Source organism: Ruegeria sp. AM9 (assembly GCF_056540565.1).
The window spans coordinates 1-56,665 of the sequence record NZ_JBQFWY010000012.1 but is presented as its reverse complement, the minus strand read 5'-3'; the positions used below and the strand labels follow the sequence as shown (position 1 = coordinate 56,665).

Here is a 56,665-nt window from a genome sequence, read left to right as displayed (position 1 = left end):
GCTGCGCTCGTCTCCACTGTCCAGGGTCAGGGGCTCTTTGCCGCCCCAACTGAGTTCCAGCAGGCTGCCGCGGTTTTCCTTTTCCGGGCCGGAAATCGTACCCGACCCAAGCAGATCACCCACGCGCATCGGGCAGCCGCTGGTCGTGTGATGGGCCAGTTGCTGGGCCGTGGAATAATACATCTCGTCGTAGTTGGTGCGTGCGATGACCGTTTCTGCCGCACCGTCGGGTTGCAGGCCGACCTCAAGCGCGATGTCATACAGCATCGGGCCGGGCTCTTGCAGATAGGGCAGCAATTCCTTTTCACGCTCGGGCGTTGAGGTGCGGAAGGGCTCCAGCGCTGCTTTGGTCACGATCCACGGGCTGATCGTGGTTGCGGTGGCCTTGGCCTGAAACGGGCCAAGCGGCTGGTACTCCCACGCCTGAATATCGCGTGCAGACCAGTCGTTTAGCAAGACATAGCCAAAAATCATGTCGTCGGCCTGTTGAACCGAAACTGGACCGTTCGAAGGTTGCCCAACGATCGCGCCCATTTCCAGTTCCAGATCAAATCGCCGGGAAGGGGCAAAGATCGGCGCCTCCATATCGGGGCTTTTCAGTTGCCCCCACGGGCGGCGTATATCGGTGCCGCTGACCACGACCGAGGATGCCCGGCCGTTATAGCCGATGGGGATATGCAGCCAGTTCGGGGGCAGGGCGTTTTCCGGGCCGCGAAACATGGTGCCGACATTGAACGCGTGATTGCGGCCGGCGTAGAAATCCGTGTATTCGGCGACGTCGAACGGCATTGCCATCGTGACCGAGGCCATCGGCACAAGGTAGGCGGTCAGTTCGCCCTGACGGGCCGAACCCGCAGACAATGCTTCGATTAGCATGGCACGGAATTCATCCCAGACCTTGGCGCCTAGCGCCATGAAGCCATTCCAAGATTCGCTTGCAAACACGGACGCCTCGGGCAGATCGAGTTTACCGTCCGCCTCCATCCGCGTGAGGTCGAGGACCATGTCCCCAATAGCCACGCCACAGTGCAGCGCGTCCGTTTCGGTTCTGAATACGCCGTAGGGCAGGTTGTTGAGCGGAAAGTCGGTTGTGGCAGAGTTCGCGCTTTCGACCCAGGAGGGCAGGAGGTTTGTCATCGTTACACCTTTAAGCCGCGTCGGGCTGGTTTTCGGGGCGCGCGTCGTTGAACGCCGCTATGGAAAGGGCGCGCTCCTCGATTTCGAGAAGGCGGGGGTAGGGAGACATGTCAACGCCCCAGCGATGGGCGTTGTAAAGCTGGGCAACAAGGCAGATATCGGCAAGGTCGGGGCTGTCCCCGAAGCTGAACGCCGTGCCCTTTGGTAGCAAGGACTGATAGGCGGCAAAGCCTTCGGTCATCCAATGGCGGAACCAGTCAAGCTGGCCGTCGGCCGTAAGCCCCATTTGGGTCTTGAGGTGGGTCAGAACCTTGAGGTTGTTGACCGGGTGTATGTCCATCGCAATGGTCTGCGCGGCGGCCTGAACGCGGGCACGCTGCAGCGGTTCAGCGGGCAATAGCGGCGGCTCTAGCACCGTGGTGTCCAGATATTCAATGATCGCAAGCGACTGGGTCAGAACGCTGCCGTCCTCAAGAACAAGGGTCGGAACACCCTTGCCGGGATTGAGGGCGGCGTAGTCGGGGGCGCATTGCTCTCCGGCGACCAGATTGACCGGGCAGGTTTCATAGCTGAGACCTTTGAGGTTCAGCGCAATTCGGACCCGGTATGAGGTCGTCGAGCGCCAATAGGAGTAGAGTTTCATGACCTCACCCAGTCGTTCCTTATGTACTGCCAATATCCGTCGGCAATCATGTCCCGCGCCAGATCGGACACCCGGCGCGGGGCAGTGCATCAGGTGGTTTTGTTAAGCTCTTTGGCGTGCAGCCAGTCGGCGTGTTTCGGAGCTTTCTTGGTTTTCGACCAATCCTCAAGCATCAGCCATTTCACTTCGTCCATTCGCGCCAGCATCGCCTCTTCCTCTGGATCGGGGCAGGCCAGTTCGATCCGGTGGCCGGAGGGATCGAAGAAATAGATCGAGTGGAAGATCGAATGGTCGGTAACCCCAAGGACCTCGACGCCGTTGGCCTCGAGATGCTCTTTGAACTCGATCAGGGTCGTGCGATCTTTGACCTTGAACGCAATGTGCTGCACCCAGATCGGCGTATTCGGGTCGCGGCCCATCTCGGGTTTTGTGGGCAGTTCGAAAAACGCCAGAACATTGCCGTCACCGGCATCCAGGAACAGATGCATGTAGGGGTCCGGCTCGTGGGTCGAGGGCACGTGGTCCTCGGCAATGGCCAGAATGAAATCCATGTTCAGCATCTTGCCGTACCACTCGACGGTTTCCTTGGCGTCTTTACAGCGATAGGCGACGTGGTGAATTTTCTCGATTTTCATCGTGTCCTCCTTTCCGAAGGGGTTAAGTCAGCGCGGTTCACATCAGTCCCACAAGCCACAGAGACAGTGAGGGGATGAGGATAAGCAGGGCCAGCCGCAGGATGTCAGCGATCCAGAAGGGCAGTACGCCCTTGAAGATGGTCGCCAGCGACACGTCCTGAAGCACGCCTTTGAGCACAAAGACATTCATGCCGACCGGCGGTGTGATCAGGCTGATCTCGGTTGCGACCACGACGACGATGGCGAACCAGATCAGTGCGTTTTCGGGATCGAGCAGCAGTTCGTTGGCAAACTCCAGCTCGAACATCAGCGGATAGAAGACCGGCACCGTCAGCAGGATCATCGACAGGCTTTCCAGCACGCAGCCAAGCACCATGTAGACCAGAATGATGAACACGATCACGGCCCAGACCGGCATTTCGTTGTTGATCACAAAGCTGGACAGCGCGTCGGGCAATCCGGCGAAGTTGATGAAATTGGTGAACAGCTCGGCCCCGATGATGACGGCAAAGATCATCGCCGTGGCGCGGATGGAATCCATCGTGGCGGCGAAGAACCCGCTCCAGGTCATCGACCGCAAGGCCACAGCGATCAGCACCGATGCGCCTGCGCCCATGCCCGCTGCTTCGGTCGGCGTGAAGAACCCGCCATAAATCCCGGTCATGATGAAAAGGAACAGGCCCAGCACGCAGAAGACGCCAACCAGATCGGTGCGGCTCATCGGTTCGGTGTTCTCTTCCTCGGGCGCCAACGCCGGGTTCACGCGGACCGCGACCATCACCGCGCCAAGATACAGCACCACGCCGACTATGCCCGGGATGATCCCGGCGATGAACAGTTTGGCGATGTTGGTTTCGGTCAGCAGACCATAGATGATCAGGATCACCGAAGGCGGGATCAGGATGCCCAGCGTACCACCCGCTGCGATCGACCCGGTGGCCAGTCTGTCATCATAACCGAACTTGCGCATCGAGGGCATCGCCACCTTGGACATGGTCGCCGCCGTCGCCAGCGAGGACCCGCATACGGCAGAGAAGCCACCGCATGAAAAGACCGACGCCATGGCAAGGCCGCCGCGCAGCTTGCCGAACAGCCGGTCAGCGCCGGCAAACAGGCCATGGGCCACGCCGGATCCGGCCAGCACGTTGCCCATGAAGATAAACAGCGGAATGACCGACAGGCTGTAGGACAGCGCAGTGTCGAACGCCACTTGGCCGGTCATCGCCCAGGCCGGTTCCCAGCCACGCATATAGGCAAAGCCGAACCCGCCAACTGCTGCCATGGCAAATGCAATCGGCACCCGCACTAGGATCAGCCCCAGCAGGACGGCAAAACCGATGAGCGATTCAATCATGGCAGAGCCTCCGGAGGGGTTTGATCGGTGTCACGCTGTTTCGGCGGCTGCAACCCGCGTAGAAAGGCGATGAAGGCCGAGACCATACAGGACACACCGGCCAGATAGCCGAAGGGGGCCAGCGGGATCTCAAGCGCGTTGCTGACTGCACCGTCATGGGCGGACTTGGCCGCATGGGTAAACAGCCGCCAGGCGAAGGTGGCCAGCAGGGCCGCGGAAAACAGCCCGGCAAAGGCCGACAGCAGACGCTGGGTATGCTTGCCGAGAACCATGTTCAGCAAGTCGACTTCGATATGTTCGCGGCGCTCTGTGGTCAGTGGCAAAGCCAGAAAAACCAGAGCAGCCAGCAGAATTTCTGTCAGTTCGAACGCGCCTGCCAGCGGCGCATTCAGGAAGTAACGCCCGATCACATCCACACAGGTGATGAGAATGAGGCAGAACAGGATCAGAGCGGCACCGGCACCAAGCGTCCTGTCAAGCAGCAGCCCGATATCCAGCCCCTCTTCCGGGGGCTGGTCTGGGAAACGATGGCGAAGCCGCTCCATGGATCAGAAGTCCACGCCAGCCTGCTTGCGCAGTTCTTGCAGGGCTGCCGTACCGTCATAGCCGTCAGCCGAGATCGCCTCGGACCACGCTGTTTCGGCATCTGCGGCCTGAGATTTGATCGCATCAACCACGGCGGCCGGGGCGTCATAGACTTCGATCCCCGCCTTTTCAGCGGCTGCGCTGCCTTTTTCATCGGCACCGACCCAGGCTTCGCCCACCAGCGCGGCAAAAGCCTCGCCCGAGATCGCTTCGATCGCGGCCTGATCCTCGGCGGAGATTTCGTTCCACTTGTCCTCGTTCATGACCATGAACCAGGTGGTGTTATAAAGGCCGCCGGGCACAGTCATGGTGTATTTGACGTCTTCGGTCAGCTTGAAGGCAGCAAGGGCGTCATAGGGGAAGGTCACCCCGTCAATCACACCACGCGACAGCTTTTCGTAGACTTCACCAGAAGACATGAAGAGCGTCGTGGAGCCCATGCCCGACATCAGATCTGAGATATAGCCGCCGGGAACACGGATCTTCAGGCCGGCAAAATCATCGGTTGTTTCGATCTTGCGGACGTTGTTGTGCAGCATACCGGGGCCGTGCACGAACAGACCCAGAAGCTTGGTGCCTTCATGCTCTTTCTGTGCTTCCAGCGGGCCGGCGTAAACGTTCCAGAACGCCTTGGAACCCGCAACGGCGTCATCGCCGATGAAAGAGAACTGGCCGATCCGCGACCGTGTGAAACGGTCATCCGTGGTAAAGGAATGCAGGCCATAGGTGATGTCGGCAATACCGTCTGCGGCCATATCGTAATGCGCGGGCGGCGGGCCCAGCGGTTTGGCCAGAACACGGACGGTTACGCGCCCTTCCGTGACCTCTTCAACCTGTTTGGCCCAGGGTTTGATCGCGCCCGATACGATCGGATGGCGCGGCGGCAGCCAGCTGGACAGGGCCAGGGTGGTTTCGGCCATTGCGCTTGTTGCAAGCGACAGGGCGATGGTTGTTGCGCCAACGCAGGCGAGAGCGCGGGTTTTCAGGGTCATTTTCATAGTCTCCTCCCTATGAAGTGTCAGATTTCGGCGGCTTTGATTGCAGCGCTCAGAACCGAGCGCTCGCCGATGTGATTGGCCAGGATCAGGATCAGGCGGGCGCTTAATGCGTCGCTCTGGTCTTTTTCCAGACCGTCATGGGCGGCCAGAAGCTCGGCATAGAAGTCATCGACGCCATCAATGTTTGGGGTCAGGATCAGGTCAGTCATGGGGCTTACTCCTTGCCGACCGCGCGTCGGATTGCAGCGCGGATCGCATTTTCGTCAAAGCCGGGGCGGCGGGCGGCCACATGCTGATCCGGGCGGATCAGGTAGACCGCGCTTTCGGCGTCGCCGAGATACCGCTTTTTCAGGGCGCCGGTTTTGTCGTCCTTGACCGAAAGGGCCAGGCGGGTGACCTGCACACCGTCTTCCTCGATCATGTCGGGGGCATCAGCGTCGATGGTCAAAAGGATGAATGTGTCACCCAGTTTGGACAACAGGAAATCGTCCCCCAGCGGTGCGTCCGGGCAAACCGATCCGGGGCGTGACCGCGCAGGGCCGTCCAGAGCATCCGCCGAGTTGAGCGGCGAGCCGTCATAGGTGCAGGGCACCGACAGGCGGCCCGAATTCACCATCGGGCGCGCAAATTCGTACTTATCGGACAGCGACAGCACGGCGTCGCGCAGAAGGCGGCTGGTCTCGGATTTCGGGGTGATGAAATCGGTCGAACGGGTCGAGTTCAGAATGTTCTCATCCGCACCGTGGATGCGCTCGATGTCATATGTATCCAGCAAGCTTTCAGGAGCTTCACCGCGCATGACCATGCCCAGTTTCCAGCCGAGGTTGTCGACATCCTGCATGCCCGAGTTTGCACCGCGCGCGCCAAAGGGCGACACCTGATGCGCCGCGTCCCCGGCAAAGAACACGCGACCGTGGCGGAAGCTGTCCATGCGCTTGCACTGAAACGTATAGATCGAGGACCAGACCATATCGTATTCGACACCGTCGCCCAGGAACGCGTCGAGACGGCGGCGGATGTTTTCCTCTTTCATCTCTTCTTTGCGGTCGACATCCCAGCCGATCTGGAAATCCACGCGCCAGACGTCGTCGGGCTGCTTGTGCAGCAGGGTGGACGCGCCTGACCCGTGGGTCGGTTCGAACCAGAACCAGCGCTCGGTCGGGAAGCTATCGTTCTTCATCTTGATGTCGGCAATCAGGAAGCTGTCCTGAAACACTTTGCCGGTGAAATCCAGGTCCAGCATCGTGCGCAGCGGTGAAGAGGCACCGTCGCACCCGATCAGCCAGTCCGCCTCAAGCGTGTAGGGGCCGTCCGGGGTCATGATCGACAGGGTGACGTGATCGTCATGCACTTCAACCGCATCCACGCGGTTCTTGCCGCGGATCTCAATCGGTGCGCCCTGCGCCTGCAGCTCTTCAAACCGGTCGAGCTGGTAGCTTTCGTAATAGGGCTGCTGCATGTTGATGAAGGCGGGGTATTCATGGCCTTCTTCGGGTAGCAGGTTGAACTCGAAAACCTGGTCGTCCTTGTGGAAGACCTTGCCGAGGTTCCAGACCACCCCTTTGTCGACCATCGGTTTGCCGCAGCCATAGCGGCCCGCAACCTCAAGGCAGCGTTTGGCGAAACAGATCGCGCGGGACCCCATGCCGACGCCTTCGTGGTCGTCCAGCACCAGTGTGGGAATACCCTGACGCCCAAGATCAAGCGCGGTTGCCACGCCAATCGGCCCTCCGCCCATGACAACGACGGGGTGGCGGACTGGAGCCGCGGCGTCCTGGTCGGTCGATTTCTTGTAGGGATAACGCTTGTAGGCAAGCGTGTATCTGTCATCGAACATCGGTTTTGTCCTCTGGCTGCGCGCGTTTCGTTTTCAGGAAACCCGGCCAATCGGCCGGGTGGTTTACCTTAGCCTTGCAGGGCCTCCCACATCTCCAGATCACGCTGTGCGGTCCAGATGCGGGGGGTATCGATACCGCGAGCCTCGTCATAGGCGCGGGCGACGTTGAAAGGCAGGCAGTGTTCGTAGATCGCGTAATCGGCGAATTTTGGATCGCATTCGGCACGAACAGCATCCCAGGCCTCTTTCAGCGATCCTCCGCGCGCCGCGACCTTTGCGGCAGGGCGGTAGGTGCTTTCGACGAAGTCACGGGTGTTTTCGATGGCGGCGTTGACCATGTCCTTGCCAATCAAGGCGTCCCCGCGGCCTGGTGCGATGGCATCGACGTCGAACCACTTGATTTCATCCAGCGTATCGCCCCAATCGCTGAAATGCCCGTCGCCGCAGTAGCAGGCCGAGTGGTATTCCACGATGTCGCCGGTGAACATCACGTTCTGATCGGGTACGTGGATGACGATATCACCCGCGGTATGGGCGCGGCCCAGATGCATCAGATCGATCCGACGGTTGCCCAGGTAAACGGTCATCGTGTCGCTGAAGGTGGTGGTGGGCCAGGTCAGGCCGGGAATGCTCTCATGCCCTTCGAACAGACGGGGGAAGCGTTGGAATTCGCTGTCCCAATCCTCTTTGCCGCGTTCCACAACCATGGCACGTGCCGCGTCGGACATGAGGATCTGTTGTGCCCCGAAGGCACTGGCGCCCAGCACGCGGACCGCGTGGTAGTGGGTCAGCGCCACATGGGTGATCGGTTTGTCGGTGACGGACCGAACGCATTCGATCACCTTGTTGGCCAGACGCGGTGTGGCCTGCGCCTCGACGATCATTACGCTGTCATCGCCGATGATCACGCCCGAATTGGGATCGCCTTCTGCGGTAAAGGCATACAGGCCCTCGCCGACCTCGGTGAACGAAATTTTCTTTTCCGACATGTCCCCCTGGGACGCGAATGCCTTGGCCATGTGTATCCTCCAAAGACGCGATGCAGCCGGATTTTGGTTCGTTTTTCACGGAATCGGCCATATCGTTACATTTGCAACAATCTTGTTTCATTTGAAACGAAAGTCAACGAAAAATCAGATTATACCGAAAAGAAGCCTGCTGACCCTTTCTTATCAACGGCTTGGGAAAGCACTTCGGACGCGAAACCCGGGGCAGGTGCTGCCTGCGGCCCAAAATCTCGGGCAGGATCTGATGGCCACTGAGGGCAGTGCAGCTTTCTACGCGCCAGGCGGGCATCACCACCACATTGCGGGCAATATCCGGAGCGGCCGGTCGCACGGGGTGCACAACCCCGTGCTTCAACCGGTCTACTGTCAAAGCTGCAATCGCCGGGTAAACTTTGGGACCAGTCTTGCGGAGGTAAAACCGCCTGTCACCCTCGGCTGACAATTCCAGTTTCGACCCACTCATCAAATTGGGCCAAAACGGCGTCGCAAAATGCTGCGTCGTTGATGTGGGCATTCAGCTCGGTCATTGGCACCCGGCCCGGCATGACCTTGCGGGCCTCGTCAACCATGTCGGCAAGCGCTTTGGGGTCATGGGCTTCTTCGCCTTCCTTGTCCCATGCCTCGACGCCCTGCACGGGCAGGAAGAAATGAACCGGCCCGGTTGCAGCGTCCAGCCGGTTTGCCAGTTCCCGCATCCAGGCCCGGCGTTCCTCGCTATTGAAGACCGAGCTTTTGATCAGGCGGTTATGTTCGTGAAAAGGACGATCTGCATATTGGTCCGGAATCTCTTGCCAGCCAGCAAAGTCCAGCAGGTCGAGCGCGCCCGGGGCCACCATCTGTGGTGTGCCGACGCGCCCCGCATTGGTCAGGCGATCTTCTCCGCTTGAGACAACAGAGCCTGCCAACAAGTTGCCGAATTCCTGCATGCAGAAATCCATCACGCAGGCAAACGCACCCTCGGCGGCCAGTTTCTCGAAGGCCATGCCACCCATGCCGGTCGAGTGAAACACCGCGACCTCAAAGCCGCGCTCTTCCAATGCTGGTTTCAGGGTTTTCATGTAACGCAGGCAGGACGACCCAAGGCTGGTCATGCCGATCAGGGGTTTGCTGCGATCCGGCGCGATGGCGGCTTTGGCCGCGCCGACCACGGCCCCTGCGGCCTGGGTCAGCGAGGATCGGCAGATCGAGTTCATACCGTACAACCCCCCGGCCCACAGGATCATCTGAATGTCCGGGGCCAACCGATGCGGCGGGATCAGCGGCGAGAAACTGACGGTTGAAACGATATATTTCGGCACCCCCATCGGCAGAGCTTGTGCACAATCCAGCGCAAGATCGGTGCCCATGGTGCCGCCGGTGGCCAGCATGCCGTCAAACCGTCCATCGGCATAGGCTTGTGCTACCACTTTGGCGGCACCGGCAGACATGACGCGGAACGCCTTGTTCTCGTCCCCCAGCGCGATCACCTCGTCGATGGTCATGCCTTCGGCGGCGGCGACATCGTGTTTCGAGATATCGGTCGGTTTTGCCGGGTCACCCAGAACGGACACGTCCATCGTCAGTACATCCGCACCCTGCGCCCGTACGGTGTCTTCGATGAACCGCATCTCGGGCTCTTTGGTATCGTATGTCCCGATCAGCAGGATCGTTTTGTTGGTCATTGGTTTCCTCCCGTCCATGCGTGTTGTCCGAGGTAGCGCGTCAGCAGGCCCCGGGCGGTTTCAATGAACCGCATATTGCGTGTCTCTGATCCGTCTTCGCCCATTCGGGACGATATCCAGCCCACATAAGTCGCCGCGCGCAGGGCCATGAACAGATCGAGATGTTCGACGTCGAGCGCCCGTTCCGACCGGTATCCTTCAAGCAGGGCCTTTCGCAGAACGTCATAGTCCGGTTCGCCCAGGTTTTTCAGCAGCGCCGTGGCGATGTCGAACAGGCGGAACCCGAAGCCGGCATCGTCGAAGTCGATCAGCCAGAGCTTGTCGTCCTGGACCATAACGTTTTCACGCACCAGATCGGCGTGGATCAGACCGTAATCCAGGTGGCCTTCGATCTGCTGCAAGTGACTGTTCGCTGTCTCGCGGAACGCGATGAACAGGGCACGATCGTCTGCGGTTAACGTGGAGTTCTCCCAAAACCGATCCCACAGAGGGGCATCGCCCAGCAGCCCTGCACGGTCCCAGGACCAGCGTGCAAAGCCATCAGGCCGGGTCCAGGCATCGCTGATCTTGTGCAGCTTTGCCATCTCACGCCCGAGGGCTCGAAAAACCCCGGCGCGGTCTTCGTGATCAATTCCTCCACCCGTCGAGCCCAGAGGGCGACCGGGCAGCCAGTCCAGCATATCGACCTGAACGCCGCCCAACAGATGCAGATAACGGCCGTCCGTGGCCGGTACGGGTGTAGGCACGCCGACACCCTTTGCGCCAAGTTCGGCAATCCACCGCAACTCGGACCGCAGGGCGGCATCCGAATGCAAGCCCCGACGGTGCAGGCGCAGGGCAAAGCTATTCTCACCGATCTGCACGCGGTAGACATGGTTTTCCCGCGCCGCGACGAGCGACCATTCAGCACCGTCCATGCCCCAAAGGGTCAAAGCCTTTTCGACAATCGGGATCATAGGGTCAGCGGGGTTTCGGCCAAAACCTCGTCCAGCGTGTCGAACAGCAGATCGGCATTTTCTTTCGAGAACGGCATGGGCGGCCGGATTTTGAGCGTGTTCTTGTGGCGGCCGAGTTTCGAATGGATGATCCCTCGGTGCCGCATCGCGTTGATTACCCGATCGGTGAACTCGCTGGCCGGTTCCTTGTTTTGACGATCCAGCACCATTTCGGCCCCGAATATCAGGCCCGAGCCGCGCACGTCGCCGATGAAATCATATTTCTGCTGTAATGCCGACATGCGTGCGCGGGCATGATCGCCCACAACCTTGGCATTGGCGACAAGGTTCTTTTCCTCGATCTCTTCCAGCACCGCCATCGCCGCGGCGCAGGACACGGGGTTGCCGCCAAACGTGTTGAAGTACCGATAGCCCTTGCGAAACGTTGTCAGGACTTCGCTGCGTGTCACTACACCGCCCACCGGATGGCCATTCGCCATTGGCTTGCCCATGGTCATGATATCCGGCACGACGCCCATTTTCTGATGCGCCCACATATGGGTGCCGGTGCGGCCAAAGCCGGATTGCACCTCATCACAGATCAGCATGCCACCGGCCTTGCGCACCACTTCGGCCACGGGTTTCAGCCAGCCGTCGGGATGGTCGGGGAAGCCTTCGTTCAGGAAGTATGGGCAGACCACCAAGGCGGCGAAACCAATGCCGGATTTTTCATGTTCGGCAATCTGTTCGGCCACGGCATCGGCGAACTTGCGGCCGTCCGGGTCCGGATTGCGATAGCTGTCAGGGGCCTCGACAAACCGAAAATACTGATCCAGACCAAAGCCAATCGTCGGCACGTTTGACTTGCTCAGCTGGCTGACCAGAGAGGTGTTGCCGTGATAGGTGGCATCCGTGGCGATGATACCACGCTTGCCGGTCATGCCTTCGGCCATGCGCAGGGCGATGTCGTTTGCCTCGGACCCGGTGCAGGTCAGGATGGCGGTGTCCAGCGTGGCATCCATCGTGCCGGTCAGCTTTTCGACATAGTCCAGAATGCCGTCATGCAGATAGCGCGTATGGGTGTTCAGCGTCGACGCCTGGCGGCAGATCGCCTCGACCACGCGCGGGTTGCAGTGGCCGACATGCGGGACGTTATTGTAGCAATCCAGATATTTGCGCCCGTCCGCATCCCACAGCCAGACACCTTCACCTTTCACGATATGAATGGGTTCATCGTAAAAGGTCGAGACATTCGGACCCAGCAGCCTGGCCCGGCGGTCGACAAGCGCGGCGGATTTCGGGGGAAGCGTCATGCGGTCGGCCTTTGGTCAGAGTTTTATCCAGGCGGTTTTCAGGTCGAGATATTTCTCGAACGCATGCAGGGACTTGTCATGCCCGTTGCCCGATTGGCGCACCCCACCCAGCGGCACAGTCAGGTCAGACCCGCCATAGGTATTCACGTGCACGACGCCTGCGCGGATGCCCGCGATCATGCGGTGTGCGCGGCTCAGGTTCGACGTCCACACGCCCGAGGACAGACCATAGACCGTGGAGTTGGCCAGCCGGATCGCTTCCTCCTCGTCCTTGAAGGGCGTCACCGCCAGAACCGGGCCAAACACCTCGTTCTGAAACAGGTTGTCGGTGGATTTGACCCCGGTCATCACGGTCGGCGCCATGTAATAGCCACCGGTTTCTTCAAGGATGCGCCCGCCGCTGGTGCGGCGCTCGGCGCCTTCGGCCTCGGCCTTGGCGACGAAGTCCAGGTTGGACTCCAGTTCGGGCAGTGAATGAACGGCGCCGATCTGCGTGTCCAGGTCCAGCGGATTGCCGACACGCATCTCCTCGGCGTGTTGGACCAGTTCTGCAACAAAATCGTCGTGGATGTCCTCCTGCACCAGCAGGCGCGATCCGGCGATGCAGATCTGGCCCGCGTTGCGGAAGATACCACCCGCCGAAACTTTGGCGGCCTCGCTCAGGTCCGGGGTGTCGTTGAAAACGATGTTGGGGGATTTCCCACCCAGTTCCAGATAGCAGCGTTTCATGTTCGAGCGTGCCGAGTATTCCAGCAGCCGCCGACCTGTGGCGCCCGAGCCGGTGAACACCATGATGTCCACGTCCATCGATAGCGCCAGAGTTTCGCCCACCACTCGGCCCGAGCCGGTGACGACGTTCAGCACCCCATCAGGCACTCCGGCCTCGGCGGCCAGTTCGGCCAGTTTTAGCAGCGACAAGGAGGCGCTTTCGGCGGGCTTCAGCACCACGGAATTCCCAGTGGCCAGCGCCGGAGCCAGTTTCCAGCTGCCAATCATCAGCGGCATGTTCCATGGCACAATCGCGCCAACCACCCCAACCGGTGCGTGGTGGATCAGGCCCAGCACGCTTTCTGCCGTCGGGGCGATCTGGCCATAGACCTTGTCGATCGCCTCGGCGTAATAGCGGAACGTGCCAGCGGCCGACATCGGCTCGGCCTTCATGGCCATGGTGATCTCGGTGCCATTGTCGCGCACACCCAGAACCGCCAGTTCAAGCGCGTGTTTTTCGATCAGGTCGGCCAGTTTCAGCAGGACTTTCTTGCGCTCGACCGGGGGTTGGCGCGACCAGCGGCCATCTTCGAATGCTGCTCGGGCAGCGGCAATCGCGGCCTCCATATCCGCTGGTGTGCCTTCGGCAATCTGGGTCAGAACCCCACCATCAATCGGCGACAGCACATCCCGGTGGCCACCTTCCGAAGCCGCGACCCAGCGCCCCCCGATGAAGTGCGAACGGGGGGACAGAACCTGAGATCGCAGGGCGTCAATATCGGATTGGTTCATGGCAGGGTTACCCTTGCTGATTGGGGTGATCGGAATCGACCGGTAGCGCGGTCGGCTCGGGTTTCAGCTTGTTGCGGAATTCAAAGTACAGCGTGCGGAAATGAAGCAGCAGGATCAGTACGATCAGCGCCGTCAGGATCGCCGCAATCGGGCGGTCGACGAAATCGAGCGGTGTTTTGACCCGTGCCATGGCGCTGCGCAGCTTGACCTCCATGATGCCGCCCAGAACCATGCCGAGGATGATCGGCACAATCGGCAGATCCAGCCGTTTGAGGATCAGGCCGAACACGCCAAACCCGGCGGCAATGGCGCAATCGGTGATCGAATTGCGCAGGCTGTAGACACCGACAAAGGCCAGGATCAGGATCATGATGCCCAGAAACCGGGTCGGGATCTGGATGATCTTGAGCAGCAGGTTGGTCGAGAACAGCAGGAATACCAGAACGATGACGTTCAGCAGGATCAGCGCCATATAGAGCGCCATCACAAAGTCCATCTGGTTTTCGAACAGCTGCGGACCGGGGATGACGTTGTGCACATAGAACACCGACAGCATCATCGCGGTCAGCGCCTCACCCGGAATACCAAGCGCCAGCAGCGGGATCATGGCCGCGCCAGGAACGGCGTTGTTGGCGGCCTCGGACGCCACCAACCCCTCGGGCGAGCCATCCCCGAACTTGTTGGGGTCTTTCGAGGTCTTCTGCGCATAGGTGTAGGAGAGGAATTGCGAGGTGAACTCACCCGTTCCCGGCACCATGCCCATGAACACGCCGATGCTGGAGGACACGGTAGCGACGCGTTTGATGCCCAGCAGTTCCTTGAGACCGGCAAAGATGTTGCCGCTGACATGCGCCTCGCCCGGTGCGTGGTTCTTTTCCAGCAACAGAAGCAGCGCCTGACTGATGGCAAACAGGCCCAGCACGACCACGATCAGATCGACGCCCGAGGCCAGCCAGCTTTGCTCAAAGGTAAAGCGGCGGGTGTATTTGACTGGCTCAAGTCCGACGGTGTTCAGGAAGATACCGAAGGCCGCCAGCATACCGGCGGCAAAAATCTGTCCGCGGTGGGCGAGGATCACCAGAATTATCCCCAGAAGGGCGGCCAGAAAAATCTCTCGGCTGCCGAAATGTGGTGCGATCAACGCCAGAACCGGCGACAGGATCATCAGGCAGATGATGGCGAAAACGCCGCCAAAGAAGGATGCGGAATAGGCCAGAGACAGCGCGCGGTGCCCTTGTCCGCGTTTGGTCATCGGATAGCCGTCATAGGTGGTCAGCGCGTTCACCGCCGTTCCCGGCGTGTTGATCAGAATGGCGGGGATGGCGCCGCCATACATGGACGAGCCATAGATGCCCAGCAGCAGCGTCAGGCCCACGATGGGTTCAAAGGCGAAAGTTGCGGGCAAAAGAATGGCGATGGCCACAGCCGCACCAACTCCGGGCAGAGCACCGATGATGACCCCACCGATCGAGCCGATCAGAAGGGCGACGATCACCTGCCATTGCGTCAGAATAGAAAGTCCGGACAGAAACGTTTCCATAGCGACCCTCAGAGATAAGTCAGCGCAAAGGCGCGTACGGTTTCCGGCAGGTATTCATAGACGGCACCTGCGGGGATTTTGACCTGCAGAAAGGCGCGGAAAATGACCGTCACCGCAACACCGAACGCTGCCGCATGGCCAATGGCCCCGGCGCTCCGGAACCCGGTGCGGATTGCAAGAAAAACCGCGAACAGAACGGTGGATGGCAGGTATCCCAAAAGGGGGACAATCGCGACATAAACCAGAAAATAGGCGACGTATTCAAAGGACCGCAGCCAAAACGCCACCTCGGGCCAGCGTCCCGGAATACGGTCTGAAATAGCCGAGCTGAGCCAGTGCAAAAAGGCAAAGATGGCCATGGTCCAAAGCGAGACCATCGGCCAGAAGCCGGGTTGCGCAAACCACTTGGTCCGTTTGACGACCTTGGTCTGCTCACCCAGTTGGGTCAGGAGAAAAACGGCAAAAACCAGAAAGACCAAAGCAAAAACAACATCGCCGGGCCGGCGATATCGTTTGAACATGTCCTGCAATGTCTTGGCTATCATAGTCCCCTCCCTGACCGATGAAAAAGCCGCGCAGGAAACGCCCGCGCGACCCCTGCGGCTTGTTTATTCACCCACGAGGGCTTGGATGGCACCAATCGTTTCGCTGTCGCTTGCGATCTGCGCGTTTGATGCGTCGGCATCCAGCCAATAGATCAGAACGCCAGTTTCACCGATCAGGTTCTGAGCCTTCTCGGTTTGCAGCGCCTTTTGCGCAGCGGCCGCGATTTTCTCGCGCGCTTCTGCCGGAGTGTCCTTGTGAACGAACAGGCCATTCCAAAGCGCCACATTCAGATCGGGGTGCAGTTCGCTGACGGTCGGCGTGTCCGGTGTCAGGCTGATGCGCTCGTTGCCAATGCTGGCCAGAACGTTGACGTCATCCAGGCAGGGCAGGATCAGCTGCAACGTGGTGTTGATCACGTCCACGTCACCAGAGGCCAGCGTGTTGCAGTCCAGCGCGTCGAATGCAGCTTCGCTGGCAAAGTCAAAGCCCGAGCTGATTGCGGCGGCAAATGTCACCTGGGTGGGCGGCAGGAACGACCCGAAGTGACCCAGCGCCACATCGTTTTCCTTGCCATAGGCGACCAGTTCTTCCCAGTTCTTGAACGGGGCGTCTTTGCCTGACGCAATCACGAAGGGATAGGTCATGAAGATGCCGATCGGCTCGAACGGGTTGGGAGACAGTTCGGGGATGCCGATTTGGGGGCCGCCGATGGGTACGTCGGTCACGAAGGACCCGATGGTATAGCCATCTGCCGGGGCAGTGGCCACTTCGACAGCGCCGGGGAACGGCCCGCCGCCGCCACCCGGCTTGTTCACGACCGCAGCCGGAACGCCGTACATTGCCTGGAATTCGTCGGCGATGATCCGCGTCAGAACGTCTTCCAGATCACCCGGAGGCCACGGAACGACAAAAGAGACCGGCTTCTCTGGATACTCCGCCAGTGCGGCGGTTGCAGAAGCAACAAAAGCGGCGGCTGTTAGAACTTTCTTCATTGACACCTCCCGTAAGTGGTTCATTATTTGATCCGCGTTAACAAGATTAATGTTGCTTTGTTAAGCTTGTTCTGTCAAGTATTACCTTAACGGGAGGATGTGAGTCACATGGGTACAGCCCTGAACGCCCTGAAAATGCTCAACTACTTTTCAAACGCTCGGCCAGAGATCGGGCTGAGTCAGATGGCGCGGCTGTCCGGATTGAACAAAGCCACCGCGCTGCGCCACCTGCGGGCGCTTGAAGAATACGGGCTGATCGAACAGAACCCCATGACCAAGTCCTATGCGGTCGGACCCGCCGCGCTGCGCCTGGCCGCGTTGCGCCAGATCGCCCGTCCCGGCATCGAAAGCGCCCGCCAGAGAATGCAGGCTGCCATGCAGGATGTCGGCGAAAGCCTGCATCTGTCGCTGCTTGAAAAGGAGTCGCTTCAAACCGCGCTGGTAGTTGAAACGACGCGGCACAGCGTCCGTGTCAGCCTCGACCCCAGCGAGATCCTTCCGATCAATGCGACCGCGTCGGGCCTGTGTATGCTCAGCTTTGGTCCGTCCTTCCTGTTGGACCGTCTCGGTCAGGAAGAGCAGGCGCGATATACCGACACCACGCTGACCGACCCGGCAAAGATCAAAGAACGGGTCACAGCAATCAGCCAAGCCGGCTGGGCCAACAGCAATGGAAGCTACGAAAATGGCGTCTATGGCTATGCGGCACCCATATTCGGCATTGATCAGGTGGCGTTGGGAACTATTGCGATTGCCGTCCCCGAAGGCCGCGCCAGCGACGAACGACTGCCGGAAATCCTGACTGCGTTGCACGCCCTTTCGATTGACCTGACCGCAAACTTTGGCGGTCAGCTCCCCGACACTTTTCCAACCGAATTCCACCTTTGAGCGGGTGGACACAAACCCGGAGACCCGAGACATGAAAGACTCGAACTTTCTGAAAGAAAATAATGCGCGTTACTTCTGGCACCCGATGGCGCATCCCGCCGACAGTCAGAAAAACCCGCCGACCATTCTGAACGGCGGTGAAGGTGTCAGCATTATCGATGTCGACGGTCACAAGGCGCTGGATGCGGTCGGGGGGCTTTGGAACGTCAATCTGGGTTATTCCTGCGAGCCGGTGAAGCAGGCCATCGCAGATCAGCTGAACGCGCTGCCCTATTATTCGACTTTCCGCGGCACCAGCAACGACAAGGCGATCGAGCTGTCCTACGAACTGGCGCAGTTCTTTGAGGCAGACGGCCTGATCCGCGCTTTCTTTACCTCGGGCGGCTCGGATTCGGTTGAAATCGCGCTGAAAATGGCGCGGCAATACCACAAGGTGCGCGGTGAGGTCGGGCGGACCAAGTTCATCAGCCTGAAGCAGGGCTATCACGGCACCCATTTTGCTGCGGCCTCGGTCAACGGCAATCAGAAGTTCCGCGCGGCCTATGAGCCGATGATGCCGGGCTGTTTCCATGTGCCCGCCCCGTGGACCTATCGCAACCCGTTTGACGAGACCGATCCGGAACGTCTGGCGCAACTCTGTGTCAAAGCGCTTGAGGCCGAGATTGCGTTTCAGGGGCCAAACACCGTTGCCGCCTTTATCATGGAGCCGGTCCTTGGGGCAGGGGGGGTGATCCCGCCGCACAAGAGCTTCATGCCGATGGTGCGCGAGGTCTGTTCAAAACACGGTATTCTGCTGATCTCGGATGAGATCATCACCGCCTTTGGCCGGACCGGCAGCGAAAGCGGCGCGCGGCATTGGGGGGTGCAGCCCGACATCATGACCACCGCCAAGGCGATCACCAATGGCTATTTCCCCTTCGGGGCAGCAATGATCTCGGGTGCGGTCGCCGAGGTGTTCGAAAGCGACACCACCGGCAAGGCGTCGGTTGATCAGGGCTATACCTATTCCGGCCATCCGGTCGGCGCGGCGGCGGCCCTGGCTGCACTGTCCGAGATCAAGCGCCTGCGTGTCTGGGAAAACGCGGCCGCACGCGGAGATGAGCTGTTTGCCGGATTGCAAAAGCTGGCCGAGAAATACGATGTCATCGGGGATGTGCGCGGTGGCGAGGGGCTGATGTGCGCGCTGGAGCTGGTCTCGGACCGGGCAACCAAGGCACCTATTGCCAAGCACCTGCCGCTACAGGTTCAGAAAGCGGCTTACGAAGATGGTGTCATGGTGCGTGTGTCCGGCAACAACATCATCCTGTCTCCGCCGCTGATCATCACCTCCGACGATGTGGCCAAGATCCTGTCGGCGCTGGATACCGGTCTGGCGACTCTTTAACCGCCGCTCACCTGACCTCGCCCACCCCGGGCGGGGTCAGACTTTGACCGCCTGAAGCTCTTCCAGAAGGTCCAGAAGCTGGTTCAGTTTTTCGCGGCCCATCTGCGATTCGATGTTTTTTGAAATCGCCAACGACGTGGCAAGGTTGTCTTCCAGCACCGCGCGACCGGCATCGGTGATCCGAACCATGGTGCGGCGCTTGTCTTCTTTGTCCTGGCGACGGGTGATCTGGCCTTCGGCCTCCATCGTGCGCAGGATGCGGGTGAGGCTGGGCAGCAGCAAGCAAGCCTCGTGGGCGATTGCGCTTTGCTCAACCTCGCCCAGCTCGTCCAAAACCCTCAGGATGCGCCACTTCTGTTCGGTGAGCTGAATGTCATGAAGCATATCCCGGATCGGCGCCATGACGGTTTCCCGCGCGCGCAACAGCGCAATCGGTAGGGATCGGGACGTGCTTTTTGTGTGGCTTTGCGTGGTCATGCGGCCTTCTAGAACGCCGATTTGGAAATTGCAAAGATTAACAAGGCAAGTTCTTGACAGCGTGATTGTGAAATAGTAAACATGTTAATTAATAAGGGAGAGCACATGCCACATTTTCACGTCGAGTATTCCGGGAACCTGGAGGACAAGGTCGACATGGGTGGCCTGTGTGAATGCATCCGGGCCACGGCTGCCGAGATCGACACCTTTCCGATGCCGGGCATTCGCGTCCGAGCCGTTCGCGTTGATCATTATGCCATTGCAGACGGCAATCCGGCGCATGGCTTTATCGACATCTCGATCCGCCTGCGCGCAGGTCGACCAGACGACGCAAAACAGGACGCCGCGCAGCGCATATTTGAGGCCGTCAGCGCGTATCTGGCGTCGGCCTTCTTACACCATTCCATCGCCCTCTCGCTTGAGATGCGCGACATCGACCCCAAGCTTTCGCCCAAGACCGGTACGATCCGCGATCACCTTGGCGCGACCATGCAGGAGACCTGAATCATGAGCGCATTGGACACAAACATCGAAAAACTCGCGGGCTTTTTGGCGCGGTTCAAAGAGACAGGGATCAAAAACCGCATCGCGGGTGAAGACGTTGCGGGGTCTGCCGGTGTGTTTCAATCCACCTCGCCGGTCGACAAGTCGGTGATCTGCGATGTTGCACATGGCACCGCCGAGGACATCGACACTGCGGCCGAGGCAGCCCATGCGGCCTTTGCCGAATGGCGCGACATGCCCGCCACCGAACGCCGCCGCATTCTGCTGAACGTGGCAGACGCCATCGAGGCGCGCGCCGAGGAAATCGCGCTGTGCGAATGCTGGGACACGGGCCAGACGCTGCGCTTTATGTCCAAGGCGGCTTTGCGTGGGGCTGAGAATTTCCGCTATTTCGCGGATCAGGTGGTGCAGGCGCGGGACGGACAGCATCTGAAATCACCGACCCTGATGAATGTCACCACCCGCGTGCCGATCGGGCCGGTTGGCGTGATCACCCCGTGGAACACGCCGTTCATGCTGTCGACCTGGAAGATCGCGCCTGCTCTGGCAGCAGGCTGCACCGTGGTTCACAAGCCCGCCGAAGATTCGCCCCTGTCAGCCCGCCTGCTGGTCGAGATTGCAGAAGAGGCCGGTCTACCCAAGGGTGTGCTGAACACCGTGAACGGCTTTGGCCCGGATGCGGGTAAGGCGCTGACCGAGCACCCTCTGATCAAGGCCATCGCTTTTGTTGGCGAAAGCCGCACCGGCAGCATTATCACCAAGCAGGGGGCAGATACGCTGAAGCGGATGCACCTGGAGCTGGGTGGCAAGAATCCGGTCATCGTGTTTGACGACGCCGATCTGGATCGGGCGCTGGATGCGGTGATCTTCATGATCTACTCGATCAACGGTGAGCGCTGCACCTCGTCCTCGCGCCTGCTGGTGCAGGACAGCATCAAGGATGAATTCGAGGCCAGGCTGATCGAGCGGGTGAATAACATCAAGGTCGGCCATCCGCTGGACCCGGCAACCGAAATCGGTCCGCTGGTGACAGAAGAGCACTACAAAAAGGTCACCAGCTATTTCGACATCGCCAAAGAGGATGGCGCGACCGTTGCGGCGGGGGGCGAGAAACTGGGCGACGAAGGCTATTTCATCCGACCGACCCTGTTCACCAACGCCACCAACCAGATGCGCATCGCGCGCGAAGAGATCTTTGGCCCGGTCCTGACCTCGATCCCATTCTCGACCGAGGAAGAGGCGCTGCAGATCGCCAATGATACGCCCTACGGTCTGACCGGTTATGTCTGGACCAATGACCTGACGCGGGCGCTGCGGTTCACCGACAAGCTCGAGGCTGGAATGATCTGGGTGAACTCGGAAAACGTCCGTCATCTGCCCACGCCCTTTGGCGGCGTCAAGGCATCCGGCATCGGCCGGGACGGAGGTGACTGGTCGTTCGAGTTTTACATGGAACAAAAGCACATCGGCTTTGCCACCGGCCAGCACAAGATCATGCAATTGGGCAAGCTGTAACGGCCTGCCCTTGCAGAAACCGGAAACGCGCGCACCGCAACCTGCAGGAGGAAGAAATGGGAGAAATCGTTCTTGCGGCCAAAATGACCCATGTGCCGACCATGCTTATGTCGGAACAAGATGGTCCGGTCAAAGGCGCGCGTCAGGCCGCGATTGACGGGCACCGGGAAATTGCACGACGGGCAAAAGAGCTGGGCGCAGATACCGTGGTGATCTGCGACACGCATTGGGTCGTCAATGCCGGTTTCCATATCAATGCAAACAAACATTTCGAGGGGCTGTTCACCTCGAACGAATTCCCGCAATTCATCAAGGACTTGCCTTACGCATATGACGGCGACCCGGCGCTGGGGGATGCCATTGCGGATATTGCCACGAAAAAGGGCGTGCACACGCTCAGCCATCAGGTCGACAGCCTGGAATTGGAATACGGAACCCTTGTCCCGATGCGCTTCATGAGTCGCGAGGCGGAGTTCAAGGTGGTTTCGATTGCTGCCTGGTGCACCGTTCACAGCCACGAGGAAAGCCGCCTTGTCGGCGAAGCCATCCGCGAGGCGGTTGAGGCCAGCGACAGCAAGGTTTTGCTGGTCGCCTCCGGATCGCTGAGCCACAAGATTTGGCCCAACAAGGATTACGCCGCAAACAATGGTACATTCACCATCAGTTCGGAATTCAACCGCCAGGTCGATCTGCACGTTCTGGACATGTGGCAAGCCGGGGATCACGCTACATTCCTGAAAATGCTGGGCGAATATGCCAATTTCTGCTGCGGCGAAGGCTCGATGCACGACACCGCCATGCTCTACGGCGCGCTGGGGTGGGATGCGTATGATGCGAAATGCGAGGTTGTCACCGAGTATTTTCCGTCCTCCGGAACCGGACAAACCAACGTGATCTTCCCGGTGACCTGAACGGGCTGACAGGCGCGCAATGCATTTATGGAGAGGAGACGATCATGGGAAAGATTGTACAGGCCGCGAAGATTACGCATGTGCCAAGCATCTGGATGTCCCACACGATGCCGAAATACAAAGGCATCCGCCAGCCTGCCATTGATGGCTATGCGCGCCTGCGTCAGGATGCGATTGACCGCAAGGTCGACACCTTCGTCGTTTTCGACACCCACTGGATCACCAATCAGGGTTTTCACCTGAACACGAAAGAGCACCACAAGGGCCGCTTCATAAGCCACGAGCTACCGCACATGCTGGCGGATATGGAGTTCGACTATCGCGGCGATCATGAGCTGGGCGAAACCATCCTTGATGTGCTGCGTGAGCGTGGTGAGCGGGCCTTGGGGCATTCGCATCCCGATATGGGCATGGAATACGGCACGTTGCTGCCGATGCACTTTATCAATGACGGCGTGAATGCGCGGGTTCTGCCCGTGGCGGTCAACCAGTTCTCGTCGATCGCCGAAAACCGGGTTTGGGGTGAGGCCATCGCCGAAGGTATCCGGCGGTCTGACCGGAACGTCTCGATCCTGGCCTCGGGATCGTTGAGCCATGATTTCACGCCGAATGAACGCTCGGTCGATGGTCTGAATTCGGTGAACGGAGAGTTCAACCGACAGATGGACATGCGGGTGCTGGATCTGTGGGAGCAGGGCCGGTTTGAAGAGTTCCTCGAACTCCTGCCCGACTACGCCAAGAAATGCGCCGGCGAATGCGCCATGAACGATACCGCCTTGCTGTTCGGCGCCCTTGGATGGGGCAGCTACAAGGGCAAGATCGATATCTACACCCCGTATTTCGGAAGCTCCGGAACGGGTCAGGCCAATATCAGCTTCTCGGTCTAAGGCCAGAAACACAGGAAAATTCGAATGACTGAACTGCGTCTCAACGATCCCAGCCTGCTTGCCGAAATGGCTCGGGTCGGGTCCAGATGGGTGGATGCCACCGAGGCTGAAAGCGCGATTGATGTGACGAACCCGGCTACGGGTGAGTTGATCGGTCGGGTGCCCAATCTGGGGGCTGCGGAAACGGCCGAGGCGATTGCCGATGCACAGCGTGCTCAGAAAGGCTGGGCCAAACGCACCGCGAAGGAGCGTAGCCAGATTCTGCGCCGCTGGTACGAACTGATGATGGAAAGCCAGGATGACCTAGGTGCCATCCTGACTGCCGAACAAGGCAAGCCGCTGGCTGAGGCCAAGGGTGAAATCGCCTATGGCGCCAGTTTCATCGAGTGGTTCGCGGAAGAGGCGCGCCGCGCTTACGGGGATGTCACGCCCGGCCATGCGCCCGACAAGCGGATCATCACGGTCAAACAACCCATCGGCGTTGTGGCCGCGATCACGCCGTGGAATTTTCCCAACGCCATGATCACCCGAAAGGCCGGTCCGGCTTTTGCGGCAGGCTGTTCGATGGTGTTAAAGCCCGCCAGCCAGACACCGTTCTCGGCAATTGCACTGGCTATACTGGCCGAGCGCGCGGGGCTGCCAGCGGGTCTCTTCTCGGTCCTCACCGGTTCGGCACGAGAGATTGGCGGCGAAATGACCTCGAGTCCGATCGTTCAAAAGCTGACCTTCACCGGATCGACCGAGATTGGCGCGATGCTCTATGCGCAATGTGCCCCGACGATCAAGAAACTGGGGCTGGAGCTGGGCGGCAACGCGCCTTTCATCGTGTTCGACGATGCCGATCTGGATGCGGCTGTCGAAGGCGCCGTGATCGCCAAGTTCCGCAACAACGGCCAGACCTGCGTTTGTGCAAACCGCATCTATGTGCAGGCCGGGGTCTATGACGCCTTCGCCGAAAAACTGGCGGCCAAAGTGTCGACCCTGCCGACCGGCAACGGTTTTGATGAGGGCATCATCTTTGGCCCGCTGATCGATCAGGCCGCCGTGGACAAGGTGACCGAACATGTCGAAGACGCGACCTCGAAAGGGGCCAAGGTGGCGCTTGGGGGTAAAGCCCACGCGCTTGGCGGTACCTTCTTTGAACCCACCATCCTGACTGGAGTGACCTCGGACATGGCGGTGGCGACCGAGGAAACCTTTGGCCCCGTCGCACCGTTGTTCAAGTTCGATACCGAACGCGAGGTTGTGGCTGCTGCCAATGATACCGAGTTCGGGCTCGCCTCGTATTTCTATTCCCGCGACCTGGCCCGTGTCTGGCGTGTGTCCGAGGGGCTGGAATACGGCATGGTCGGCGTCAACACCGGCCTGATTTCAACCGCCGAAGCCCCATTTGGTGGCGTCAAGATGTCGGGTCTGGGGCGTGAAGGCTCACGCTATGGGCTCGATGATTTCATGGAACTCAAATACATCTGCATGGGTGGCATCGACGCCGCCGAGGAGGCCTGATGCGCTTTGCGACATACTCTGCCAATGGCGAAACATTCTTTGGCGCGATCACGGATGCCGGCGCCATCGCACTGAATAGCGAATTTTCGGAACATGCCAGTTTATATGAGGTGATCGCAGCCGGGGCGTTCGATCAACTGGCCGCAGCCGCTGCTGGCCGGGACGTGACGCACAAGGATTTCACCTACGAGATGGTGATGCCTGACGCGCGCCGCATCCTGTGTGTCGGGGTGAACTTTCCGGATCGCAATGCGGAATACAAGGATGGCAGCGCGCAGCCGAAATACATGTCTCTGTTCCCGCGCTTTGCCAGCGGCTTTACCGGTCATGACCGCCCGCTGATCCGCCCGCCGGAGAACCATACGCTGGATTACGAAGGCGAGGTTGCCATTGTCATCGGCAAGACCGGGCGCAGGATTTCGCAAGAGGATGCCTATGATCACATTGCAGCCCTGACCCTGTGCAACGAAGGCACGATCCGAGACTGGGTGCGCCACGCAAAGTTCAACGTCACCCAGGGCAAGAACTGGGACAACACCGGCGCCATCGGCCCATGGCTGGTGCCTTTTACGGACGCAGCCCAACTGGATGACGCCCGCATTCAGACCCATGTGAATGGCGAGCTGCGTCAGGACGACACCCTGAACCGCATGATGTTCCCGATCCGGCGCGAGATCGAGTATATCTCGACCTTCATGACCCTGCAGCCGGGTGATATCATCGTCACCGGAACGCCGACCGGGGCCGGGGCGCGGTTTGATCCTCCGAAATATCTGACACCGGGCGATGTGGTCGAGGTCTCGGTCGAAGGCATCGGCACGCTGCGCAACACGGTTGAGGACGAACAGCCATGACCCCCGAGGACCACACACGCGCCGCCGCTGATCTGCTGCAGGCGGGGCGTACGCGCGAGCAGATCGGCCTGCTGACCCTGCGCCATCCCGAGATGGGCATGGACGACGCCTATGAGGTGCAAAACGCCATCTATCGCCAGAAACTGGCCGAAGGGCGCAAAGTGATCGGCTGGAAGATCGGCCTGACCTCGAAAGCCATGCAATACGCGCTGAACATCGACATTCCCGACAGTGGCATCCTTTTCGATGACATGGCCTTTGAGCACGGCGGAACCGTTCCCGCGGGTCGGTTCATCCAGCCGCGGATCGAAGCCGAGATCGCCTTTGTGATGAAATCCGCGGTTGGTGGTGAAAACGTCACTCGCGACGACATCATCGCCGCCACGGACTACGTCGCGCCCTCGATCGAAATCCTCGACACCCGTATTCAAAGGGTCGACCCCAAGTCGGGTAAAGCGCGTACGGTGTTCGACACGATCAGCGATAACGCGGCCAATGCAGGCATTGTGCTGGGCGCGGAACGGCACGCCGTGGATGCATTTGACCTGCGCTGGGTCGGTGCGCTGACCTTCCGAAATGGTGAGATCGAGGAAACCGGTCTGGGCGCGGGCGTGCTGGACGATCCGGTTGAGAGCGTTGTCTGGCTGGCACGCCGCATGGCGCAATACGGCCAGAGTATTGAACCCGGTCAGATCATCCTGTCCGGCAGCTTTATCCGCCCGGTCGAATGCCCGTCCGGTACTGAGATTCATGCTGATTTCGGGCCGTTCGGCTCGGTCGATATCAATTTCGCCTGAAAGGAACACCGCACATGCCTGCGCCGAAGAACACGTTCAAAGCCGCGCTCAAGGCCGGGCGCCCCCAGATTGGCTGCTGGATCGGCATGGCCAACGCCTATACCGCCGAAATCGCGGCGACCGCGCAGTTCGACTGGCTGCTGGTCGACGGTGAGCACGCGCCGAACGATCTACGCTCCATCCTTGAACAGGTGCAGGTGATCGAAGGATCGGGCAGCACCCCGGTCGCGCGCCTGCCGATTGGCGAGACCTGGATGATCAAGCAATATCTGGACGCAGGCGTGCAGAACCTCCTGGTGCCCATGGTCGAAAGCGGCGATCAGGCGCGTGAACTGGTGCGGGCGGTGCAATACCCGCCGCATGGCGTGCGGGGCGTGGGATCGGCTCTGGCGCGGGCCTCGCGGTTTGCGGCGATCCCGGATTACCTGACAACGGCGGATGAACAGATTTGCCTGCTGGTGCAGGTGGAAAACCAAAAGGGTCTGGCGGCGCTGGACGATATTCTGGCCACCGATGTGGACGGAGTGTTCATCGGCCCATCCGATCTGGCCGCCGATATGGGCCATATCGGCGATGCCGGTCACCCTGACGTGGTTCAAGCCGTGCTGGACGCGCTGACCCGCATCGTGGCTGCGGGCAAGGCGGCGGGTATCCTGACCCTTGATCCGGCAATGCAACGCAAATGCTTGGGTATCGGAGCCAGCTTTGTGGCCACCAATATCGACGTGACCCTGTTTGCAAACGCTATGCGCAACGCCGCCAAAGCCGGGCTGAGCCTGCTGCCGGACCAGACCGCCTCGGGCGTCGCCGAAACCGCTGCGGCCAGCAAATACCTGCAGCAGCTCTGCAAACACTGGTCGCACAAGGCCGAGGTGTTCTTTGACGAAACGAACGGCAGCGTGGCCTTCCCGGATGGCGACAGTGTGAACCTCGAAGCGACTGACAGCACCCTGACAATAACCGCTGCGACCGGTCCGCGCGGGGATTTGGCGCGTTGGAAGAATGTGATTGAGGCCCATCTGGAGCGTTTTGCCTTTCGCGAAGAGTTCCGCATCGACTGGTCTGAATAAGAGCGCCTGCGAAATGCCAGAACCTGTCTATGCCATTGGCGACATCCACGGTCAGTTGCACATGCTCGAGGACGCGTTGGCGCGCATCGAAAAGGACGGCGGGCCTGATGCCCAAATCGTCTTTATCGGTGACTATACGGATCGCGGCGCCCGCAGTCGGCAGGTTCTGGACCTTTTGATAAAAGGGCAGTCCGAAGGCAGAAACTGGACGTTCCTGCGCGGCAACCACGACCAGATGTGCGCCATGTTTCTTGAGGATTACCCACGCAACGATGCGCGCCTGCTGGTCGGGTATCATTGGCTGCATCCCCGGATAGGGGGCGTCGAAACGCTGAACTCCTATGGCGTTGAGATCAGTGAAGGAGATCGAACCTATCAGGTCCACGCCAGGGCCAAAGCCGCTGTTCCGCAGGCCCATGTCGATTTTCTGGCGGGTCTGGTGCCTTACCATATGCACGAAGGCCTGTTGTTTGTGCATGCAGGTATCCAGCCCGGGGTTCCCATGCATCGTCAGGACCCCGACGATCTGATCTGGATTCGAGAAGAGTTTCTGGACTGCCCGGACCCTCACCCATGGCTGGTTGTTCACGGCCATACCCACGTCGCCACCCCTGAACACCATGGAAACCGTGTGAACATCGATACCGGGGCAGGATATGGCAAACCGCTGACCGCTGCGGTTTTCGAAGGAACAGAATGTTGGGTGCTGGAGGACACGGGGCGAAAACCTCTGACCTGCAATAAGCCCAGATAATGAGAGAAAACGTTCTCTGATTGGAAGAACCACAAGCCCGCGCTGATGGGGGGCGTAAGCAAACGTCAGGTGGCATTCGTGAATACCGAATGTCGCTATGGTGCGTTCCGCCTCCTGTTGCTTGGCTGGTAATCGCGTAAGCGCGGTGGGTCTTCATTTTCCACCCTATACATCCGGTTTCTCTCTCGGTATGGACTGTGCTTCGATTTTGATCCGTGTGTTGGACGCTCTGAGGGTGACAGCATCACCCAGGAAAGCTGAGCCATGAAACAGACACTCGCAGATGCGCTGAAGCGCAAAGGATATGACACCCTGACCCCTGTCCAAGAGGCCGTGACCGCGCCCGAGTTGCAGGGGCGGGATCTGTTGGTTTCGGCGCAGACGGGATCGGGGAAAACCATCGGGTTCGGCCTGGCCATCGCACCGACCATTCTGGGCGACGCGCAGGTTTTTGATACAGCGGATGCGCCTTTGGCTTTGGTCATCGCGCCAACGCGAGAGCTTGCGATGCAGGTCAAACGCGAATTGGGGTGGCTTTACGCCGATGCGGGGGCGTTCATTGCCTCATGCGTTGGCGGCATGGATATGCGTGATGAACGCAGGGCGCTGTCGCGCGGGGCGCATATCGTGGTCGCAACGCCGGGGCGCTTGCGCGACCATATCATGCGCGGCTCGATCGATCTGACGGCCGTGCGCGCCGTAGTTCTGGATGAGGCCGATGAAATGCTCGACCTCGGGTTCCGCGAGGATCTGGAGTTCATTCTCGAGCAAACCCCGACAGATCGCCAGACGCTGTTATTCTCGGCCACGGTTCCCCGCGCCATTGTCAGCCTTGCTGCCCGGTACCAACGCGATGCCGAGCGTGTCAGCACCGTTAGTGAACGGACGCAGCACGCCGATATTGAATACCGCGCGATGAATGTTGCCCCGCGTGATGGTGAAAACGCAATCATCAACGTGTTACGGTTCTATGAGGCGCCGAACGCCATCGTCTTCTGCAACACGCGTGCCATGGTCAGCCGTCTGACCGCCCGCCTGTCGAACCGCGGGTTCTCGGTTGTGGCGCTGTCTGGTGAACTGACCCAAAGCGAACGGTCCAACGCCTTGCAGGCCATGCGCGACGGGCGCGCCCGTGTCTGTGTTGCAACCGATGTCGCCGCACGCGGGATCGACCTGCCGAACCTGGATCTGGTGATCCATGCCGAGCTGCCCAATAGTCATGAGACCCTTCTGCACCGCTCGGGCAGGACCGGGCGGGCAGGGCGCAAAGGGGTCAGTGCCCTGATCGTCCCACCGGCGTCGTTCAAAAAGGCGCAGCGTCTGCTGAAATTCGCCAAGCTGACCGCCGAATGGGGGGCTGCACCGTCCGCAGACGAGGTCAACGCACAGGATATGCAGCGGATGTTCAGCTCGGACGACTGGCTTTCGGATGTGACAGAGGCCGAACGCATGTCCGTTGATGAGCTGGTGGCAAAGTTCTCGCCGGAGCAACTTGCCACGGCCTATGTCCGCCAATACCAGCGACAGCATTCCGCACCGGAAGAGTTGAGCGACGTCAAGGAAGCTGCGCCAAAGCCAAACGTGCCCTTTGGCCCGAGCGTCTGGTTTTCGCTTTCGGAAGGGCGCAACGACAATGCGTCGCCGCGATATCTTCTTCCCATGATCTGCAAGGCGGGCAACATCACCAAATCCGATATTGGTGCGATCCGTATCGCTGATAGCGAAACCTATATCGAAATTCGCGAAAGCAGCGTTGCTGGCTTCCTGGACGCGATCGGACCTGAGATGAAGATCGAGCGTACAAAAGACATCGTGCAGCTGGACGCCGCCCCCGATTTTTCGGGTTCTGCTAAAAAAGGCCCCAAGCAGGGTGTGAAAGGCAAGAGAGGCTGGGAAAAGACCGGGCAAAAACCGCAACGCCTCGCCGAGCCGCAACCTGCCAAGGCGCGAAAAAAGACACCGCCCAAACCCGCGGACAAAGTGAAAGCGGACGCCAAGCCCAAACGTGATCGTATTGGCAAAAAGTCGAACCGTCCGAAAGGCCCGCCACCGCCCAAGGGTAAGCCAAACAGCAAGAAAAACCGGGCACGCGCTGCCGCAGCAAAGGGCGGCAATGCTGTACCGAGACGCTCGAAATAAGTGAAACGCCTGCCAGAGTGGCTAAGCCGCGCCGCCGTCATAGCATGGTGTGTCTGCGCCCGATTGATCCGAGGGGCGCGGATTTAGTGCGGCAATGAATCGGTGGCGATAAACTCGGCCAAAACTGCCCGGCTGCCGCTCTGCCAGATCCCGGTCAGCCACCGGGCGAAGGCATCGGAAAACTGTGTGCCCCGGCCAAATTCACCGCAATACTGGCGTTGTTTGAGCCAAAGCTCCGGGTCGGCTTTGGACGCCATCGCTGTTTTCTGCAGGGTCTCCCATTGGGGGTCATTGGGGGCGATTTCTGAGCCGTCCTCACGAATGCCCGCACACATCCTGCACCAAAACGCCTCGGCCAGCGCAAGCCCGTTTGCGGAAGTGCCAGCCGCAAGCGCATCGCGCAGCGATGGCAGCAGAAAGCCCGGATGCCGCGACGACCCGTCAAACGCAACCCGGCGCGTTGTGTCGTGAATCGCGGTGTTGGCAAATCGGCTCTTGACCAGGGCAAGGTATTCTTTTGCCGTCGTTCCGGGGACAGCCTCGACATGTGGCAGAATTTCGTCAGCCTGAACTTTCTCGAAAAACGCCACGATATCCGGGTCTTGCATACAGTCTGCAATTGTCGGGACATTCAGAATTTCCCCGACATTTGCAAGCAGCTGGTGACCGCCGTTCAAAATGCGCAGTTTCATCGCTTCATAGCTATGAACATCATGGGTCAGCGTCACACCGACCTGTTCAAGCGGCGGGCGCCCGGCGCAGAAGTCATCCTCGATCACCCATTGGCGAAAGTTCTCGTGCGAGACCGGCGCGCGGTCATCGACGCCAAGCGCGCGGCATTGCGACACCAACTGATTGGCCGTCGCGGGCACGATGCAATCCACCATCGAATTGGGGAACGCACCATTCTGGTCAATCCAGGCGGCCAGGTCAGGATCGGACAGGCGCGCCATACCAACGACGCAGTTCCGCAAGATCGTCCCGTTGCCCTGAAGGTTGTCGCAGCTCAGCGCAGTAAAAGGGTTGAGGCCGTCTGCACGGCGTTGCCCGAGCGCCGAAACAAGGGCGCCGAAGACCGTGCGCGGGTGGGTGGGGTTTGCCGCATCGTGACGAATATCTTCGTGATCAGTGTCGAAGGCATCGGAGTTGGAATCCAGGTAATACCCGCCTTCGGTTACTGTCAGCGACACGATCCGGATGGATGGGTCGGCCATCTTCCGGATCAGAGCGGTATTGCCCGCCTCAATCGGCAGGTAGTCGATCATCGGGCCTGTAACCTCGGCGGACATCCCGTTCGGATCCAGCTCAATCAGGGTTGTCAGGCAGTCCTGCGCCAGCAATTTCTCTCGCATCTCGGCGTCATAGCTTCGCACACCGGCCCCGATGATGGCCCAGTCGTGGGCCTGACCCTGCTGCATCAACTTGTGTAGGTACCAGGCCTGATGCGCGCGGTGAAAATTGCCAAGCCCGATATGGACAATGCCCGGCGTCAGGTCGGAACGCGCGTAAGCCGGGGTCCTGACGCTCACAGGCAGCTCTGCAAGGTTGTCCCGCCCCAGCCGTTTCGGAGGTTTTGCGTGTGCCAGAGGGTCCATCAGCTCATCCAGTTTCCACCGTCGACATTGTAGGTTTGGGCGACGATGTACTTGGCCTCGTCCGAGGCGAGAAACACCGCCATCCCGGTCAGATCTTCGGCGCAACCCATCCGGCCGTAGGGGACGGCTGCGGCCACCTCGCGTTTCTTCTGGCCACGTGGTTTGCCTTCGTGTTTTGCAAAGAACGCATCTACGCCGTCCCAGTGCTCGCCATCCACAACACCCGGAGCAATTGCGTTCACGTTGATCCCATGAGAGATCAGGTTCAGCCCCGCCGATTGGGTCAGAGAAATGACCGCCGCCTTGCTTGCGCAATACACCGCGACCAGAGGCTCGCCCCGTCGCCCGGCCTGCGAGGCCATGTTGATAATCCGACCCTTGGTTCCGTGTTCGATCATGTGGCGCGCAACGGCCTGCATCGTAAACAGAACACCTGAGACATTGATGTCGAAAACGCGGTTGTAGTCGGCGCGCTCAATCTCAACAATCGGGGCCGCCGTAAAGATGGCTGCGTTGTTGATCAGAATGTCGATTGGGCCGAAATGTGCAGCCGTGCGTGCGACGGCCTCATCTATGCTGTGCTGGCTGGTCACGTCCATCTCGACGGCCACGGCGCTATCGCCGATTTTGGCGACGGCCTCCTGAGCCCGAGGGCCGTCAATGTCGGCAATCGCAACGCGCGCACCTTCGGCGACATAAGCCTTGGCAAAGGCCAGCCCTATGCCCCGTGCGGCCCCTGTGATGAGGGCGATTTTTCCGGCCAGGCGGTTCATTCGATCCGCAGCCCCTGTGCGTCAAACCGGTGGATCACGTCCGCGCGTGGCGTCAGGTGGATGCGGTCCCCGTGGCGGAAGCCAACCTCGCCATCCGCGCGGACGGTGAGTGTTTCGGCAAGACCGGTATCGTGCACATGAAAGAACGTGTCCGAGCCGAGGTGTTCCGAGACGCTGACAACGCCGGACCATTCGCCTTCGGTCTCGGACACTGTGATGTGTTCCGGACGAATACCGATGGTGTGAGCACCGTGTTTCTCCGCCTCGGGACCTTCGATGAAGTTCATCTTGGGCGAGCCGATGAACCCCGCGACAAACAGGTTGCGCGGCGTTCGATACAGCTCCAGAGGGGTGCCGACCTGTTCGATCACACCGGCCTGCAGAACAACGATCTTGTCGGCCATTGTCATGGCCTCGACCTGATCGTGAGTCACGTAGATCATCGTGGTCGCCAGACGTTCATGAAGTTCACTGATTTCCAGCCGCATACCGACCCGCAGCGCCGCGTCCAGGTTTGAAAGCGGTTCATCGAACAGAAACGCTGCGGGTTCGCGAACAATCGCGCGGCCGATGGCGACGCGCTGACGCTGCCCGCCTGACAACTGCCCCGGACGGCGGTCCAGATAATCGGTCAGGTTCAGCACGCTGGCCGCCCCTTCGACGCGCTTGTCGATCTCGGCCTGGTCCAGTTTCGCCATGCGCAGCGGGAAGGCGATGTTCTTGCGCACTGTCATATGCGGATAGAGCGCATAGGACTGGAATACCATTGCCAATCCCCGTTTCGCGGGCGGTACATCGGTGGCATCCGAACCGTCAATGTCGATAGAGCCCGAGGTGATGTCTTCCAGCCCTGCGATGAGACGCAGCAGGGTCGACTTACCGCAGCCCGAGGGGCCGACGAAGACGGTGAACTCGCCATCTTCGATGGTCAGATCCAGCGGGGGAATGACCTCAACGTCGCCGAAGCTTTTGGTCACGGACTTGAGTTGAATACGTCCCATGTGTCGTGTTCCTTATTTCACAGCGCCGAAGGTCAGGCCGCGGACAAGTTGTTTCTGGCTGAACCAGCCGAGGATGAGGATTGGCGCAATTGCCATGGTCGAGGCCGCGCTGAGCTTGGCAAAGAACAGGCCCTCGGGGCTGGAATAGCTGGCGATAAAGGCAGTGAGTGGCGCCGCGTCAACTGCGGTCAGGTTGAGGGTCCAGAACGCCTCGTTCCAAGCCAGGATGAAGTTCAGCAGCACGGTCGAGGCGATGCCGGGAATGGCCATGGGCGTGAGGACATAGAGGATTTCCTCTTTCAGCGTCGCCCCATCCATCCGCGCGGCCTCCAGAATCTCGCCCGGGATTTCGCGGAAATAGGTATAGAGCATCCAGACGATGATCGGCAGGTTGATCAGCATCAGGACAACGACCAACCCTCCGCGTGTGTCCAGCAGGCCCAGCCGGATGAACAGCAGGTAGATCGGGTAAAGCACGCCCACCGCAGGCAGCATCTTGGTTGACAGCATCCAAAGGAGGATGTCCTTGGTGCGTTTGGAGGGCACGAAGGCCATCGCCCATGCGGCGGGCACCGCGATGATCACCCCAAGAATGGTCGAGCCACCCGCGATGATGACCGAATTCCACAGGAACCGCATATAGTCCGAGCGTTCCTGCACGATGGCATAGTTCTCAAGCGTCCAGTTGAAATTCAGGAATAGCGGCGGGCTGGCAATGGCCTGCGCCTCGGTCTTGAAGCTGGTGAGGATGGTCCAGAGGATCGGGAAAAAGATCAGCAGACCGATAGCCCAGGCAAGGGCAGTGTTCAGCGATTTGCGGCGGGTTGTGACGGCGCGGGCCATGTTCGTTCCTCCTCACGCGTCCAGGTTTTTGCCGACGATGCGCATCAGGAAGATCGCAACGATATTGGCAAGGATGATGGCGTAGACACCTCCGGCTGATCCGAGGCCGACATTCTGGCTTTCCAGCACGCGCTGGAAGATCAGGTAGGTGAGTGTACGGGTGCCGAAGGCGCCGCCGGTGGTCACGAAGATCTCGGCGAAGATCGACAGAAGAAAGATTGTCTGGATCAGGATCACGATGGTGATCGCGCGGCTCAGATGCGGCAGGATGATGTGATAGAACCGTTTCAGAACCGGGGCGCCATCCATTTCAGCCGCTTCCAGCTGTTCGCTGTCCAGCGACTGGATCGCGGTCAGAAGGATCAGCGTGGCGAAAGGCAGCCATTGCCAGGAGACGATCATGATGATCGAGGTCATCGACGCCTCGGACAGCCAGGAGATCGGCTCGGCCCCGAAAAAGCGCCACAGATGCGCCAAAAGCCCATTGACCGGGTCCATGAACATGTTCTTCCAGACCAGCGCGGATACGGTGGGCATGACGAAGAAGGGCGCAATTACGAGGATGCGGACAACACCCTGACCCCACATCGGCTGATCCAGCAGCATCGCCAGAAGGATGCCGAGGATGACCGTAATCACCAGAACACCGCCCACGATGACCAATGTTGCCTGCACCGCAGGCCAGAATGAACTGGAGGACACAAACCGGACGTAATTGTCGAACCCGACCCAGCCCAGATCGCCCCCCCTCAGCGGCAGGTATTTCTTGAAGGAAAAGTACAGCGTCATCGTCAGGGGTACGAGCATCCAGCCAAGAAGCAGGACCACGGCGGGTGCCATCATAAGGCGCGCAACGGATCGGGAATGTTGAGTTGCCATGACGCAAGACCTCTCTGTTCAGGCGCATACCAGCCTGCGAGAAAAACACGGGGTGTGGAAGGGTAGGGCGGGGGGCAGACCTCTGCCCACCCGCGGGGAGAAGACCTCAGTACCCTGCGGCTTCCATCTCTTCTGCAGTGAAGGCCTGCGCTTTCTCAAGCGCCTCTTCCACCGATTGCTGACCAGCATAGACCGCCGAGAATTCCTGACTGACCTGCGTGGCGATACCTGCAAACTCGGGGATGGCCGCAAACTGGATGCCAACATAGGGCACCGGTTTCACCGTCGGGTTATTCGGGTCCGCTGACAGGATCGAGTCCAGCGTCATCTGCGCGAATGGCACCTTCTGATACTCGGGGTTCTCATACAACGAGGTCCGCGCGCCCGGCGGGACGTTGGCCCAGCCTTCGTTCTCGGCCACCAGCTCGATGTAATTCTTGGACGTGGCCCATTCGATGAACTGCTTGGCAGCATCTTCCTGTTGTGTGCCCGCCGGGATGGCCAGCGCCCAGGCCCAGAGCCAATTGGACCGCTTGTCAACACCGTCCGAGTTCGGAGCTAGCGCAAAACCAACCTTGTCCGCGACAGTCGAGTCGTTGGGATTGGTTACGAATGAGGCCGCAACCGTGGCGTCGATCCACATGCCACACTTGCCTTGCTGGAACAGCGAGAGGTTCTCATTGAAGCCGTTGGTCGCATAGCCTGCAGGTCCTGACTCGGCCATCATGTCAACGAAGAAGGTCAGCGCCTCGTTCCATTCGGGCTGATCGAACTGGGGCTTCCAGTCTTCGTCGAACCAGCGCGCGCCGAACGAATTCCCGGTCACGGTGATGAAGGCACCGCCCTCACCCCATCCAGCCTTGCCGCGCAGGCAGATGCCGTTGATATCATTGTCCCGGTCGGTCATCGCGGCGGCGGCTTCGCGGATGAATTGCCAGGTCGGGGCGTCCGGCATTTCAAGCCCGGCCTTTTCCATCAGGTCGGTGCGGTACATGACCATTGAGCTTTCACCATAGAACGGTGCGGCGTACAGCGTTCCGTCATGGCTCAGCCCGTTGCGCATCGCGGGCAGAATGTCGTCCACGTCATATTCGGCAGACATGCCTTCCAACGGCACCAGCCAGCCATTGGCGCCCCAGATCGGGGTTTCGTACATACCGATGGTCATGATGTCGAATTGGCCGCCCTTGGTGGTGATGTCGGTGGTCACGCGCTGACGCAGCACGTTTTCTTCAAGTGTCACCCACTCGACATCGATCCCGGTCGCTTCGGTGAATTTGTCGGTATAGCCCTGCATCCGGATCATATCGCCGTTGTTCACGGTGGCGATGGTGATGGATTGCGCGTGGGCCGCGGCCGTGGCGACGAAAGTCAGCGCAGTCGCCGCACGAAGTGCGTGTTTCAGATACATCCCTGTCCTCCCTGAGCTTGGATGCTGTGCAGAGAGCCTAGTTTAATAATTGTCGCGCCGTCAATAAAAACTTTACGCGCGTTAAATTTTATAACTATGCGGATTCCCTTAAGACCAGCCGCGCAGGGAAGAGGGTTTCCGTCCGCTTGTCGAATTTTCCACCGTTTTCAATAAGTTCAAACAGCGTTTCGACGCTTCGCGCCGCCACGTTGTCGTAATCATGTGCTGCGGTCGTCAGGGATGGGCACGTAAATTTTGCAAAAGGATGATCGTCGTTTGAGGCAACCCGCAATGTGCAATCGTCCTTTCGCCCGACACGAATCCCCTGTTCGTAGCACGCCGCCAGAAAGCCGATCGCCAGCCGGTCGTTGCTGCACAGAACTGAATCTGTGCGCAGCTCGCGCTGATCCAGCACCTTCAGCGCACCCTGCCGGCCAATCTCTTCGAAGGCCCAGCCAGTGCCTTCGATTTTGATGACATGCGGCTCAAAGCCCAGACGCTCCATCACTTCAACATAGGCTTTGCGCCGCTTGTTGGCATTTGGGTTTGCGGGTGTGCGCATCTCAAAGAAGGAAGGCGGCTCGCCGGTACGGGTCATGTATTCCACGGTCTGGGACACAAAGCTGAAATTGTCGGACCCGATAAACGCCGCGCCCAGACCGTCGAGGTTGCTGTCGAACAGAACTGTCGGCACGCTGGCGCAAAATTTCTCAATCGCAGACGTGTCAGAGATACGCCCCAACGGCGCCAACAACACGCCAGCGGGTTTCAGGGATTGCAAACCGTCCAGAATTTCGTTTTCCAGCTTTTGTTCACCATGAGAGCTGAAAAGAAACGGGCGATACCCCGCTGCGATGCAGGATTGCTCCAGATACCGCGCGATTTCGGCAAAGAACGGATCGGCCAGGTAGGGTACGACGATACCGATATTCTTGGTCAGCTTTCGGTTCTGGTTCACAGCATAGATATTCGGGCGATAGTCAAACCGTTCGAGCGCCTCTTCTATCCGGGCCCTTGTCGTTGGGCGAACGCTGTCGGGATCGTGGAAGTACTTGGATACCGTGGGTCGCGAGATGCCGCTGAGGGCTGCGAACTCTTCCATGTTCTTTATCTTGGTCATGCCAGTCTGCCTGCGGATCTTAGCCGCCTTGATCTTGTCCTGTTTTTACATATTCTTTGCGCGCGCTAAAAAATCAATAGCCAGACAATTTCCGCACGTTTCTGCAAGCAAGGGGTTTCAATGTATCTCGGGATCGATATCGGAACGTCGGCGGTCAAGCTTGTCTGTGCGGATACAGATCGAATACTTGCGACGGCTTCGGTAGGAATGGAGACATCCTCGCCGCAACTCGGCTGGTCCGAGCAGCACCCGGATATGTGGTGGCAGACAACACGCGATGCATTGAACCAACTTGCGGGGAAAATCACGCTGTCCGAGGTGAAAGCCATCGGTTTGTCCGGCCAAATGCACGGGGCTGTTTTGTTGGGCCGTGACCTGTGTCCGATCCGACCGGCCATCCTTTGGAATGACAGCAGGGCGGCACGTGAATGCGATGAATTGCGCGCGGCCCAACCGCAGATAGGTCAAATCGCCGGCGTCCTCCCTTTGCCGGGCTTTACGGCACCCAAGATCGCCTGGCTGAAACAACACGAGCCGGACCACTATGCCCGACTTGCCCATATCCTGCTGCCTAAGGACTATATCGGTTTGTGCCTGCATGGCGAGTTGGCAACCGACACGTCCGATGCTGCCGGGACCCTGTGGCTGAATCAGGTGTCACGCAATTGGGATGCCGGAATTGTTGAAGCCACTGGTGTCGAGCCCGATTGGTTGCCGCAGGTTTGCGACGGTCACAATGTTGTTGGGACGGTCACAGCAGAAACGGCGGTTGAAACTGGGTTGAAACCCGGCGTACCCGTCGTGGCCGGAGGAGGGGATGCGGCAACCGGGGCGGTGTCTCTGGGGGCTACCGAACCGGGGCGTGGCTTTATCTCGCTGGGGACGTCCGGCCAGCTGTTCGTGGCGGATCGCAAGTACAATCCCAATCCCGAACGCTATGTTCATGCTTTTGCGCACACGCTGCCTGATCGCTGGTATCAAATGGCAGCAATGCTGAACGGCGCCAGACCGATTTCATGGATTGGCGGTCAACTTGGGCTGTCTGCTGCCGACGTTGTAACGCTGGCCGAAACGGTCAGCGGTGATCGTGTGCCGATCTTCCTGCCATATCTGACCGGTGAGCGCAGCCCGCTTGGGGATCCGCATATCCGGGCTTGCTTCTTTGGCCTTGAGGATTCGACCACACGCGCGGACATCTGCCGTTCCGTGGTGGAAGCCATTGCATTTTGCTTTGCTGATGCAGCGCAGAGTTTCGGCGAAACGATAGACAACTTGCCGGAACTGGCCGCCATCGGCGGCGGCAGCCGATCTGATCTTTTGCTGAGCCTGATCGCGACGGTGACCGGGAAACCCATTGTGCGGTCTAAGGGGGCGGATTCCGGTCCGGCCTATGGTGCGGCCCGGCTGGCAGCCTGTGGTGTTGGCGCGTTGGAAAATTCTGATCTGGCTCTTCAACCCCCAACAACGGACCGGTTCGAGCCCGCTGACATGGCGGCGCTGTCCCAACGATTGACGCGGTTTCGCGGTGTTTATACGGCACTAAGTGTGGTCGATTAGGTGCCTTCGCGCTCTGCGCCCGAATTATACCGCCTGTTTCTCCCACGGTGGGTACGTGGCAATTTCGGCAATCAGGAAGTCCATGAATACGCGCACCTTGGGCGATAGCACGTTCGATTTCGGGTAGATCAGCCACAACACATTGTCTTCGGCGGCCTCATAGTCGGGGAGGACATGCTTCAGTCTACCCGATGCAAGCTCTTCCTGAACGCTCCACAGCGAATTCATCGAAATCCCCGCGCCAGCGACCGTCGCGAGCTTTTGGCTGAGCCCGTCATCCATTATCAGCGGGCATTTGGTTGCACCCGGATCGAACGATGCTGCGGCGCCATGCACGCTCTTCAACGCCCGAGCCCGGATATGCCTAAATGCGATGAGTTTGTGATGCAGCAGCTCGTCCGGCGTTTCGGGTTCACCAAATGTCGCAAGATAGTCAGGTGACGCGCACAGGATACGCCTGTCATCCGCCAGCTTTCTCCCCTTGAGGCTGGTGTCGATCAAAGGCGCGTTTCGCAGGGCAAGGTCATAGCTTCCTTCGATCAGGTCAAATTGCGTGTCAGACAGGCGCAAATCCAGGGTAATCCCCGGCTGTTGAGCCTGAAATTTTGCAAGGATCGATGCAATGTACAGCTGGGCAAAGGTGCTGGGCGCGGTAAAGCGCAGGGTGCCAGTGGCTTGCGCCGCACCTTGCCCCAAAGCCGCCATGGCAGCATCTTCCTGCGCCAGAATCTCACGCGCATAAGGCAGGAACTCGGCGCCTTCCAGCGACAGGGACACTTTGCGCGTCGAGCGATGAAGAAGCTCAACGCCCAGTTGGTGCTCGAGTTTGGCAAGCCGAGCACTGGACACGGCCGGAACCAAGCCCAGTTCACGTCCCGCGGCCGAGATGTTCAGCTTGTCCGCAGCAAGCACGAAAAGACGAAGGGCCTGGGTGTCCATAACTCGATTATATGTAAAACACGAAAACTGAAACTCGTTTTCCCCAGTTTTATCGATTTCTGCAAGTGTTATTTGGCGCTCAACACAACACACACCAAATGGAGCCACAGATGTCAGCCCCTTCAAACGTTCAGTCACAAATCATCGAAGCCTTCAACTTTCGGCATGCGACCAAGATCTTTGACCCGGACAAGAGGATCAGCGATTCCGAGTTCGAAACCATTCTGGAGGCCGGGCGTTTGTCGCCAACCTCATTCGGGCACGAACCGTTCAAAGTCCTGGTCATCCAGTCGCCCGAGATGCGTGAGCACTTTCGTGAATTTTCCTGGGGCGCAAACGGAATGATGAATGGAAGCACGGGCCAATTGGGCACCGCGAGCCATTTTGGTATCCTTCTGGCCAGTACCGCGGAAACCATGACTGCGGGATCGGATTATCTGCAGGATCACTATCGCGCGGTGAAGCAGCTGCCCGATGATGTTATCGAGCTGTTCAACGGCGCCTACGGAAAATTTCAATCGACGGACCATCGTGTCACATCCGAGCGTGAGATTGCGGATTGGTCCGGCAAGCAGGCCTATATCGTCCTTGCCAACATGATGACGGCGGCCGCCCTGATGGGGATCGACTCCTGTCCGATCGAAGGGTTCGATATGGAACTGACCACCGAGGCGCTGTCTGAACATTTCGGTGTGGATACGACCAAGTGGAAGCCAGCGGTCATGTTCGCATTCGGACATCGGGTCAGCGACCCGCAATTTCCCAAAACCCGTCGTTCGATGGCCGAAACGGTAAGCTGGTTCTAACACCGCCGCAAAACCGCGAAGGCTGCCCAATCGGGGCAAACAGGAAGAAATCGGATGCAAAGAACTGGTATCGTAAACGACCATGTCCACAGGCCCGGGCGGCAGGCATGGATCAGTGCAGCCTTTGCGGCTTGGTAAAGACGGGCTTGAGGTCAACTATTCCCCACGTTCTATTAACGCGTGTTCAGGCGAACAAGGGAACCGGGTCTATGATCAGGAAATCACGCAGCTTTTGGCAGGAAAGCTGAATACCCGTGAGGTTCTGGTCATTAATCCCACAGTGCCGGTGGATGATCCCGGTCCAACGCGAATACCAACGCCCATGATCCACCTGAGATTTAGACAGAGATCCATCAAAACAACGCACAAACGTCCGACGACGACATTCTGCCGGACTTTTCCTGAAGGAGTACTGCAATGGCCAAAACCATTCTTGTCACCGGTGCAACCGACGGCATCGGACTGCTCACCGCCACAAAGCTCGCGGCAGACGGCCACCGGGTTCTTCTGCACGGCCGTAACCCGGCAAAGCTGGAGGCCGTCCAAAAAGACGTGGGAGGTGAAACAGAGACATACAGCGCTGATCTCTCTCAGATGTCGGCCGTTGTCGCGTTGGCCGCAAACATCCGTGCCAGACACGAGACACTGGATGTACTGATCAACAACGCGGGTGTTTTGAAGGCGCCGCAACCGGTGCTCGAGCACGGGCTCGATATCCGCTTTGTCGTCAACACGTTTTCGCCCTATCTGCTGACTGAACTGTTATTGCCAATCATCCCCAAATCCGGCCGTGTCGTGAACCTGTCGTCTGCCGCTCAGGCCGCAGTGGATCTAGGCGCCATGCAGGGCAAAACGCGCCTGTCTGATATGGAAGCCTATGCGCAAAGCAAGCTGGCAATTACCATCTGGACCCGCGAGTGGGCCAGGGAACTGGCCGAGGGACCGGCATTGATCGCCGTGAACCCCGGTTCGCTGCTGGCGTCAAAAATGGTCAAGGATGGCTTTGGGGTTGCGGGCAACGACCTCAACATCGGTGCAGACATTCTGATCGCGGCCGCGCTGAGCGATCAGTTCTCAAATGCGTCAGGGCGCTATTTCGACAATGACAATGGTGCGTTCGCCGATCCGCATCCTGCGGCCCTGAACACCGGGCTGGCAACGGATGTGATGAATACAATTCGGACGATGACGCGCCAGCAAAGCTAAGCCGCGCATATTTCCTTGCAAGAGCCCCCCCCATCGGAAGTGGTTCAGGGACCGTCCGATTGAATTCGAAGGCCGCAGCGCATCTGCGAAGCTCGCTTCTGTAAATGTTGACCAATAGTTGAGTTTGAACAACCATCGGGTTGGAATAACAACTTGGCTTGGCAAGGACGGTCACCTGATACGTTTGTTCATCATTGCACTAGGCGTTACCGTTTTGAATACAATGCCAATTTGGCTGGCCGAGTTGGCTGTCAAAAGCGGCATTTCCGAAGTGGCTGTCGGCCTGCTGGCCAGTGTTGTTTTATTGTCTGCGGCCGTTGGGTGCGCGATGGGGACAGCCGCTGCACGTAACTATTTACCTTTTGGGGCCGGGGTTGTTGCGGGTATCGGTATCGCCAGCGCCGCGATAGCGCAGGTTATTTCGACCACGGCTTTGTTCATCGGCGCTGTTGGCGTCGGTTGGTCATTGGGTGTCGTTCTGGCTTTGCCCCTGTCACGCAGTCTGACGGATACCAGACTTGTGCAAATGATCGGCAACGGAATGGCGGTCGGGTGCGCCGCTTCGTTCGTTCTGCTCACGGCGATTCATGTAACAGGGGTTTCACTACTGCCCCTTTTGGCCGTTCTTGCGGTGATACAGATAGTCTTGCTGGGGCGGCAATGGCCCGAGCAAAACAAACTCAGGGTCGTGCATTTCAACTGGAAGCAGGACATGAGCTTGCTGCCGTTCTTCATCTGCATGGGCGCGTATTGGGCTTTTCTCGAAGTGTTTTCGGTCGAACTGGACCTGGGCAGCCTCAGCGCTTGGTTGGCTGGCAGCCTGTTGCTGTCCGGTATGGGGTCCTGCTGTGCCGGCTTCATACCCAATCGGCTGAGCCTGCATGCAAGCATAGTGGGTCTGCTGCTCGCCGCGCTTGCAGGTGGGCTCACCTATTTATCGACGAATGAACTGGTGATCGGCATCACTATTCTGATCAATGCATTCGGCCTGTTCCTGTTTTTTCCGCTGTATCTGGATCGAACGGATGCACCAGCGGCAGGGATGGCACGCTATCTGCTGGGTTTCGCGTTGGGAGGCGTGACAGGAAGCCTTGCGATTGCCGTGGGGGGCTATTTGGCTTTGGCCGCAGCCGTTGTGGCCTCGGGTTTGATCGCTGTTCCAGCTATGGCGCGCCAGCGTCCGAATTCGGATGTTCCGGAATTCTGAGCCCTGCCTTGCGCCATCCCCGCACGGCCATCTCGCCGCGTTCCGGCGTGATCCCGGTCAGTGCAAGCTCTTCATAGACGACGTCCTCAAAGACCGGAAACATCTCTCGCATGACTTCGGCTGCGGCCTGAGCTTTTTCAGAGTTGCCCAACTCACCATGAAGCCAGGCAAGATGCGCCTGGTACCAAAAGAACTCGGGCATCGGAAATTTCTCAATCTCGACCAGCGCGGCCTCAGTAAAGCCCTGCGATGCATAGAGCCAGCATCGCGCATAGTGATACCATCCGGGATGCACCGGGCTGAGGTCAATCGCGCGGTCCAGCAATTCCACCGCCCGATCAAATTCACCCAGAAACAAATGGCATGACCCGATCTCGGCCAGAACATCGCAATGCCCGGAATTCAGCTCGAGCGCCCGTTCGGCGGCGACCCGAAACCCGGCGATATCCATCTGGTAGAAGATGGTCAGCGCCAGTGTCATCTGTGCAAATGCGTTCAGCGCGTCGCAGTCCACAGCCTTGCGTGCCGCATCCGCCGAAAGCGCCAGAGCGTCCACATCCGGGCGCTGATTTACGTGATAGCGGTACTCTTCCAGCAGCAGCATGGCATAGGCCGCCCACCCATCGGACGAACGCGGATCCGTTTTGAGTGCGTCCTTCAACCTGTCCCGAATGTCTGCATGTAAAGAATGATCGTAGGACCTGTAATACTCGTAAAACTGTGCAACGAGAAAATAAGTGTCCCAGGACTGTGTGCGCCCGTCGGGCAGGGACCTTGCCACCTGTTTCGCAATCAATCCGTGGCGGCTGCCAAGCCGTCCGGCGATCAACGCGGCAATATCTTCCTGAATATCGAACAGCTGCTCGGGCCCGCCGCCGCGATCGAATTGCTCGGTCGCGACCAGCCTGCCATTGCCGGCCTCGGTTACTTGTACGGTCACCCGCAGCTGGTTCTGAAACCTTCGGATACTGCCTTCGACAACGTGGGTGACCGCGTGTCTGCCGGACATCTCCGCGTTTGAAACCTTATCGGCAGCCAGCCGGGAGGTCGTGCGATGTGACAGCAGGGTGAGTTCGCGAAACCGGGACAGGTTTGTGATCGTGTCTTCCGTCAGTCCTTCGGCAAGAAATCCGTCGTTGGGGGATGTGCCCAGGCTTCTGAAGGGTAGAACCGCAAGAACAATGCCCTCTGGCGATTGTGTGTCTTGTGTGTTGACCGCGGGCATGTCGATTTCCGCGACAAAGCGAAACCCTTTCCCATGCACGGTACGGATCGTGTGCTGATCCCGCCCCGTGTCACCAACCGCCACGCGGGCTTCCTTCATCGCGGTCGATAAAGTGGCGTCAGTGATGAAACGACCCTGCCACACCTGTTCAACCAACTCGTCCTTCAGAACCACCCGGTCCCGGTTGGTAATGAGGTATTCCAGAATTTGCAGGGTCTGCGGGGTCAGGCTGTCACAGACCCCACCGCGCGATATCTGAAAGAGGTCTGTATCAATCGTACAATCATTAAACGCGTATTTCATGTCCCGAAACCGATCATGTTTCAAACGCTTTTGCCTTTAAACGAGCATATCCCTCAGACTTTCTCAGGAAAAGCTCAGATGCAGCTCGAGGTTCAAAACCGTGGCGCTGCTATTCCCGTTTCATCCTTAACGGCCCGTCTTGCGGCTCAGAAACAGGAGAATAGCAATGAAATACCGAAATGCCCTGCCGCAGTTGAACGGCACCCAGATGGTGGCTGACGGCGGCCTTGAAACCACACTGGTCTTTCACGACGGGATCGACCTGCCGCTGTTTGCAGCCTTCAAGGCACTGGAACGCCAGGACGGCATCGATGCCATAGACAGATATATGCGCGGGTTCGCCCGTCTGGCTGTCGATCATCGCCGGGGTTTCATTATGGACACTCCTACCTGGCGTGCCAGCCCCCGATGGGCAGCCGAGCTTGGGGTGGACCGTGATCAGCTCAAAGAGATTCACCGCGAGGTGATCGCAACGCTTGTGAAGATGCGGGACGAACATGAAACCCCGGATTCCCCCTTTGTGATCAACGGAGTAATCGGGCCGCACAGCGACGGTTATGCCCCGACGGAAATCATGAGCGCATCCGAAGCCGAAGCCTACCATCAGACGCAGGCCAATTGGTTTGCCGAGATGGGCGCAGACATGGTTTCGGCGATCACCATGACCTATGTCGACGAAGCAATCGGTATCGTAAACGCCACGCGGAAAGCGGGCATTCCGGTGGTTATCTCGTTCACCGTTGAAACCGACGGCCGCCTGCCTTCGGGCCAGGATCTGCGCGCTGCAATTGAGCAAGTCGACAGAGTCACAGACGGTAAAGCGGCGTATTTCATGATCAACTGTGCGCATCCCGATCATTTTCGCTTTGTTCTGGAGCAAGGCGGCGATTGGACAAAGCGGATCATGGGGGTGCGGGCCAACGCGTCGCGCCTGTCCCATGCCGAGCTGGACGAAGCTGAGGAGTTGGATGACGGCAATCCGAAGGAATTCGGCGCGCTTCATCAAGAACTTAAACGGTTGCTACCAAATCTGACCGTGATCGGCGGTTGCTGCGGCACGGACCATCGGCATGTGGAGCATGTCTGCATGGCCACACAGCAACCAAAAGCCAACGCTGTCTGACAGCGGTAGAGCCCACCATTGCCGCCAACTTTCGCGACAGGAGTGAAGGGCCAGCGCGATTGGCCCTGCAAATGCTCGGACACAATTGGTGCTGTTGCAACAAGATCAGGAGAGAAAGATGAATATCGAACGTAATTCTTTTCCCAGCCCTCGAAGCCAGTTGTTTCGACCGATTGGCACCCAAGCGCCATATGGGCCTAGCAACAAAAAAGGCTCTCTGGCGCAGATATTGGCCAACCTGTTTAAGCGCCTGCGTGATGCGGCAGTTCGTGAATACCGCATTCGGCGGGACTACCGACATGTTTCCCGGCTTGATGACCGTATGCTGAAAGATATCGGGCTGAACCGTGATCTCTTCCATGTGGAGTTGCGTTACGGTCGTGACGCATTCCGGTGGTTCTGACTTTTGCAGGCTGGCAAGTAGCTCAAAAGGAACAGAGCCCAAACTTCCCCAGGCGTGCTCAAAAGATCCAGAGCACGCCTGAATTCGGAAATCTCGCCTGATGGCAGCCGTTCCACCGCGTATTGGCATCGACTTGAAACACCTGGAGCGACGAAGCACGCAAAAAAAACGAGAATTGCTAAGGTGTTGAGTTCTTGAGGGGAAGAGTTTCAGTAATTCGGTTTCATTAATTGCGTTGTCCCAAACACTGGTGGGATCAAGATTAATCCTTGTAATCTATCTTATGTTAATATTATCCCAACTACACTGCGGGCTTGGTCTGCTGAAACACAAGCCCAGTTCTCACATCCAGCCGCGCGTTCCGTACAGCTTGCTCAGCCACCGTCACCGAGCATCTTGATTGCAGCCAGAAGGCGGGCGATTTCCTGTTCGGTGTTGTAGTGACAGAACGAGATGCGGATACAGTCCGTCAGGCCAAGCGGCGTAAGCACGTTGCCGGAATAGTGGTCAGCCTTGCGCGTGTGGGTGCGGATACCCTGTTGGTTCAGGGTTTCAACCACATCTTCAGAGGCCTTGCCCTCGATCACAATAGAAACCAGCCCCTCGCGCGCCGGGTTGTCGGCCCCCGCCAGAATTGTGACATGGTCCATGTCGCGCAGGCCCGGCAAGTTGCCGGTACCGTTGATGGCTGTGTTGGTCAGGTGGGTTTCATAGGTGTGGATGGCGCGGCCCGCGGCTTCGATCCGCTTCCGGGTGTCACCCTCATCCGAAACCTCACCCCCCAGCCAGTCGAAATAGGCCACCACGTCCGACACGGTCGCGTAAGAGCCGGTGTCACGGGTGCCGAACTCCCACCCTGTGGCGGGGGCGTCGATCAGCATGTCGTGGGGCGTAGCGCTCAGCCGGTCGGATATCCAGGCGATGCCGTAACCGTGGCGCGAAAACACCTTGTAGGGCGAAATCACATAGCCATCGATGTCATAGGCGTCCAGATCCACCTGCCCGTGCGCGGCGTGCTGTATGCCGTCGATGATGATCATGCATTCCGGCGAAACCGCCCGGATTGCGGCCGAAATCGCCGCCACATCCATGCCCATGCCAGTCACGGGCGACGCGTGCAGGATCGTCGCCACGGCCACATCCGGGGTCAGTCGCGCGGTATAATCCTCGGCCGTGACCAAACCGGTTTCGTTGTCATGAGGGACGTTCACATAGTCCAGCCCGGCAATCCCGGCCCAGCGGCGCGCGGCGCTGCGGGTGGCTGGGTGTTCGATGGACGACCCGATCACCCTGGCCCCTTTCGGTGCGGCCAGACAGGCGGTGCGGATCAGGCGGAACAGAAGCTCGGTGCCGCTTTCACCGGCAAAGAATTGACCGGTCGCGGCGTTCATGAACAGCGCCAGATCCCCCTTAGCCTTGTTGATCACCTGCTGGGTGCCCTGCCCCGCCGGATTGATACGGCCGGGATTGTCGGGGATCGCCGCATAGAATGCCGAGGTCGCCGCCACCGATTTCAGCGTCAACGCACCGCCGGCGTTTTCAAAGAAGATACGCTCGCCCTGAAATGGACAGTTTTCCACATGGGCAAACCGGTCGCGGATGGCGTTGATCAGGGCGGGGTTGTTCTGAATCATGGGTCGGTCCTGTAGGTTTGCATAAAGCGCAGCGCGGTAGCTTTTGGCAATCATCGTCACTGGCAGAGAGGATGCAATCTTTCACGTTGCCGACATCAGATAGTCTGCCACCGTCATCACCCCCTTGGACCCTGCGTCGGCAAAAGGGTGCCGCTAGGGCAACCAAAGGCCCATTCGCGCGCGGGCTTTGGTATAGTCGACGAGAGATTTGAGGGTGAACCGAAGTGGTCGGCAGTATTTTTCGTCGAAACTGCACGATTCATCAGTGTTTGGATCAAATGGCGGAGGTTTCGCGCAGTGAGCATAGGACAAAGGCCCGGCCCGGGCGGCTCATGCGCTTCAGGAGTATGCTATGTTTAAAGATTTCTTTCCCGCAACCGTTTTGACCACCGTAATGCTGACCGGCTCAGCGGCAGCGGCGGATGAGAATGTGATGGTGGTGTTTGATGGCTCGAATTCCATGTGGGGTCAGATCGACGACACGGCAAAAATTGAAATCGCGCGGGGCGTCATGGAAAACCTGCTGGGAGAATGGGTCGAGGACCGCAATGTTGGGCTGATGGCCTATGGCCATCGACGCCGGGGTGATTGCGGCGACATCGAGGTTCTGGTCGAACCCGGCCAGCAGGCGCGTGGGGTCATTCTGGATCAGATCAACGCGATATCGCCGATCGGAAAGACCCCTCTGACCGACGCGGTCGAGGCTGCGGCCAAGGCGCTGTCCTACACCGATCAACCGGCAACCGTCGTGTTGATTTCCGACGGGTTGGAAAGCTGCGAACGTGATCCCTGCGCCTTGGCGCAGGCGCTGGAGCAAGGAGGGGTAGGTTTCACAGCGCATGTGGTGGGGTTTGGGCTGGGTGCGGATGAAGATGCAAGCTCGCTGGCCTGTATCGCCGAAAATACCGGCGGTCAGTATATCACCGCCGCCAATTCCCAGGAACTCGGCGCCGCGCTCAGCGCCGTGGGCACCGCAGTGGCAGAAGCAGCCTCCACCCCCGAACCCGAGCCTGCGGTTCAGGATGTTGTGGTTGAGGCGCCCGAGACGGCCGTGGGCGGATCTGACTTGGTTGTGCGCTGGACGCCGACGGTCGAGGAAAGCGACTATATCAACATTGTCCCGGTTGGCGCCGATCCAGCTGTCTTTGGCAGCTATGTGCGTATCGGTGACGCCGAAGAGGTCACAGTAACCGTCCCCGGCAGCGAAGGTCTGTATGAAGCCAGGTATCTGCACAACCAAAGCAAAGAGGTTTTGGGACAGGCCACGCTTGAGGTGACAAAGCCCGAGGTTGAGCTGACTGCGGCGGATACGGTGCAGACTGGTGCGAAACTCAAGGTCGCGTGGTCACCGGTGATCAACCGGCGCGACTATGTGGCGATTGTCCCGGCGGGGTCCGATTCCGGCACGTTTGGCAATTATCAGGCTGTCGGCAGCACGACCGAAACAACCCTCAATGTTCCCGCCGATCCGGGCCTTTATGAGTTGCGTTATATCCTGAATATGGACAAGCGCACGGTGGCGTCGCGACAGGTCGAGGTGACCGATCCTCAGGTCGTTCTTCAGGCCCCTGACAGTGCTCTGACCGGGTCCGTATTCGAGGTTGCCTGGGGCGGCGCCGTCAGTCCGCAGGATTATATAAACATCGTCCCGGTTGGGACCGATGAAGGCAAGTTTGGCAATTACGTCACTGTCGGCGATGCCTCGAAAGGCAAGCTGAAGGCGCCTGCCGAACCGGGCATGTACGAGGTGCGCTATGTCCTGCGCGAAGGCAGCAAAACGCTGGCGCGCGAAGCGATGGAGATTACGACCCCCGAGGTCTCGATATCGGGTCCCGAACAGGTTGTGACCGGATCAAAGTTCGAGGTGTCCTGGACCGGTCGGGTCAACACTCAGGACTATGCCGCCATTGTCCCCGCCGGGTCGGATGACGGGGTCTTCGGCAATTACGCCGTGGTGCGGGACGGCGATGTCGCAGTGCTGACCGCGCCGGCCGAACCGGGCCTCTATGAGCTGCGCTATATCCTGCGCGAGGGGTCGAAAACACTGGCGACCGCGACGATCGAAATCATATCCCCGCAGGTTACAATCGACGCGCCGGACACTGTCATCGCGGGATCGAAGTTCAAGGTTGCCTGGGCCGGCGCCGCAAATGCGCAGGATTATATCAATATCGTCCCTGCGGGCACCGAAGAGGGGAAATACGGCAACTACATCGTGGTCCGTGACAACAGCAGCGGCGATGTTCAGGCCCCGGCCGAGACGGGTTTGTATGAAATCCGCTATGTGTTGCGCGAAGGGTCGAAAACCATCGCAACGGCCATGGTTGAGGTGACCGACCCCGAGGTGACGGTCACCACAGTTGACGAAGTGCGGGCGGGCGACACGTTGCGGGTGTTCTGGACCGGGACGGTCAGTACGAATGACTACATCAATCTGGTGCCGATGGGCACGCCGGATGGTGATTACGGCGTCTACGCCCAAGTGCGCGCGCAGACCGAGCTTGATCTGAAAGCCCCGGCTGAAACCGGCCTGTACGAGGTCCGGTATCAGTTACGCGAAGGCAACCGGGTGCTGGCTCGTCAGACGGTCGAGGTTCTGGCCGCGGACGCGGCGCTGGACACCGGCGCATCGCTTGAGGCCCCCGACAGTGCCCCCGCAGGCAGCAGTATCTCGGTCGGGTGGCAATCCGACAGTCAAAGCGCAGATCAGCGCATCACGCTGGCGCGCAGCGAACAGGCCATCTTTACCTGGATTTCAGCGCAAAAGATCAACGGCGATTCACCGATCGAGATGACCTTGCCGGATGAGCCCGGCGTCTATGAGATTCGGCTGCTGGACCTTGCAAACAAGGCGGTGCTGTCGCGCAAGGTGATCAAGGCAGAATAGCGTCCGATCGGTCGCCTAGCCGCCGGTCATCTGCGACGAATAGTAAAAGGCAATCGCCTGGGCCCGGTTTTTCACCGCCAGTTTCTCGTAGATATTGGACAGGTGGAACTTGACCGTGTTGGTCGAGATCTGCAGTTCTTTCGACAGGTCCCGGTTCGACATGCCCTGTGCCAGCGCCTCGAGGATGGCGCGTTCTTTGCGGGACAGGCTTTGAATCGGATCCTGCTGCATTTTGCGGACGTCGATGAACGGGAACACCATTTTTCCCGCCGCCACGTCGGCGCAGGTTTCCAACAGGCCCTCTACCTCGCCGGATCGGGCGGCAAAGCCTGCCGCCCCGGCCTGCATCGCCAAGCGCGGGATTTCTCCGGTGGTTTCCCCATAGACGACAAAGCGCGGGGCGTTGGCCTGTTCGCGCATTACTTCGATCAGTTTCGCCGCCCCAAGAACAGGAAGGTTCCAGTCCACCACGCCGACCTGAACCGGAACCCGCATCACGGTTCCCAAGAACCCCTCGGCCGTCGCCGAGGTCGCCACCAACGAGAATCGCGGGTCGCGTTCAAAGATTTCTGACATGGCAGACAGGACCAATGGATTGCTGTCCGCCAGCATGACATCAATCGGAGCGTTAGCGGTAGCAGCCATCTTATTCACCCTGCTTTTGTCCAGAACCACCCGTTTGGGTAGGTTCAAAATTGGTATACTTTGGTATTTTTACCTAAATGGGTAGGTTATTCCCCATCAATTTAGCCATCCTAAAGCAGTAGTAAGTTACGTTGCGTTACAGGACAAGTCCGCGTTTTCTAATCGGCAACGTAACACAACAGGCCACAGCGCCCGACCAACTGCCGAGGATATCTAACAATGACCTTTCAGATTTTCCCACCGCTCGAAATTCCCGATACGCTTGCGGCGGGTCCGGGGCCGGGCAACACCGACGCCCGCGTTCTGCACGCATTCGCCAATGCAGGCGTCGCGGACCACATGCAGGGCGACGTGCTGCGGGGCATGATCGAGTGCAAGCACATGCTGCGCAAGATCTGGGGCACCGAAAATGCCTATACCTTCGCCGTGGCCGGAACCGGCTGGAGTGCGCTGGACACCATGTTCTCGGCCGTGATGCCCGGCGACAAGGTGGTTGCGTTTACCAACGGCACTTTCTCGGGCATCGATGCGCTGACATTGCGGATCAAGGCCGCAACACCTGAGGAACACGCCGCCAACCCGCTGGACCCGCAGGCCGCCAGCGTCACCGTGGTCGAGGTTCCGCACGGCCAGCCGGTGACGGGTGAGCTGGTCGAAGGCACCCTGGCCGAGCATCAACCGAAATGGGCCTTCATGGCGCATTGGGAAACTGGCTCGGGTCGTATCAACGACCTGCGCGGGTTCTCGGACGCCTGCGAACGCCACGGTGCGATGGGCCTGATCGACGCGGTTTCGTCGTTGGGCGTCGATGACTTTTCGATTGATGACTTCCCCGGCATCGCCGGCTGGGCTTCCTGCCCGCAGAAAGGCCTGTGCTGCCTGCCGCTGACTTATGCGCCGGTCAGCTTCACCGATGCTTACATCGAAACCCTGAAAACAACCGGTGCTTATACTTACGTCCACAATCCGATTTTCGAGGCCCGCCACTGGGGTATCGTCGATGGTCAGGACGTCGAGAAAGGCACCTATCACCGTACCCATTCGGGGTACGCGGTCGCGGCTTTCCACGAATCCCTGCGCCTGACCCTGCAAGAAGGTCTGGCCAAGCGCTCGCTGTCTTACCGGACCCACGAAAAGGTTCTGCGCGACGCCGTGATCGAGATGGGATGCGAGGTGACCTCGGACATGCCCAGCCTTGTCGTTTTGAACCTGCCCCCGGAACTGGCGGGCCGTGAAATGGAGCTGGTGCAGAACTGCCGCGCCCGCGGGTTTGGAATCTGGCCCACGCTCAGCGCACCGGTGCAGGTTCGCATCGGCATCCTGAACCAGTTGAACCGACAGGCCGTCAGCCGGATCGTACGTCTGTTCGCCGAAGCCCTGCGAGAGCTGGGTGCCGAGGTCGATCAGGACGCTATCGAGGCCTTGCTGGAAAGCCGTTACGGCACGTCGATCGCCGCTTAATCATACTGCATGAACGGGAGGATTGCAGATGGATATCCATGAATACCAAGCGAAAGAGCTTCTTTCGAATTTCGGTGTCGACGTGCCCTCGGGCGCGTTGGCCTACAGCCCGGAACAGGCGGCCTATCGGGCGCGCGAACTGGGCGGCGACAAATGGATCGTCAAGGCACAGGTCCATGCCGGAGGGCGCGGCAAGGCCGGAGGGGTCAAGCTGTGCAACACCGAAAACGAAATCCACCAGGCCTGTGATGATCTGTTCGGCCGCAAACTGGTCACGCATCAGACCGGCCCCGAGGGCAAGGGCATCTATCGCGTCTATGTCGAATCCGCGGTGCCGATTGATCGCGAGATTTATCTGGGTTTCGTGCTCGACCGCTCCAGCCAGCGGGTGATGATCGTGGCCTCGTCCGAGGGCGGGATGGAGATCGAGGATATCTCGGCCGAGCGCCCCGAAAGCATCGTCCGCTCGATCGTGGAACCCGCGGTGGGCCTGCAGGAATTCCAGGCGCGCGAGATTGCGTTCAAACTGGGGCTGGAACCCAAACTGGTGCAGCACATGGTACGCACGCTGCAGGGCTGTTACGCCGCCTTCAGCGATCTGGACGCCACCATGGTCGAGATCAACCCACTGGTCATCACTGGGGACGACCGCGTTCTGGCGCTGGACGCCAAGATGAGCTTTGACGACAACGCCCTGTTCCGCCACCCGCAGATTGCTGAACTGCGCGACAAGAGCCAGGAAGACCCGCGCGAAAGCCGCGCGGCGGACCGTGGGCTGTCATACGTGGGCCTAGACGGCAATATCGGCTGCATCGTCAACGGCGCCGGTTTGGCAATGGCGACGATGGACACGATCAAACTGGCCGGGGGAGAGCCCGCAAACTTCCTCGATATCGGTGGCGGCGCCTCGCCCGAACGTGTGGCCAAAGCCTTCCGGCTGGTGCTGTCCGACGACAACGTGCAGGCGATCCTCGTCAACATCTTTGCCGGTATCAACCGCTGTGACTGGGTGGCCGAAGGCGTCGTACAGGCGCTGAAGGAACTGGATATCGACATCCCCGTTGTCGTCCGTTTGGCAGGCACGAATGTCGAGGAAGGTCAGAAAATCCTTGCCAAATCCGGCCTGCCGATCATTCGCGCCACCACACTTATGGAAGCCGCAGAACGCGCCGTGGGCGCATGGAAAAACGACCTTACTCAAGGCACCAAGATAAGGGCTGTGCAATGAGCATTCTTCTCGATCGTGACTCGCGTGTCATCGTACAGGGCATCACCGGCCGTATGGCGCGGTTCCATACAAAGGACATGCTGAAATACGGCACCAACGTTGTCGGCGGCGTCGTTCCCGGCAAGGGCGGGGAAACCGTCGAAGGCGTTCCGGTCTTCGACACCGTCAAGCAAGCTGTCGAGGCAACCGGTGCCGATGCCAGCCTTGTCTTCGTGCCGCCGCCATTCGCTGCGGATTCGATCATGGAGGCCGCGGATGCCGGTATCCGGTACTGTGTCTGCATCACCGACGGTATTCCGGCGCAGGACATGATCCGGGTGAAACGATACATGTATCGCTACCCCAAGGAAAAGCGCATGGTGCTGACCGGGCCGAACTGCGCGGGCACGATCTCGCCCGGTAAAGCTCTGCTGGGGATCATGCCGGGGCATATCTACCTGCCCGGTCACGTGGGGATCATCGGACGCTCGGGCACGCTGGGCTATGAGGCCGCCGCACAGCTGAAAGAGCGCGGGATCGGTGTATCGACCAGTGTCGGCATCGGCGGCGACCCGATCAACGGGTCGTCCTTCAAGGACATCCTGCAGCGGTTCGAAGAGGACGAAGACACTCATATCATCGCCATGATCGGAGAGATCGGCGGCCCGCAGGAAGCCGAAGCCGCAGAATACATCCGCGATCACATCACCAAGCCGGTGGTGGCGTATGTCGCCGGTCTGACCGCCCCGAAGGGCCGCACCATGGGCCATGCGGGCGCGATCATCTCGGCTTTTGGCGAAAGCGCCAGCGAGAAGGTCGAAATCCTGTCCGCTGCCGGTGTCACCGTTGCAGAAAACCCTGCCGTGATCGGTGAAACGATCGCCCGTGTGATGGAGGCCGCGTGATGGTCAAACCCTCGGTTCTTGTTACCCGTCGCTGGCCTGCCGCCGTCGAGGCGCAGCTGGCCGAGAACTATAACGCCGTCCTGAACACCGGGGACAAACCAATGTCCCCGGCCGAAATCCGGCAAGCACTGAAATCCTATGACGCGGTGCTGCCAACCGTCACCGATACGCTCAGCGCCGAGGCGCTGGACGTACCCGGCGCACAGACAAAGATCCTCGCCAATTATGGCGTCGGCTACAGTCATATCTGCGAGCCTTCGGCACGCGGGCTGGGTATGACAGTGACAAACACGCCTGACGTGCTGTCCGAATGCACTGCCGATATCGCCATGACCCTGCTGCTGATGGTGGCCCGCCGTGCCGGAGAAGGTGAGCGCGAGCTGCGCGCTGGCAACTGGACCGGCTGGCGCCCCACGCATCTGATCGGCACCAAGGTCAGCGGCAAGACGCTGGGCATTATCGGCTATGGCCGTATCGGTCAGGAAATGGCCCGCCGCGCTCATCACGGGTTCGGCATGGATATCCTTGTCTACAACCGCAGCCCAATTGACCCGGACGTTCTGGCCAAGTGCAACGCGACCCAGGTGGACACGGTTGATGAGCTGTTGCCACAATGCGATTTCGTCTCGTTGCACTGCCCCGGTGGCGCCGCAAACCGCCATCTGATCAACGCTCGTAGGTTGGACCTGATGAAACCCGACGCGTTCCTGATCAATACGGCACGCGGCGAAGTGATTGACGAGCAAGCTCTGGTTCAGTCGCTGTCCTTCGACATGATCGGAGGGGCTGCGCTGGACGTGTTCGACGGCGAGCCGCGCATCAATCCGGATCTTCTGCAATGCGACAACCTCGTGATGCTGCCACACCTGGGCAGTGCCACGCGTGAAGCGCGTGAAGCGATGGGGTTCCGTGTGCTGGATAACCTCAGCGACTTTTTCCAGGGCTTTGAACCGCGCGACCGTGTGATCTGAGATCACCCTAAACCCCAAGACATGAACACCGATGCGACCTAAACGGCGGCATCGGCCCCTCTTCTACAGGAGATTTGCCCCGTGAATGCCCCGCACCGTACCGACGGTTTTTTCACCCAATCGCTTTCGGACCGTGATCCTGAGCTTTTTGGCTCGATCACATCCGAGCTGGGCCGCCAGCGCGACGAGATCGAG

Annotated in this window: 51 protein-coding genes (1 of these 51 cut by a window edge); 23 read left to right on the top strand and 28 right to left on the bottom strand. The window is 59.3% G+C overall.

Annotated elements, in window-relative coordinates; translation table 11 throughout:
* From fahA to ACR0DO_RS16740, 16 genes are all read right to left on the bottom strand, one after another.
* On the bottom strand, positions 1-1,137 hold the 5' portion of the coding sequence (gene fahA / locus ACR0DO_RS16815; protein ID WP_480560487.1) for a fumarylacetoacetase. It extends 114 nt beyond the left edge of the window; only the first 1,137 of its 1,251 coding nucleotides appear in the window; its start codon is at positions 1,135-1,137; the stop codon falls past the left edge of the window.
* Positions 1,138-1,147: 10 nt separating this feature from the next.
* On the bottom strand, positions 1,148-1,780 hold the full coding sequence (gene maiA, locus ACR0DO_RS16810) for a maleylacetoacetate isomerase (RefSeq protein WP_480560485.1): 633 nt from the start codon (positions 1,778-1,780) through the stop codon (positions 1,148-1,150).
* A gap of 89 nt (positions 1,781-1,869) precedes the next feature.
* Positions 1,870-2,415: a VOC family protein gene (locus ACR0DO_RS16805; RefSeq protein WP_480560483.1), complete on the bottom strand. Its 546-nt coding sequence runs from the start codon at positions 2,413-2,415 to the stop codon at positions 1,870-1,872.
* A gap of 37 nt (positions 2,416-2,452) precedes the next feature.
* Positions 2,453-3,769, bottom strand: a complete 1,317-nt coding sequence (locus tag ACR0DO_RS16800) for a TRAP transporter large permease (protein ID WP_480560481.1) — start codon at positions 3,767-3,769, stop codon at positions 2,453-2,455.
* On the bottom strand, positions 3,766-4,314 hold the full coding sequence (locus ACR0DO_RS16795; protein ID WP_480560479.1) for a TRAP transporter small permease: 549 nt from the start codon (positions 4,312-4,314) through the stop codon (positions 3,766-3,768). Before ACR0DO_RS16795 ends, ACR0DO_RS16800 begins: the two co-directional genes overlap by 4 nt.
* Before the next feature lie 3 nt (positions 4,315-4,317).
* On the bottom strand, positions 4,318-5,346 hold the full coding sequence (locus ACR0DO_RS16790) for a TRAP transporter substrate-binding protein (protein ID WP_480560477.1): 1,029 nt from the start codon (positions 5,344-5,346) through the stop codon (positions 4,318-4,320).
* A 26-nt stretch (positions 5,347-5,372) separates the two neighbouring features.
* Positions 5,373-5,561, bottom strand: coding sequence for a DUF2783 domain-containing protein (locus ACR0DO_RS16785; protein WP_170448235.1), 189 nt, complete (start codon positions 5,559-5,561; stop codon positions 5,373-5,375).
* A gap of 5 nt (positions 5,562-5,566) precedes the next feature.
* A complete protein-coding gene (locus ACR0DO_RS16780) occupies positions 5,567-7,189 on the bottom strand; it encodes an FAD-dependent oxidoreductase (protein ID WP_480560475.1) in 1,623 nt (540 codons plus the stop codon).
* A 68-nt stretch (positions 7,190-7,257) separates the two neighbouring features.
* A complete protein-coding gene (locus ACR0DO_RS16775; protein ID WP_170448231.1) occupies positions 7,258-8,208 on the bottom strand; it encodes an MBL fold metallo-hydrolase in 951 nt (316 codons plus the stop codon).
* 413 nt (positions 8,209-8,621) lie between these two features.
* Positions 8,622-9,857 (bottom strand): Tm-1-like ATP-binding domain-containing protein, encoded by a 1,236-nt coding sequence (locus tag ACR0DO_RS16770; RefSeq protein ID WP_480560473.1) that lies wholly within the window; start codon positions 9,855-9,857, stop codon positions 8,622-8,624.
* On the bottom strand, positions 9,854-10,813 hold the full coding sequence (locus ACR0DO_RS16765) for a phosphotransferase enzyme family protein (protein WP_480560471.1): 960 nt from the start codon (positions 10,811-10,813) through the stop codon (positions 9,854-9,856). The genes ACR0DO_RS16770 and ACR0DO_RS16765 overlap by 4 nt, the downstream gene beginning before the upstream one ends.
* Positions 10,810-12,105 (bottom strand): aspartate aminotransferase family protein, encoded by a 1,296-nt coding sequence (locus ACR0DO_RS16760; protein ID WP_480560469.1) that lies wholly within the window; start codon positions 12,103-12,105, stop codon positions 10,810-10,812. Before ACR0DO_RS16760 ends, ACR0DO_RS16765 begins: the two co-directional genes overlap by 4 nt.
* Before the next feature lie 15 nt (positions 12,106-12,120).
* A complete protein-coding gene (locus ACR0DO_RS16755) occupies positions 12,121-13,605 on the bottom strand; it encodes an aldehyde dehydrogenase (RefSeq protein WP_480560467.1) in 1,485 nt (494 codons plus the stop codon).
* 7 nt (positions 13,606-13,612) lie between these two features.
* Positions 13,613-15,145, bottom strand: a complete 1,533-nt coding sequence (locus tag ACR0DO_RS16750; protein ID WP_480560465.1) for a tripartite tricarboxylate transporter permease — start codon at positions 15,143-15,145, stop codon at positions 13,613-13,615.
* Positions 15,146-15,153: 8 nt separating this feature from the next.
* Positions 15,154-15,690 carry a tripartite tricarboxylate transporter TctB family protein gene (locus ACR0DO_RS16745; protein WP_480560463.1) on the bottom strand — a complete coding sequence of 179 codons (537 nt, stop codon included), beginning with the start codon at positions 15,688-15,690 and terminating at the stop codon, positions 15,154-15,156.
* A gap of 63 nt (positions 15,691-15,753) precedes the next feature.
* A complete protein-coding gene (locus tag ACR0DO_RS16740) occupies positions 15,754-16,683 on the bottom strand; it encodes a tripartite tricarboxylate transporter substrate binding protein (RefSeq protein ID WP_170448217.1) in 930 nt (309 codons plus the stop codon).
* Between the two features lie 108 nt (positions 16,684-16,791).
* Between ACR0DO_RS16740 and ACR0DO_RS16735 the strand changes: the two genes are divergently transcribed.
* Positions 16,792-17,571, top strand: a complete 780-nt coding sequence (locus ACR0DO_RS16735) for an IclR family transcriptional regulator (protein WP_480560461.1) — start codon at positions 16,792-16,794, stop codon at positions 17,569-17,571.
* Between the two features lie 31 nt (positions 17,572-17,602).
* A complete protein-coding gene (locus tag ACR0DO_RS16730; RefSeq protein WP_480560459.1) occupies positions 17,603-18,955 on the top strand; it encodes an aminotransferase class III-fold pyridoxal phosphate-dependent enzyme in 1,353 nt (450 codons plus the stop codon).
* 36 nt (positions 18,956-18,991) lie between these two features.
* Here ACR0DO_RS16730 and hpaR read toward each other — a convergent pair whose 3' ends face one another.
* Positions 18,992-19,432 (bottom strand): homoprotocatechuate degradation operon regulator HpaR, encoded by a 441-nt coding sequence (gene hpaR, locus ACR0DO_RS16725; RefSeq protein WP_480560457.1) that lies wholly within the window; start codon positions 19,430-19,432, stop codon positions 18,992-18,994.
* A gap of 105 nt (positions 19,433-19,537) precedes the next feature.
* On the opposite strand from hpaR, the gene ACR0DO_RS16720 reads away from it, so the two are divergent.
* The 10 genes from ACR0DO_RS16720 to ACR0DO_RS16675 all read left to right on the top strand — a co-directional run bounded on the left by ACR0DO_RS16720 (position 19,538) and on the right by ACR0DO_RS16675 (position 30,369).
* Entirely contained in the window at positions 19,538-19,936 is a 399-nt protein-coding gene (locus tag ACR0DO_RS16720) for a 5-carboxymethyl-2-hydroxymuconate Delta-isomerase (RefSeq protein WP_480560455.1), read from the top strand.
* A 3-nt stretch (positions 19,937-19,939) separates the two neighbouring features.
* Positions 19,940-21,451, top strand: a complete 1,512-nt coding sequence (hpaE, locus tag ACR0DO_RS16715) for a 5-carboxymethyl-2-hydroxymuconate semialdehyde dehydrogenase (RefSeq protein WP_480560453.1) — start codon at positions 19,940-19,942, stop codon at positions 21,449-21,451.
* A 56-nt stretch (positions 21,452-21,507) separates the two neighbouring features.
* Positions 21,508-22,362 carry a 3,4-dihydroxyphenylacetate 2,3-dioxygenase gene (gene hpaD / locus ACR0DO_RS16710; RefSeq protein WP_480560451.1) on the top strand — a complete coding sequence of 285 codons (855 nt, stop codon included), beginning with the start codon at positions 21,508-21,510 and terminating at the stop codon, positions 22,360-22,362.
* Positions 22,363-22,406: 44 nt separating this feature from the next.
* The gene (hpaD, locus tag ACR0DO_RS16705; protein WP_480560449.1) at positions 22,407-23,249 is read left to right on the top strand and encodes a 3,4-dihydroxyphenylacetate 2,3-dioxygenase; all 843 of its coding nucleotides are present in this window, start codon (positions 22,407-22,409) and stop codon (positions 23,247-23,249) included.
* Between the two features lie 24 nt (positions 23,250-23,273).
* The gene (locus ACR0DO_RS16700) at positions 23,274-24,755 is read left to right on the top strand and encodes an NAD-dependent succinate-semialdehyde dehydrogenase (RefSeq protein ID WP_480560447.1); all 1,482 of its coding nucleotides are present in this window, start codon (positions 23,274-23,276) and stop codon (positions 24,753-24,755) included.
* On the top strand, positions 24,755-25,609 hold the full coding sequence (locus ACR0DO_RS16695) for a fumarylacetoacetate hydrolase family protein (protein ID WP_480560445.1): 855 nt from the start codon (positions 24,755-24,757) through the stop codon (positions 25,607-25,609). Before ACR0DO_RS16700 ends, ACR0DO_RS16695 begins: the two co-directional genes overlap by 1 nt.
* Positions 25,606-26,406: a 2-oxo-hept-4-ene-1,7-dioate hydratase gene (hpaH, locus tag ACR0DO_RS16690; protein ID WP_480560443.1), complete on the top strand. Its 801-nt coding sequence runs from the start codon at positions 25,606-25,608 to the stop codon at positions 26,404-26,406. The genes ACR0DO_RS16695 and hpaH overlap by 4 nt, the downstream gene beginning before the upstream one ends.
* 14 nt (positions 26,407-26,420) lie before the next feature.
* Positions 26,421-27,476: an aldolase/citrate lyase family protein gene (locus ACR0DO_RS16685; RefSeq protein ID WP_480560441.1), complete on the top strand. Its 1,056-nt coding sequence runs from the start codon at positions 26,421-26,423 to the stop codon at positions 27,474-27,476.
* Positions 27,477-27,489: 13 nt separating this feature from the next.
* On the top strand, positions 27,490-28,230 hold the full coding sequence (locus ACR0DO_RS16680) for a metallophosphoesterase family protein (RefSeq protein WP_480560439.1): 741 nt from the start codon (positions 27,490-27,492) through the stop codon (positions 28,228-28,230).
* A 264-nt stretch (positions 28,231-28,494) separates the two neighbouring features.
* Positions 28,495-30,369, top strand: a complete 1,875-nt coding sequence (locus ACR0DO_RS16675; protein ID WP_480560437.1) for a DEAD/DEAH box helicase — start codon at positions 28,495-28,497, stop codon at positions 30,367-30,369.
* Between the two features lie 83 nt (positions 30,370-30,452).
* Here the strand turns inward: ACR0DO_RS16675 and ACR0DO_RS16670 are convergent, their stop codons facing one another.
* The 7 genes from ACR0DO_RS16670 to ACR0DO_RS16640 all read right to left on the bottom strand — a co-directional run bounded on the left by ACR0DO_RS16670 (position 30,453) and on the right by ACR0DO_RS16640 (position 37,991).
* On the bottom strand, positions 30,453-31,964 hold the full coding sequence (locus tag ACR0DO_RS16670) for a mannitol dehydrogenase family protein (protein WP_480560435.1): 1,512 nt from the start codon (positions 31,962-31,964) through the stop codon (positions 30,453-30,455).
* Positions 31,964-32,737, bottom strand: coding sequence for an L-iditol 2-dehydrogenase (locus ACR0DO_RS16665; RefSeq protein WP_480560433.1), 774 nt, complete (start codon positions 32,735-32,737; stop codon positions 31,964-31,966). The genes ACR0DO_RS16670 and ACR0DO_RS16665 overlap by 1 nt, the downstream gene beginning before the upstream one ends.
* Positions 32,734-33,738, bottom strand: coding sequence for an ABC transporter ATP-binding protein (locus tag ACR0DO_RS16660; protein WP_480560431.1), 1,005 nt, complete (start codon positions 33,736-33,738; stop codon positions 32,734-32,736). Before ACR0DO_RS16660 ends, ACR0DO_RS16665 begins: the two co-directional genes overlap by 4 nt.
* Before the next feature lie 12 nt (positions 33,739-33,750).
* A complete protein-coding gene (locus ACR0DO_RS16655) occupies positions 33,751-34,581 on the bottom strand; it encodes a carbohydrate ABC transporter permease (protein ID WP_480560429.1) in 831 nt (276 codons plus the stop codon).
* 12 nt (positions 34,582-34,593) lie between these two features.
* Entirely contained in the window at positions 34,594-35,460 is an 867-nt protein-coding gene (locus ACR0DO_RS16650) for a carbohydrate ABC transporter permease (RefSeq protein ID WP_170375757.1), read from the bottom strand.
* 106 nt (positions 35,461-35,566) lie between these two features.
* Entirely contained in the window at positions 35,567-36,871 is a 1,305-nt protein-coding gene (locus ACR0DO_RS16645) for an ABC transporter substrate-binding protein (protein ID WP_480560427.1), read from the bottom strand.
* A 94-nt stretch (positions 36,872-36,965) separates the two neighbouring features.
* A complete protein-coding gene (locus ACR0DO_RS16640; RefSeq protein WP_480560425.1) occupies positions 36,966-37,991 on the bottom strand; it encodes a LacI family DNA-binding transcriptional regulator in 1,026 nt (341 codons plus the stop codon).
* A gap of 120 nt (positions 37,992-38,111) precedes the next feature.
* Between ACR0DO_RS16640 and xylB the strand changes: the two genes are divergently transcribed.
* Complete coding sequence (xylB, locus tag ACR0DO_RS16635) at positions 38,112-39,548, top strand: xylulokinase (protein ID WP_480560423.1); 1,437 nt, start codon at positions 38,112-38,114, stop codon at positions 39,546-39,548.
* Between the two features lie 24 nt (positions 39,549-39,572).
* Here xylB and ACR0DO_RS16630 read toward each other — a convergent pair whose 3' ends face one another.
* Positions 39,573-40,487 (bottom strand): LysR family transcriptional regulator, encoded by a 915-nt coding sequence (locus ACR0DO_RS16630; protein WP_480560516.1) that lies wholly within the window; start codon positions 40,485-40,487, stop codon positions 39,573-39,575.
* 110 nt (positions 40,488-40,597) lie between these two features.
* Between ACR0DO_RS16630 and ACR0DO_RS16625 the strand changes: the two genes are divergently transcribed.
* From ACR0DO_RS16625 to ACR0DO_RS16615, 3 genes are all read left to right on the top strand, one after another.
* Positions 40,598-41,293, top strand: coding sequence for an NAD(P)H-dependent oxidoreductase (locus tag ACR0DO_RS16625; protein WP_480560421.1), 696 nt, complete (start codon positions 40,598-40,600; stop codon positions 41,291-41,293).
* 417 nt (positions 41,294-41,710) lie between these two features.
* A complete protein-coding gene (locus ACR0DO_RS16620; protein ID WP_480560419.1) occupies positions 41,711-42,499 on the top strand; it encodes an SDR family NAD(P)-dependent oxidoreductase in 789 nt (262 codons plus the stop codon).
* A 118-nt stretch (positions 42,500-42,617) separates the two neighbouring features.
* Positions 42,618-43,706 (top strand): hypothetical protein, encoded by a 1,089-nt coding sequence (locus ACR0DO_RS16615; RefSeq protein ID WP_480560417.1) that lies wholly within the window; start codon positions 42,618-42,620, stop codon positions 43,704-43,706.
* Here ACR0DO_RS16615 and ACR0DO_RS16610 read toward each other — a convergent pair.
* On the bottom strand, positions 43,663-45,234 hold the full coding sequence (locus tag ACR0DO_RS16610) for a winged helix-turn-helix domain-containing tetratricopeptide repeat protein (RefSeq protein WP_480560415.1): 1,572 nt from the start codon (positions 45,232-45,234) through the stop codon (positions 43,663-43,665). The genes ACR0DO_RS16615 and ACR0DO_RS16610 overlap by 44 nt on opposite strands.
* Positions 45,235-45,400: 166 nt before the next feature.
* On the opposite strand from ACR0DO_RS16610, the gene ACR0DO_RS16605 reads away from it, so the two are divergent.
* The gene (locus ACR0DO_RS16605; protein WP_480560413.1) at positions 45,401-46,357 is read left to right on the top strand and encodes a homocysteine S-methyltransferase family protein; all 957 of its coding nucleotides are present in this window, start codon (positions 45,401-45,403) and stop codon (positions 46,355-46,357) included.
* Positions 46,358-46,475: 118 nt separating this feature from the next.
* Entirely contained in the window at positions 46,476-46,760 is a 285-nt protein-coding gene (locus ACR0DO_RS16600) for a DUF1127 domain-containing protein (protein WP_480560411.1), read from the top strand.
* A gap of 374 nt (positions 46,761-47,134) precedes the next feature.
* Here ACR0DO_RS16600 and ACR0DO_RS16595 read toward each other — a convergent pair whose 3' ends face one another.
* A complete protein-coding gene (locus tag ACR0DO_RS16595; protein ID WP_480560409.1) occupies positions 47,135-48,394 on the bottom strand; it encodes an aminotransferase class V-fold PLP-dependent enzyme in 1,260 nt (419 codons plus the stop codon).
* 352 nt (positions 48,395-48,746) lie between these two features.
* On the opposite strand from ACR0DO_RS16595, the gene ACR0DO_RS16590 reads away from it, so the two are divergent.
* On the top strand, positions 48,747-51,281 hold the full coding sequence (locus ACR0DO_RS16590; RefSeq protein WP_480560407.1) for a vWA domain-containing protein: 2,535 nt from the start codon (positions 48,747-48,749) through the stop codon (positions 51,279-51,281).
* Between the two features lie 15 nt (positions 51,282-51,296).
* Here the strand turns inward: ACR0DO_RS16590 and ACR0DO_RS16585 are convergent, their stop codons facing one another.
* The gene (locus ACR0DO_RS16585; protein WP_480560405.1) at positions 51,297-51,926 is read right to left on the bottom strand and encodes a LuxR C-terminal-related transcriptional regulator; all 630 of its coding nucleotides are present in this window, start codon (positions 51,924-51,926) and stop codon (positions 51,297-51,299) included.
* 219 nt (positions 51,927-52,145) lie between these two features.
* Here ACR0DO_RS16585 and ACR0DO_RS16580 point away from each other — a divergent pair, with 219 nt between their 5' ends.
* The 4 genes from ACR0DO_RS16580 to ACR0DO_RS16565 are packed head-to-tail and all read left to right on the top strand — an operon-like array spanning position 52,146 to position 56,470.
* Positions 52,146-53,387, top strand: coding sequence for a pyridoxal-phosphate-dependent aminotransferase family protein (locus tag ACR0DO_RS16580; protein WP_480560403.1), 1,242 nt, complete (start codon positions 52,146-52,148; stop codon positions 53,385-53,387).
* A gap of 28 nt (positions 53,388-53,415) precedes the next feature.
* Positions 53,416-54,615: a malate--CoA ligase subunit beta gene (locus ACR0DO_RS16575; RefSeq protein ID WP_480560401.1), complete on the top strand. Its 1,200-nt coding sequence runs from the start codon at positions 53,416-53,418 to the stop codon at positions 54,613-54,615.
* Positions 54,612-55,499, top strand: a complete 888-nt coding sequence (gene sucD, locus ACR0DO_RS16570; RefSeq protein ID WP_170448129.1) for a succinate--CoA ligase subunit alpha — start codon at positions 54,612-54,614, stop codon at positions 55,497-55,499. The genes ACR0DO_RS16575 and sucD overlap by 4 nt, the downstream gene beginning before the upstream one ends.
* Entirely contained in the window at positions 55,499-56,470 is a 972-nt protein-coding gene (locus ACR0DO_RS16565) for a 2-hydroxyacid dehydrogenase (RefSeq protein ID WP_480560399.1), read from the top strand. Before sucD ends, ACR0DO_RS16565 begins: the two co-directional genes overlap by 1 nt.
* Positions 56,471-56,665 lie beyond the last annotated feature (195 nt).

Bases quoted from the DNA above. Each gene is read 5' to 3' on its own strand.
- maiA (WP_480560485.1), bottom strand. From the start codon at position 1,780: ATGAAACTCTACTCCTATTGGCGCTCGACGACCTCATACCGGGTCCGA.
- ACR0DO_RS16805 (WP_480560483.1), bottom strand. From the start codon at position 2,415: ATGAAAATCGAGAAAATTCACCACGTCGCCTATCGCTGTAAAGACGCC.
- ACR0DO_RS16800 (WP_480560481.1), bottom strand. From the start codon at position 3,769: ATGATTGAATCGCTCATCGGTTTTGCCGTCCTGCTGGGGCTGATCCTA.
- ACR0DO_RS16795 (WP_480560479.1), bottom strand. From the start codon at position 4,314: ATGGAGCGGCTTCGCCATCGTTTCCCAGACCAGCCCCCGGAAGAGGGG.
- ACR0DO_RS16790 (WP_480560477.1), bottom strand. From the start codon at position 5,346: ATGACCCTGAAAACCCGCGCTCTCGCCTGCGTTGGCGCAACAACCATC.
- ACR0DO_RS16785 (WP_170448235.1), bottom strand. From the start codon at position 5,561: ATGACTGACCTGATCCTGACCCCAAACATTGATGGCGTCGATGACTTC.
- ACR0DO_RS16780 (WP_480560475.1), bottom strand. From the start codon at position 7,189: ATGTTCGATGACAGATACACGCTTGCCTACAAGCGTTATCCCTACAAG.
- ACR0DO_RS16775 (WP_170448231.1), bottom strand. From the start codon at position 8,208: ATGGCCAAGGCATTCGCGTCCCAGGGGGACATGTCGGAAAAGAAAATT.
- ACR0DO_RS16770 (WP_480560473.1), bottom strand. From the start codon at position 9,857: ATGACCAACAAAACGATCCTGCTGATCGGGACATACGATACCAAAGAG.
- ACR0DO_RS16765 (WP_480560471.1), bottom strand. From the start codon at position 10,813: ATGATCCCGATTGTCGAAAAGGCTTTGACCCTTTGGGGCATGGACGGT.
- ACR0DO_RS16760 (WP_480560469.1), bottom strand. From the start codon at position 12,105: ATGACGCTTCCCCCGAAATCCGCCGCGCTTGTCGACCGCCGGGCCAGG.
- ACR0DO_RS16755 (WP_480560467.1), bottom strand. From the start codon at position 13,605: ATGAACCAATCCGATATTGACGCCCTGCGATCTCAGGTTCTGTCCCCC.
- ACR0DO_RS16750 (WP_480560465.1), bottom strand. From the start codon at position 15,145: ATGGAAACGTTTCTGTCCGGACTTTCTATTCTGACGCAATGGCAGGTG.
- ACR0DO_RS16745 (WP_480560463.1), bottom strand. From the start codon at position 15,690: ATGATAGCCAAGACATTGCAGGACATGTTCAAACGATATCGCCGGCCC.
- ACR0DO_RS16740 (WP_170448217.1), bottom strand. From the start codon at position 16,683: ATGAAGAAAGTTCTAACAGCCGCCGCTTTTGTTGCTTCTGCAACCGCC.
- ACR0DO_RS16735 (WP_480560461.1), top strand. From the start codon at position 16,792: ATGGGTACAGCCCTGAACGCCCTGAAAATGCTCAACTACTTTTCAAAC.
- ACR0DO_RS16730 (WP_480560459.1), top strand. From the start codon at position 17,603: ATGAAAGACTCGAACTTTCTGAAAGAAAATAATGCGCGTTACTTCTGG.
- hpaR (WP_480560457.1), bottom strand. From the start codon at position 19,432: ATGACCACGCAAAGCCACACAAAAAGCACGTCCCGATCCCTACCGATT.
- ACR0DO_RS16720 (WP_480560455.1), top strand. From the start codon at position 19,538: ATGCCACATTTTCACGTCGAGTATTCCGGGAACCTGGAGGACAAGGTC.
- hpaE (WP_480560453.1), top strand. From the start codon at position 19,940: ATGAGCGCATTGGACACAAACATCGAAAAACTCGCGGGCTTTTTGGCG.
- hpaD (WP_480560451.1), top strand. From the start codon at position 21,508: ATGGGAGAAATCGTTCTTGCGGCCAAAATGACCCATGTGCCGACCATG.
- hpaD (WP_480560449.1), top strand. From the start codon at position 22,407: ATGGGAAAGATTGTACAGGCCGCGAAGATTACGCATGTGCCAAGCATC.
- ACR0DO_RS16700 (WP_480560447.1), top strand. From the start codon at position 23,274: ATGACTGAACTGCGTCTCAACGATCCCAGCCTGCTTGCCGAAATGGCT.
- ACR0DO_RS16695 (WP_480560445.1), top strand. From the start codon at position 24,755: ATGCGCTTTGCGACATACTCTGCCAATGGCGAAACATTCTTTGGCGCG.
- hpaH (WP_480560443.1), top strand. From the start codon at position 25,606: ATGACCCCCGAGGACCACACACGCGCCGCCGCTGATCTGCTGCAGGCG.
- ACR0DO_RS16685 (WP_480560441.1), top strand. From the start codon at position 26,421: ATGCCTGCGCCGAAGAACACGTTCAAAGCCGCGCTCAAGGCCGGGCGC.
- ACR0DO_RS16680 (WP_480560439.1), top strand. From the start codon at position 27,490: ATGCCAGAACCTGTCTATGCCATTGGCGACATCCACGGTCAGTTGCAC.
- ACR0DO_RS16675 (WP_480560437.1), top strand. From the start codon at position 28,495: ATGAAACAGACACTCGCAGATGCGCTGAAGCGCAAAGGATATGACACC.
- ACR0DO_RS16670 (WP_480560435.1), bottom strand. From the start codon at position 31,964: ATGGACCCTCTGGCACACGCAAAACCTCCGAAACGGCTGGGGCGGGAC.
- ACR0DO_RS16665 (WP_480560433.1), bottom strand. From the start codon at position 32,737: ATGAACCGCCTGGCCGGAAAAATCGCCCTCATCACAGGGGCCGCACGG.
- ACR0DO_RS16660 (WP_480560431.1), bottom strand. From the start codon at position 33,738: ATGGGACGTATTCAACTCAAGTCCGTGACCAAAAGCTTCGGCGACGTT.
- ACR0DO_RS16655 (WP_480560429.1), bottom strand. From the start codon at position 34,581: ATGGCCCGCGCCGTCACAACCCGCCGCAAATCGCTGAACACTGCCCTT.
- ACR0DO_RS16650 (WP_170375757.1), bottom strand. From the start codon at position 35,460: ATGGCAACTCAACATTCCCGATCCGTTGCGCGCCTTATGATGGCACCC.
- ACR0DO_RS16645 (WP_480560427.1), bottom strand. From the start codon at position 36,871: ATGTATCTGAAACACGCACTTCGTGCGGCGACTGCGCTGACTTTCGTC.
- ACR0DO_RS16640 (WP_480560425.1), bottom strand. From the start codon at position 37,991: ATGACCAAGATAAAGAACATGGAAGAGTTCGCAGCCCTCAGCGGCATC.
- xylB (WP_480560423.1), top strand. From the start codon at position 38,112: ATGTATCTCGGGATCGATATCGGAACGTCGGCGGTCAAGCTTGTCTGT.
- ACR0DO_RS16630 (WP_480560516.1), bottom strand. From the start codon at position 40,487: ATGGACACCCAGGCCCTTCGTCTTTTCGTGCTTGCTGCGGACAAGCTG.
- ACR0DO_RS16625 (WP_480560421.1), top strand. From the start codon at position 40,598: ATGTCAGCCCCTTCAAACGTTCAGTCACAAATCATCGAAGCCTTCAAC.
- ACR0DO_RS16620 (WP_480560419.1), top strand. From the start codon at position 41,711: ATGGCCAAAACCATTCTTGTCACCGGTGCAACCGACGGCATCGGACTG.
- ACR0DO_RS16610 (WP_480560415.1), bottom strand. From the start codon at position 45,234: ATGAAATACGCGTTTAATGATTGTACGATTGATACAGACCTCTTTCAG.
- ACR0DO_RS16605 (WP_480560413.1), top strand. From the start codon at position 45,401: ATGAAATACCGAAATGCCCTGCCGCAGTTGAACGGCACCCAGATGGTG.
- ACR0DO_RS16600 (WP_480560411.1), top strand. From the start codon at position 46,476: ATGAATATCGAACGTAATTCTTTTCCCAGCCCTCGAAGCCAGTTGTTT.
- ACR0DO_RS16595 (WP_480560409.1), bottom strand. From the start codon at position 48,394: ATGATTCAGAACAACCCCGCCCTGATCAACGCCATCCGCGACCGGTTT.
- ACR0DO_RS16590 (WP_480560407.1), top strand. From the start codon at position 48,747: ATGTTTAAAGATTTCTTTCCCGCAACCGTTTTGACCACCGTAATGCTG.
- ACR0DO_RS16585 (WP_480560405.1), bottom strand. From the start codon at position 51,926: ATGGCTGCTACCGCTAACGCTCCGATTGATGTCATGCTGGCGGACAGC.
- ACR0DO_RS16580 (WP_480560403.1), top strand. From the start codon at position 52,146: ATGACCTTTCAGATTTTCCCACCGCTCGAAATTCCCGATACGCTTGCG.
- ACR0DO_RS16575 (WP_480560401.1), top strand. From the start codon at position 53,416: ATGGATATCCATGAATACCAAGCGAAAGAGCTTCTTTCGAATTTCGGT.
- sucD (WP_170448129.1), top strand. From the start codon at position 54,612: ATGAGCATTCTTCTCGATCGTGACTCGCGTGTCATCGTACAGGGCATC.
- ACR0DO_RS16565 (WP_480560399.1), top strand. From the start codon at position 55,499: ATGGTCAAACCCTCGGTTCTTGTTACCCGTCGCTGGCCTGCCGCCGTC.